Below are 55,159 nucleotides of genomic sequence, written 5' to 3'. Positions count from 1 at the left end.
GAACCGTTCGGTGCGCAGCGTGCCGGACGGCAGGGGCGTGCACACGCACTCCAGGGCGTCGAGGAGCGGCGCCGGCCCGCAGCAGTAGATCGGCGCGCCGTCCGGACGGCCTGCGACGATCCCGGCCAGGTCGAGGAGTCCGGTCTCGTCCTGCGGGCGGACGACGACGCGGTCGCCGTGGCGCGCCACAACGTCGTCCACGAAGGCCATCGAGCCCCGGGTGCGGCCACCGTAGTAGAGCCGCCAGTCGGCACCGGCTGCGTCGGCCGAGGCGAGCATCGGGAGGATCGGCGTGATGCCGATGCCGCCCGCCACGAAGACGTATGCCGCCGCCGGCTCCAGCTCGAAGTTGTTGCGCGGACCGCGTGCCTTGATCGGATCGCCCACGCCGAGCTTGTCGTGGACGTGCGCCGAACCGCCGCGGCTTTCCGGCTCGCGCAGCACGGCGACCTGCCAGCTGCTGCGGTCGTCCGGATCGCCGCACAGCGAGTACTGCCGCACCAGCCCGTCGTCGAGCAGCAGGTCGATGTGGGCCCCGGCGGACCAGGCAGGCAGCTCGGCCCCGTCGGGGCTGCGCAGTTCGAGTAGCCGGACGTCCGCGGCCGGCTCCGTGGCGGCCGCGACGACCAGCTCCAGCTCGATCTCAGTGTTCACGCGTCCACCAGCTCCGGCTCGGGGTCGGGTACGGCGGAGTCGGTCCGGCCGCCGCCGTGCGTGTCCGGGTGCGCCAGGAGCCACTCCCACAGGGCGATGGGGTCGGTGTCCTCGTGGGCGGTGCCGCACCAGCAGTAGCCGACGAGCACGTCGGTGTTGAGCTTCCACACCACCCGGTAGACGGTCCGCCCCTTGAGCATCTGGGTGGGCGCCGGCAGGTCCGCGCGCACGGGGGCGGCCTGGTTGGGGCTGCTCATGGCGCGGTCACCGCCTTCGCCGCGGCCGTCCTCTCCTCGCCCTGGGCGACCAGCTTGGTGAGGATCCGGCGGGCGGCCAGGGCGCCGGTGTCGATGTTGATCGACAGCTCCTGGTAGTTCTCCTTCTCGCCCTCGACGACCTTTTCGAGCAGGTCGAGCGCGACGACGTCCTGCATGACCACCGTGTGGTTGTTGGTCGCGAGGAACGCGGTGACCTCCTCGTCGTCGAGCGCGAAGTCACGCGAGACCATCCAGAAGTCCAGGGTCTCGTGCTCGGTCGACGGGGTGATCCCGTAGGTCACCTCGACGTGGAAGGCCTTGTCGTCCGGGCCCTCCTCCGGCGGCAGGACGCCGGCCGGGGCGATACGGCTGTGCAGCAGGTAGAGGCACGGCGCGTGGTACTCGACGTCCTGCCAGCGGGTGATCCGGCCATCGATGCCCGTGGACTTGGAGTAGAACGGCGGGCACTCGGCGTCGTCCATGTGGCGGCTCACGTAGACGACGTTGGCGTCCTCGTCGACCTCGGTCGTGATCGGCGTCTCGGCGACCTCCGGCGTGCCGATGTAGCCGCCGTGGAGGTAGGTCTCGTGGGAGAGGTCCATCAGGTTGTCGACCAGCAGGCTGTAGCGCGCCTTGAGCGGCTCCATGCCGCGGACGACCGTGTAGTCCGGCGAGTCCAGCCACGGCGCCCGCGGGATCAGCGCCTCGTCGGCCAGCTCCTGGTCACCGATCCAGACCCACACCAGCGAGTCCTGCTCGCGGACCGTCCAGGCGGGGACGCGGGCCGTGCGCGGGATCCGCTTCTGGGCCGGTGCGGCGACGCAGGCGCCGGTCTTGTCGTAGGTGAAGCCGTGGTAGCCGCAGACGATCTGGTCGTCCTTGAGGTGGCTGAGCGACAGCGGGTACCGGCGGTGCACGCACCGGTCGGCCAGCGCGACGACCTCGCCCTCGCCGGTCCGGTAGAAGACGAGCGGCTCTCCGCAGATCGTGCGTCCGAGCAGGCCGTCGCCGATCTCTTCACTGTAGGCGGCGACGTACCACTGGTTCACAGGCCAACTGGGCATCGGTGTCTCCTTGTGTGTCTCTCGCCCGGCCGAACCCCGTCCGGGGTCCGGTGCGACGACCGGGTTGCCTCACGTTGACTGACGCGGCCCTCTGCGGCCCAGGGCACTTCCGATGTACGGAAGGAAAGGAATTTCAGCGTGCTCTTGCGAGGAACCCAGGGGTTCACCCCCGGGAGGAATCGCATCCGGTAACGGCGATGCTCCGTATCGCCGCGGCACGGGCGCGGAGCGCCCGCAAGAAACCGGGCCGAGTGCCCGGTGAGGAATGTGCCCTGTTCGAATGCCGGTACGTCGAGCGGCAGGTAACGTCACGGTCGTGAAGCTGACCGTGCAGGTGAAACTCCTGCCGACGCCGGTGCAGGCGGCGGCACTTGAGGAGACCCTGCGTGCCTGCAACGAGGCCGCGACCTGGGTGTCGTCCGTGGCGTTCGAAAGAGATGTGAAAAGCAACTTCGCCCTGCGCGAGCACACCTACACGGCCGTCAAAGACCGGTGGAGGCTCGGAGCTCAGGCCGCCCAGCACGTCATCAAGAAGACCTGCGACGCGTACACGACGCTCAAGGCGAACCTGACGGCAGGAAACCTCGGTAAACCCTCCTCCAAGCGCTACCGGCGGGCCACCGAAAAGCCGATCGCCTTCCGCCCGGAGGGCGCCCAGCCCTATGACGACCGAATGCTGTCCTGGCAGTACACGCAGCGCACGGTGTCGATCTGGACCCTGTCCGGTCGGATCAAAGAGGTGGCGTTCACCGCCGCCCCCGAGCATTTGGCCCGCCTGGCTCTGTGCCGCAAGGGCGAGTCCGATCTGCTGTTCCGCGACGGTATGTGGTTCCTGACCGCCACCTGCGAGGTTCCCGAGGCCGAACTCACCACCGGCGTCACGGAGTTTCTCGGGGTCGATCTGGGGATCGTGAACATCGCGACCACCTCGGACGGTCAGATCATGGCCGGACGCCGGCTGAATCGCGGGCGTCTGCGCGAGCGCACCCTGCGTACGAAACTCCAGCGTAAGAACACCCCGTCCGTCAAACGGCGCCTGAAGAATCGGCGTCGTAAGGAGGCGCGGCGGGCGCGGGACATCAACCACAAGATCGCGAAACATGTGGTGGCCGAGGCAGAACGCACCGGACGCGGAATCGCCCTGGAAGTCCTCACAGGCATCCGCGCGCGGGTACGGCTTCGCAAGCCCCAACGGGCCACCCACTCCTCCTGGGCATTTGCCCAGCTCGCAGATTTCATCGCGTACAAGGCCCGCAGAGCGGGGGTGCCGGTGGTGCACGTCGATCCGGCGTACACCTCCCGCACCTGCGCACAATGCGGGCACATCGACAAGGCGAACCGGGCCAGTCAGGGCCGTTTCGTATGCCGGTCCTGCGGTGTCGTTGCACACGCGGACTGGAACGGCTCCCGCAACATCCGCCACCGTGCGGAAGAGTTGTGGCGATGCGGGGCGCAGTCAACCGCCCCGGACCCGCCCCCGAACACCGGGCGTGGGACAGGACGCAAACGCAGCACCACAGCCAGTGGCGCCCGTTGTGCAAGCCTGGGACTTTCCGTCCCGGGTGGTTGACCTCGCGCCCGACGGACCCTCAGCCCACGCCCACGGACCTCAGCCCGCGTCCAGCAGACGCCGGCCACGGGTCGGCCGGGTCGGTTCCCAGCCCAGGGCGCGGGAGATGCTGCGGCTCGCCGCCTGTACCGCGGGGGTCAGCGCCGTCGGGGTGAGGGGGCCGTCGGAGCGGACCACGACGGAGAGCGCCGCCACCACCTCGCCGCCCGCGCCACGTACGGGGCAGGCGACCGACAACGCGTCCTCGGTCACCTGACGGTCGCTGAGGGCCGACCCGGCGCCACGCACTTCGGCGAGCATCTTGCGGAGCACCGCGGGGTCGGTGACGGTGTACGGCGTCCAGTGCCGCAACGGCTCGGCCAGCACCCGCTCCTGGACCTCCCGAGGAGCGTGTGCCAGCAGGACGAGTCCGACGCCGGTGGCCGGCAGGGCGAAGCGCCCGCCGACCTTGGTGAGGACCCGGATCGCGCCACGGCCGGTGATGCGCTCCACGTAGACGACCTCGTGACCCTCGCGCACGGCCAGCTGCACGTTCTCGTGGGTCGCCTCGTAGAGGTCCTCCATCGCGGGCAGCGCGGTCTCCCGCAGGGCGAGCCCGCGGGGCGCCGCGCACGCCGCCTCCCAGAGCCGGAGTCCGATCTGGTAGCCGCCGTCGGCCTCTTCCAGCGCGCCCCACTCGATGAGGTCGGTGACGATGCGGTGGGTGGTCGTGAGGGAGAGGCCGCTCGCCCGGGACAGCTCGGAGAGGGTGAGCCGCGGGCGGGCGGCGCCGAAAGCGCCCAGCACGTCGAGTGTGCGGACGCTGAGGGAACGGGCGTCGCGCCCGCCCGTCGCTGCGCTTTTACCAGGCACCGGCGGCTCCGGGATGCTCGGGCTCCTGGCGGGAGACCGCCGGGAGCAAGGCGCGCCCGATCGTGTACCGGCGGGCGCGGGGCGATATGAGGGCTACCGTACGGCCCCGCCCAGGTCGCCGGGGCGGCCTGGGCCGAGGGTGTCCGACCGGTCACCCGCGCCTCGGGGGCCGTCACCGGTGAAGTCGGTGACGGCCCCCGAGGCGCGGGCGGGGCGCGGACTCGTCACCGCGGATGATCTGCCCGCGGCCTCGGGCCGTGCACCACCACCAGCCCGTTGTCGGCGTCGACCTCGACGCGGTCGCCGGTCGCGATCCTGGCGACCGGGTCGTCGTCGAGCTCGGTCACCGTGGGGACGCGGGTCACGATTGCGCCCAGGGCGGCCTTGGTGGTCAGGTTGGTGAAGACCATCGCCAGCGGTGCGGTGCCCATGAGGCGGGTCGACTGGAAGAAGCCGGACCAGCCCGAGGAGCCCTTCGCCCCCGGGAAGACCAGCACCTTGCCGGTGAAGCAGACGCCGTAGAGCTCGTGCCTGCGCTCGACGATGGTGCCGGTGGCCGGATCGATGCCGCCCCAGCCGGAGATGGTCTCGTGGGAGACCAGGGCCTCGCCCTCGACGCGCCCCGGCACGATGCCGCGGCCGCGGAGCACAAGCCGCCGGGGTTCTGCGACGCTGGTCATCGGACCACCGCCGCGGGGGCCAGCGAGCCGCGCCAGCGGCCGGTCACGGCGGCGTCGACGCACTCCTCGGTGGTGCCGAACCAGGCCTCGATGCCGAGGATCGCCGGCAGGTAGTGGGCCTGCTTGGCCGAGTCCGTGGCGAACACCTTGGTGCCCGCCGGCGCCACCCGCGACATGGCCGGGCAGGAGTCGGTCAGGACCCGTCCCCCGGCGCCCTCGATGGTGGCCGTCCATCCGTTGCGGTCCGCGACGGAACGCAGCGCGCGCGGCGTCATGACCCACAGTTCGGTCCCGGCCGACAGGGTGCGGCCCTCGAGCGCCCGCGCGACCCGGCCGATCTGCTCGAGCGAGGCGTGCGGGCAGCCGATCAGCACGAAGTCGACGTCCTCGCTGTTCCCGATGGAGTTGAGCGAGTCGTACATCGCGCGGCGCTCCGCCTCGCCGTAGTGCAGCGGCTCGGGCGGGGCGGCGCCGCCGAAGGCGGCCTCCAGGGTCGGTGCGTCGGGGGTGCGTCCAGGGATGTGGTACATCTCGACGCCGCCCGAGGAGGCGGCGGCCGCACCGAAGTGCTTCAGGTCCGCCAGGTCGGGCTGGCCGAGGTCGCCGACCATGACCGGCCGCGCCTCCATGACCGCGTCGCCGACGAAGTAGCCGAACATGCCCCAGTCCTGGAAGCCGGTCATCCGCAGCCCGGACTCGATCAGATGGGTGCCGTACCGGTTCTCCACCAGGTGGTTGCCCCAGCAGGGGATCCGGCCGGTGATGCTCGCCGACCCGGTCGAGGCGCCCCCTTCGCAGTTGGTGCGCGCGCCGAGGACCGAGTTGGCGTACACCACCGCCGAGGACTCCATCCAGGCGACGTGCTCGCCGTAGGTCGGCAGGTTGCCCACCTGGTACGGAGTGCACGTGGCCAGGACGTTGACGCCCTTGGAGCTGTAGAACGACTCGGCGTCGGCCTGCAGCTCGATGTTGCGCTCGGAGTACGGCATGATCCCCAGCGCGTCGTTGCCGAAGCCGTGCTGGAGCTGGCAGGTCGGCACCTTCATCTGCGGCACCGTGATGTCGTCGTCGCAGTCGAGGCTGATCACCGCGAACGCCTTCGACCAGCCGCCCTCCTCGAACAGCTTCGTCTTGGCGGGCGAGGGCTGGGTGTTGGTCCCCGCCACATTGCGTGTCTCGCACAGGTGGTCGGCGCCCAGGGCGTCGGCGTACCTGATGAGCAGGTCCATCGCCGCTGCGACGGCGTCGCCGTCACGGCCGTCGCGCATGGCCTTCTCTTCGTCGGTCAGAGCGACCATCGGCTCCTCCTCAGTCCTGGACGTTCTCACGGACGCGGTCGCGCAGCGCCCCGAGGTCGACTTGGTGGACGTCCTCGCCCAGGGTCAGGTCGAGGGCGTGCGCGGCGGCGAGGCCCATCGCCGAGCAAGGGCCCATCACCCGGACGCTGGAGAGGGCGGCGGCGTCCCCGTCGACACAGCGGCCCGCGGCCACGAGGTTGTGCGCCTGCGGCGAGAGCATGCTGCGCAGCGGGACGTAGTGGACGTGGTCGGGGCCGAAGGTCTCCCATACGTAGCCCTCGACCCGGTCGTGCAGTTCGACTGGCCAGGCCGTCCGGGCGATGGCGTCGTCGAACTTCGTCTCCTGCCGTACCTCGTCGAGGGTCAGCTGGTGGGAGGCGGCGAGCCAGCGGGCCTGCCGCCGCCCCGGGAATCCGTAGGCCTGGACCTTGGCGTTCTTGAACGCCTTCGGGAACTCTTGCCGGAGGAACTTCACGACTCGGTCCGCCTGGGCGCGGCCCCGCAGCTGCGCGTCGGTGGCCTCGACGGCGGTCAGGGGAGCCTCGACGTGGGTCATGTTCATCACCGCGGTGTTGCGGCCCGGGAAGAAGAACGCGAGCCCGTCGCGGCGGACGAGGCCGTACTCGCCGGCCTTCTCGTCGACCCGGGCCACCAGCTCGGCGGGCTCCGGATTGCCGGACTCGTCGAGTCCCTCCAGGCGGATCTGCTGGGAGCCCCAGACGGTACGGTCGGGGACCTGGCAGGGCAGCCCCGCCTCCCACGCGAGCGCAGCGTCGCCGGTCGTGTCGACGACACCGCGGGCGGTGACGCTCACGGGGCCGAAGCGGGTGGCGAAGTCGACCCGCTCGATGACGCCGCCCTCGATCCCCACGCCGCTGACGGAGGCGCCGAGGACCACCCGGATGCCGAGCTCCTGGACGATGTTCTCGAACCAGCGGCCGAGGGCCACCTCGTCGTAGACCACCGTCTGGGTGTGAGTACGGCGGTAGTAGATGTCGTTGGTCTTCTCCATCGCCTCGAAGAGCTCGCCGAAGATCCCGTAGGTCAGCTGGCGGTAGTCGGGCGCGTTGCCGTAGATCCCGCAGAAGAGCCCGATCATCGAGTTGACGCACTGGCCGCCGAGGACCGGGAGCGCGTCGACGAGGACGACGTCGCGGCCGAGGCGGCGCGCCTGGATGGCCGCCGAGAGCCCGGCGATTCCGGCACCGACGACGAGGATGTCGGCGTCGAGCCGTTCGGCCGGATGGTCGGCCGGCTTGGTGACCGTGTGGACGACGAGATCGGAAAGAGCGTGGGGCATGGTGTCGTTCGTCTTTCTTGAGAGCGTTGGTCAGTTGGCGGCGGTCCGGCGCAGCGTGGCGCCCCGGTCGAGCGGCTCCACGGCGTCGGCGTACACGCCGAGCCAGGAGCCGGGCCGCGCCGGCCAGGTCTGCGGCGCGCGTGTTTCGGCGTACGCCTCGATGCGGCGGTTCAGCTCTTCGTCGTCGATCAGCAGGTCGACGGTCCGGTTCGGGACGTCGATCGCGATCTCGTCACCGGTGCGGACGACGCCCAGCGGTCCGGGCACGCCTGCCTCGGGCGAGATCTCGCCGACGACGATGCCCTTGTTGACGAGCCCCGAGAGCTGCCCGTCGGTCACGAACGCCACCTGCTCGCTCAGGCCGGCGCCGTTCAGCGCGAAGACCACGTTGGAGGCCATCCCCATCCCCGGTGTTCCGGTGACGCCAAGCCCCCGCAGCACGAGGACCTCGCCCGGCAGCACCTCGCCGCGCTCGATCGCCTCGGTGGCCTCGGGCGCTGCTTCGAAGACACGCGTCGTGCCGCGGAAGGTGCGGGCCCGGTTCTCCGTCACCGACAGCTTCACGATGCCGGAGTCGGGGCACAGGTTGCCGCGCATCAGGACGATGGTGGACTCGGCGCGCATCGGCTCGGCGCGGATCACCTCCGCGTCGACGGGGGCGCCGGCGACGGCCTCGGCCATCGGCTTGCCCGTGACCGTCATGGCGGAGCCGTCGATCCTGTCGCCGAGCTGCCGGAGCACGCCGCGAGCGCCGCCCGCGGCGTCGAACTCGTCGATCGTCGTGGGCCCGTTGGGCTGGACCGCCGCGATCGGCCCGACCTCCCGCCCGATCTCCTCGAAGAGCCGGTGGACATCGATGTCGTACGGCGACTCCGCGGCGATCGCCTCCAGATGCTTGACCGCGTTGATCGAGCCGCTGACCGCGATGACCGCCGTCACCGCGTTGCGGAACGCGGCGGGGGTCATCACCGTGCTGGGGCGCCGGTCCGCCTCGATCGCCGCCATGACGACCGGGCCGGCGGCCTTCGCGGCCGCCCACATCGTCTCGCTGTTGGCCTGGGTCGGGGCGGAGCCGGGCAGCGCCATCCCGAGCGCCTCGGCGACGATGTGCATGGTGTTGGCGGTGCCCATCCCCTGGCAGACGCCGGGGCCGGTGATGGCGCGGTCGGACATCTGGCAGAGGTCGTCGAAGCTGATGGCGCCCGCGGCGAGCTTGCCGGCGTCGACGAAGACCTCCTCGATGTCGACACGGCGACCGTTGTCGAGGACACCGCAGCTCTGGTATCCGCAGGCGACGATCACGGTGGGGACGTCGGTCCGCGCGGCCGCCATCAGCTGGCCGGGCGTCGTCTTGTCGCACGACGCCAGGCAGATCATTCCGTCGAGCTTCGCGCCCTCGACCACCGACTCGATGTCGTAGGACACCAGGTCGCGGCCCGAGAGCACATATCCGCCGCCCCGGCCGGCGGCCATGCTGAAGTCCGTCGGCGCGACGGTGCGGATCTCGAAGCCCAGCCCGCCGGCGTCGTACACCGACTGGCGGACGGCCTCCGCGACCTTGTCGAGGTGGGCGAAGCACGGCGCCAGCCCGGAGGAGGAGTTGACGATGGCGATCTTGGGCCGACGGATCTCCTCGTCGTTGTAACCCAGCGCCTTCCACTGCGTGCGGGTCGTCGCCCAGCGGGAAGACCCGATCGGATGGTTGCTCCGCAGCTCTGTGGACACCGCTTGACTCTTTCCTGGTTGTTGCTGGTGGTTCTGTGCGAAGTGACTGAGGCGGGCGTCCGTCATCAGGAGGCGGCCGCCGTCTTCACCGGCGCCACGCCGGTCGTGGGTGTCTCCACGGAGATCGCTCCCTCGGCCTCGGCCGGCAGCCGACGCTGGACCCGGCCGAACACGAACAGCACCACCACCATCACGGCCGGGCAGACCGCGAACACGGTGAACGCGCCTTGTGCCCCGAGACCGGCGTCGAGGATGACACCGCCGAGCCAGGGACCGACCATCGCACCGATCTTGGCGACCGAGGACGCCCAGGCGGCACCGTTGGCACGGATCGCCGTCGGGTAGAAGGTGCCGGCGATGCTGGTGATACCGCCATGACCGCCGTTGACGAACATCTTGGCGCCGATGACGAAGGCGACGTAGACGGCCGGGGCGAGAGCTCCGCTGCCCAGCGTCACCATGCAGACGACGGCTGCGAGCGGCATCCACAGGATGATGCCCGCGCCCTTGCGGTCGACGAACCGGCTGATGAACAGCTGCGCGACGGCGCCCGCGACGCTCGCCAGGGCGGCGATGGTGGCGGCCGCGCTCACGCTGAAGCCCATCCGCTCGTTGATCATCGGGGTCCAGAAGACCAGGAAGTAGATCAGCGCCGAGGAGAGGAGGTAGACGACCCACAGCAGGGGAGTGATGGCGGCGAGGTGGCCGCGGAAGAGCTGGGCGGGGGTGAACCGCTTGCCCGAGTGCGCCTGCTCCTGGGCCTCGGTGGTGAAGCGGGTCCCGGGCTCGATGGACAGGCCCGGCTGGAAGCGGCTCAGGATGCGGGAGATGCGCTCGTCGCTGTCGGGGCGGGCCTTCAGCGCCAGGAACTTCACCGACTCGGGCAGCAGTGGCAGCACCGCGAGGACGGTGAGCAGGGAGCAGACACCGCCGACGACGAACACCGATCGCCAGCCGTAGTCGGGGATCAGCCAGTTGGAGACGGGACCGCCGGCGGCGCCGCCGAGCGTGTAGCCGCACATGATGATGGAGACGGCGGTCACCCGGAACCGCTTCGGCGCGTACTCGGCCGCCAGGGCCCAGGTCAGCGGGAGTACGCCGCCGAGGAAGAGCCCGGATATGAAGCGCAGGGCGAACAGGTGTGCGTAGGTGTCCGCCTGGGCGAAACCGAGCATGAAGACGCCGAATCCGGCGACCGACACGATGATGGTGGGACGGCGTCCCATCCGGTCCGCCAGATAACCCATGATCAGCGCACCGATCATGGTGCCGAAGAGGCCGACCGTGCCCAGGGTGCCGAGCTGGGTCTCGGTGAGCCCGAAGTCCTTCTTGAGGTAGGTGGCGGCGAACGACAGGATCTGGAAGTCGAAGCCGTCGAGGAAAGTGATCAGACAGCAGACCGCGTACATCAACAGCCAGCGGCGGTTCGCTCGCTGACGCTCGATGATCGGGGCCAGTTCCACGAGGTGTGGTGTGGCGCTCATGGACGTCTCCTCATCGTTGAGGGGAGGGCGGGGCGGGGTGCGGGGTCAATGCGGGCCGTGGCGATGCCCTGGCCGGCGTGGACGCTGCCCCGGTCCCCGGTTCGGATGACGGTCAGCGGGTCCCGGTCCGTACCGGTCACGGTGGGGACGCGGGTGACGACCGCGCCGAGCGCGGCTGTTCCGGTCATGGCCGCGAAGACCATGCCGAGGGGTGCGGCGCCGGCGAGCCGGGTCGCCTGGAAGAAGCCCGCCGCTCCGGAAGAACGGGCCGATCAGGGAGCTCCCCACATGCTCGCCGAGCATGGGCAGGCCGTCGATCAGATGTGACCTGCGCCATGGTCAGGGCATGGGGCATCGAGGGCTCCTGTGGAAGGGGGTTGTGCCGCGAACGCGGCTCTCACTGCATGCCCCGCACCGTAGGCGGACCGTCTCGCCGGAGGGAATGCCCAGGTCAATAGAGCGTTCGACTGGGAGGTATCAATTCCGTTTATGGTCCAAGGCGGGCCGCCGCCCGGGCCACCAGGTCACGCAGCCAGCTGTGCGCCGGGTCCTCGTCGTGGCTCGCGTCCCACCAGAGATGCTCTTCCAGCGGATCGAGCGATACCGGGCAGGCGAGCGTGCGCAGCCCGTGCGCGGACCTCAGCGGCGCGGCGAGCCGCTCCGGAACGAGCGCCACCCGCCGCGTTCCGGAGATGAAGTCGGGCACGGCCCGGTAGCTCTCCACGCGTACGGCGATCCGTGGCCGGATGCCCAGGGTGCTCAGCTGCCGGGTCGCCGGAGCGGCCGACGGGTAGCCCTCGTCCCGGTGGTAGGGCACCACCCACGGCAGCCGTGCCAGGTCCTCGATGCCGAACGACTCGGTCCCGCACAGCGGGTGGTCGGCGGACACCAGGCAGACCCACCGGTCCTGGAAGAGCGGAGCCGAGTGGACACCTGGGGTGCGGAAGTGGCCCAGCGGCGGGGAGACCATGGCGTCGACGAGCCGGATCGCGTCGCCCGCGCCACTGCCCAGGGTCTCCCTGATGAGCTGGACGTGGAGCGCCGCATGCGGCGCCTCGCGGTCGAACAGCCGTGACAGCGCGGGGCCGAGGACCGTCGCCTGGTAGTCGGCCATCAGCAGCGTGAACTCCCGCTCGGTGGTGTCGGGGTCGAACGCCCTGCCTGTCGCGAAGAGCCTCTCGGCGGCCGCGCACACGGTCTCGACCTGCCCGGCCAGCTGCGCGGCGAGCGGCGTCAGGACGTAGGCACCCTGCACCCGGGCGAGCAGCTCGTCCCCGAAATGCCGGCGCAGCCGGGACAGCGCGGCGCTGACGGCGGGCTGGGTGACGCCGAGGTTCCGGGCGGCCCGGGTGACGTTCCGCTCGCGCAGCAGCGCTCGCAGCGTCACCAGGAGGTTGAGATCGAGGTTCGCGAGGTGCGTGGGACGGGACTGCCGTGGGCTCATATGCCCGAGATTCTGCCCCACGCACGACGGCCTTTTCCATCCTTCACCTCCGGGCCGCCTCCGCGGTCGGGGAGGCGGTCACCGCCGCCCGAGCAGGGCGGCGGTGCATGGCGTGCCCCGGCACGCGCCGCCCGCCGCCCCTTCGGCTGCCGACCTCCGGTCCTCTGCCACGGCGGCGGGCCGCCGGCGTCCTCACCCGGCGCTCCTCGTGGGCGCTGCGCTCCTCATGGGCCTCGCGCGTCTCGTCGACCAGCGTGCCGTGGAACACGGATGTGCTTCTCGACGAGATCGGCCGCCTGCGCGCCCTCCCCCGCGCGCACCAGCTCGGTGCCGCCGTGGCCGGCCAGTCCTCGGCTCCCTGCAACGCCCGAAGGATCAGCGGGCGCAGTGACTCGCGTACGGAGGACGTGAGCTGGTTGCCGGAGCTGCGGGCCATCTGGACGTGGAACCGGGTGACCGAGATCGTTGAACTCGGGCACCCCCACGTTCGGCTCCCGCATGCGCGCGAGAAGCGCCTCCGCCTGCTCTAGGTGTATTGAGCATGAGCGTTGTTGACACGCGCGGGTCTTGAAGAAGGCGAAGGCCTCCGTGTGTGGTGGAGGTGTCGAAGTCTGCACCGCACGGAGGCCTTCATGTCCCACCGTAACGCCCGCCTGACCCTGCACGGCAGGCGGATCCTGGTCGAACGGGTCTGTTCCGGCCGCCCGATCGCGCACGTCGCCGCGGAAATGGGCATCTCCCGTCCCACCGCCTACAAGTGGGTCCGCCGCTGGCGAGCGGAGGGCGAACCGGGCCTGCTAGATCGCCCCAGCAGCCCCTACAGCACACCGCGCCGAACCCCTGCGGAGCTCGAGAAACTGGTCTGCGAGCTGCGCGTCAGCCGCAAGCTCGGGCCGGCCAGGATCGGCCCGATCCTGGGCATGCCCGCCTCCACCGTGCACCGCGTCCTGGTCCGCCAGGGCCTCAACCGGCTGTCCTTCCTCGACCGGCCCACCGGGCAGGTCATTCGCCGCTACGAACGCGAGAAGCCCGGCGAACTCATCCACGTCGACGTGAAGAAGCTCGGCCGGATACCGGACGGCGGCGGACACAAGACCCTGGGGCGCCAGGCCGGCCGGGCCACCCGCTCCGCCATGGGCTTCGACTACGTCCACTCCGCCGTCGACGACCACTCCCGCCTCGCCTACAGCGAGATCCACCGGGACGAGAAAGTCGCGACCTGCGCGGCCTTCCTGGCCCGCGCGGCCGCGTTCTTCCACTCCCACGGCATCACCCGCATCGAGCGGGTTCTCACCGACAACGCGTGGGCCTATCGCAAAGGCCTGGCCTGGAAGGCCGTCCTCGCCGACCTCGGCGCGACGGGCAAGCTGACCCGCGCCTACCGGCCGCAGACCAACGGCAAGGTCGAACGCTTCAATCGCACCCTGCTCGACGAATGGGCCTACCTGCGGCCCTACACCTCAAACGACGAGCGGACAGCGGCCCTGCCAGACTTCCTCCACACCTACAACCACCACCGCTGCCACACCGCACTCGGCGGCAACCCGCCCATCACCCGCGTCAACAACCCTGCGGGTCAATACATCTAGGTCCTCCGCGGACGCGTGCTCGGCGGCAGCCGTGAAGCTGGAACGCTGCAGACCACCGCCCGCGGCTGCGGCACTGCGGATGACTGAAGGGCCCGCCCTCTGTAAGCCGGCGGCCGCGGCCAGGTGGTGCCACGTCGGGCAACGCTGTCCCCGGCGCGGGTGGCGGATCAGGTCCGCTGCCGAGTGCCGTCGACGAGGTGCGCTACGACCTCGTGACACTGGAGCGGCGGCGCCTGTCGGTGGTCGCCCACCGGGACGGGCATCGCACGCTGACCTCGTCCCGCGAGGGCGCCCCGCACGCCTGCGACCTGTCCGTGCGGCTGGGCTCGGAGGAGGCCATAGCCCTCGCCGACGCGCTGATGCCCGACCACCACAGTCCGAGCGTGCTGTCGACGACCGACCTGGGACTGGTGGCGCTCCTGGGCCTGGTGCTCGATGGGAGCGGGGGGCTGCGCCTCGCGGGCGAAGTACCGCCCTTCGCTCAGCGGCGGGTGGTCGAAAGCGTGGAGGCCGGGCGGGCAACTAAGGCCCGGGGGGCCGGTGTTGGGGGCCGCGCTGGCTGCGGGGAGGTAGTTGTGGGTCATGGTGCGCCTTTCAGTGCGGGCGGGATGCGGCTTCCGTCATGGCGCCGTTCGGCCGGCCGGGCATGCCCTCGAGGACAAAGGCGGCGGCGGGGATCGGGTCGGCGGCGAGGGCCTCGGCGGCCGGGCGCTCCTCGGCGACCGTGGCTCTCGGGTCGGCGGGGCCGTACAGGCGGGCGAGAGAGTCCACGGTGACGATCAGGTGGTGGCCGGGCTCGAAGACGCGGGCGTCGCCCATGACGCTGTCGGCGTGGGTGCGGGTGGTGCAGGTGAGGCGGACCCACGGGGTGGGTCCGTTGAACGCCTTCACGGTGCCGACGGTGCGGTCCTCGAGGCAGACGGCGGCGATCACGTCCATGCCGGGTCGGACCATGTCGGCGCGCACGGGGATCGCGGTCCCGTCGGCGACGGCCGGGTACGTCTCGGCAAGGTAGGCCAGGAGGGCATCGTCGACCGGGCCGGTGAGTTCCTGGACGGTCGGGCGCTGCTCCTGCACGGCCGGGGTGTCGCCCTGGTGGGCGGGGCGCAGCTCCACGGTGCCACGGGCGGCCTCGGAGACGATGCGGGCGTGGCCTCGGCTCTCGCGGGCGCTGCGCTGGCCCGGCTGCGTCATCGCCGCGTGGAGCTCGGCGAGCGCGTCGCGGGTGTCGACGGCTCGGGGGCGCCGCCGTTGACGATGCGGACGTGCTGGCGCTCCTCGGCGGGGGCCGGCTGCAGGCAGCGCATGGGGCTGGGGCGGGCAGCGTCGTACGCGCTGCTACTGCCCGAGGAGTTCGCCACGCTCTATGCACCACGGCAAGGTCTATGTCTCGGAGCATCTGACCAGCGTCTGCCGCCGGATGGGCATCTCGATCCAGCCGGCCCGGCTGCGAACGGGCGGGACAAAGGACCGGTAGAGCGTTATTTCCGCACCGTGCGTGAGGGCATCTTGGAGGCGCTGCCCGGCTACAAGGGCCCTGATATCCACTCGCGGGGCGAGTGCCCGGAGGATGACGCGTTCTTCCCCTGACCAGCACGCCGGTGCGGAGGCTCAGGCCATGGCCGGATCTGGTCCCTGAGAACCGCAACTCCCCACAATTCTGGATGTGTTGTCAGTGGTGGCTGCTTTCCTGGTGGGTCCCGTGCGCGAGGGGCGCACTGGGTCTGGACGGGGGAGCAACCAAGTGGTGCACGTGAGGGAGTACGTCCGCGCGGACGGCACGAGGGTGCGGGCGCACTCGCGGTGGGCGGCCGGGGCGCGGCGGGAGATGAGTGTCCTGGCCGTCATCGCCCTGGTGGTCGTTGGCTTCGCCGGCACCACGGGGAGCGGCAGCGCAGACGGCTTCAACAAGCAGAGGCCCCGGCCCCGGTCGACGGCCGTGTATCCGGTGAAGTTCCGGGACTGGGACGGGCTGCGGCCCCGGCCGACGCCGACGGTCTCGTATCCGATCCCGTGGGACCGGGGCCACTGAGCGAGAGCACCCAGAATGCGAACAGGGCCCGGATGAATCCGGGCCCTGTGGCTCTGCTCATGAGTTGTGGGTTCTGGCACAGATCTTGGTTGCGCCGTGAGGCGCTGTTGGTTCGAGTGGAGGTGGAAGACCTGCACCAACCCGCTGTCGCAGCAGTCGGGTTGAAGCTGAGGGCAGCCTGATCCGGGTGATGCCGGGGAGGGTGAGAGCGGCCCTGACAAAGCCGGGACGTGCCCAGTACTGCCAGATGGGGCGGGTCCGGCAAGCGTGATGGAGAGGAGTACGCGAGGAACCGGCGTCTTACGTCTCTTAAAGTGCCTCCGGCTCGAACCTGGCGGATCTGGGCCGGGAGCGGTGCGTATGCAGGTCATCCTTTCGGGTGGTCTGACAACTCCTGGGTCGGTCTACGAAAGCTGGCCGGGAGGCCACGAGGAAAGCCTGCGGCGTACTCGTGGCGATGCCGCAGGGACACAGTCGGGCTCCTCCTTCATCGAGCGAACCACAGTGAACACGGGAACTGTCCCGAACCTCGCCCTGTCACTTGTCTCCATCAGGCTGCCGGGGCTGAGCGCATCGACCGCTGATCGGTTGGGGACGGGGCGGAGCCGCCGTAGTACTCCGAGGCCGGGAGAGCCGGCCGCATGGGGAAGGGCGGCAGCGGTATCGAGAAGGGAAGGATGCTGCAATGCCGGAAGACGCCCCGCCGAATGGCGGAGCTCTGGGCCCTCGGGCCCGGGTACTGGAGATGCAGACCAAGCTTCACCGTTGGACGGTGGCCGATACCGGCCGCCGGTTCGATGACCTGTTCAACTTCGTGCACGACCCGGCGACGCTGTTGGTGGCGTTCGACCGGGTCGCGGGCAATCAGGGAGCCCGGACTCCCGGCGTCGACGGCCTGACAGCCACCGATGTCGAAGAGTCGATTGGTGTTCCCGGGTTCCTGAACGACCTACGGGCCGCTCTCAAGGACGGCACGTTCCGTCCTCTGCCGGTGCGGGAACGCATGATCCCCAAGCCGGGAGGCTCGGGGAAGGTCCGCAAGCTCGGGATTCCGACGATCGCGGACCGGGTCGTTCAGGCGGCGCTGAAGCTGGTGCTGGAACCGATCTTCGAGGCCGACTTCAAGCCGGTCTCCTATGGGTTCCGGCCCCGACGGCGGGCCCAGGACGCGATCGCCGAGATCCACTACTTCGGCACCCGGGGATATCGCTGGGTGCTGGATGCGGACATCGAGGCGTGCTTCGACTCGATCGACCACACGGCCCTCATGGACCGAGTGCGTCGCCGGGTGAAGGACAAGCGTGTCCTGACGCTGGTTAAAGCGTTCCTCAAGGCCGGAGTCCTCACGGAACTCGGCGAGAACAAGGAAACACTGACCGGCACCCCGCAAGGCGGCATCCTGTCCCCGCTACTGGCGAACATCGCCCTGTCGGCGCTCGACGAGCACCTCCACGGGCCCTGGGAACCAAGCGGGGCAATGGCCACCGAAGGCAAACGCGCCTATCGGCGTCGCAAAGGTCAACCCACGTGGCGGGTCGTCCGCTACGCGGATGACTTCGTCGTCCTGGTGCATGGCACCGAGGCCGACACCGCGGCACTGCGCGAAGAAGTCGCTGGCGTGCTCGAACCACTCGGCCTGCGTCTGTCGCAGGCCAAGACCCGGATCACGCACATGAGCGACGGGTTCGACTTCCTGGGGTTCCGCATCCAGTGGAAACGCAAAGGTGGCACGACCAAATGGCACGTCTACACCTTCATCGCCGACCGGCCCATCCGGTCGCTGAAGGCGAAGGTCCGTGCTCTGACAGGCAGGACATCGCAGCAGGATCTTGTCACCGTGCTGAAAAGAATCACTCAGATCATGCGCGGTTGGGCCAACTACTTCAAGCACGCGGTCGCCAAGCATGTCTTCGACAGGCTCGACGCCTTCGTGTGGTGGCGTCTCATCCGCATGCTGCGGGAACGTCACCGATGGAGTTGGGGCGACGTCCGCCGCCGATTCACCACCGCCAACGGGCGGTGGCGACCTATCGCGGCAGACGGGATCGAGCTGTTCCGGATCGCATCGGTAACGGTCAGCCGCTACCGATACCGGGCCAGCACGATCCCCAACCCATGGCAGCCTGCGAACCCCGTCTGACGGCAGAAACCGTGGAGAGCCCGTTGCGTTGAGAGACGCACGGCGGGTTCGGCGAGAGGTCCGGAGAAACGGACCGGGAGCAATCCCGGCACCGCGCTCCGGGCCTACTCAGCGGAGCCGTCGCAGAGGGTGACGTTGTCGTTCGAATTGCATGGGGTGATCACGAACTCCGCCAGCCCCATTGGTTGTACGAGGACCTTCACCGGTCCCCGTCTCTGCGCAGCCATCTCGACCGGCTCACCTTCAACGGCACCGTCATCGAAGCGGGCACCGACGCCTACCGTCTCGCCAGCACCCGCGCCGAACACGCAGAGGCGCGATGATCAACTGCTTCAACGCCTGGTCGGCAACCGCTGAAGACCGGCCAGGCCGACGTCATCCGAGCGGACCCGCTCTGGGGCCAGGGGCCCGGCATTCAGATGAGCTGCGATGCGCGTGACGGTCCGGGCATTGTCCTCGAACAGATGCGCCTGCATGCCCGCCGCCTGGGCGGCCTCAACGTTGACTGCGACGTCGTCGATGAACAGGCAGTGTTCCGGCCGCACGTCCAAGCTGGCGCATGCGGCCCTGAAGGCACGCAGGTCGGGCTTCTCGATGCCGATCTCGTGCGAGTAGACGATCTGCTCCACCAGCTCGTCGAAGTGATACAGCGACGTCTCCCGCTCCCGAGCGCCGACGAAGCTGTTGCTCAGGTTGCCCAGCCTGCAGCTTCCGCGCAGCCCTCGCACATAGTCGATCAACTCCTCGTTCGGCGTCCCCAGATACTCCGCCCAGAGATCAGCCATGAAGGCTTCAACCTGGGGGGCGTCGAGACTCAAACGGGCCGTCACCCGCTCGTGCACCTCTCGCTCGCTGATGCTCCCGACGCTCCCGGCCCGCCACACGTCGTGCATCCGTTCATGGACCGTGCCCAGAGGGAGCTTCAGCTGCTCTTCCCACCGTTGCACCCATCCTGTTTCCGGCGTGATCTCCAGCACGCCGCCGATGTCGAGAATGACGCAGGTCGCGGTCACGCGAACTCCCCCTCTCCGTCCTGGTCTGACCAGCGAGCGCGGACCGCCCGCTCATGTGATCGACTCAGACACTGTCGTCTCTCCCTCTGGGGCAAGGTCAAGCGATCTCCGAAGCTGTGACAGCGCTGTCGCAAGCAGCCGACCCGACTCGCCTGGATGAGCAGGTGCCTTGAAAAGCTCGGTCTGCCAAAGATCTTGGGGAGCCGTCCCTGAGCGTCACTGGAGCAGGATCATCTTGCGGAGTAGTTCGAATCCGGCTCGGCCATAGAGCTGCCTTTTGATCTTCTTGATGCGGTTCACCGCGCCCTCAATGCTGCCGGAGCTCCAGTCCAGGGTGAGCCCGGCTGTCACGGTGTCGAAGTCTCGATGCAGGCGCAGTGCGAAGCCGGTGAGGCCGGGTAGCTGGCTGGCGTCGACGGCGTCGATCCAGGTGGGGAGTGTGGAGCCGAGACGGTCGGTGAGGATCTCGCCGAAGTCGCGGACGTGTCCGGCGGCCTGGTCCAGTTCGGGGCAACGGGCCAGGACCTCCGTCAGGCCGGCTCTGTCTTCCTCGTTCAGGGTCGTGGGGTGTCGGGTGAGCCAGCCGGTCACCTGCCGCACCGTCGGCGGCTGCCGTGCCGCGTCGGCCGGAGTCCTGCGGAGGCCCGCGATGTGGGCGCGGACCATCTGATAGGTGACGTGCGCGTTGGCGGCAATGAGTTCGCCGTGCAGTCGGGTGACGCTGGTGCATCCCTCGGCGAACCGCCGCTCCAGGTAGGGCTTGTAGGGGTCCAGCCTGCTGGGCCGGGCCCGGTTCTCGCGAAGGGTGTCCTGCCAATGTGCGGCATTCGCGTACCGGAGCACGGTGTTGAGGCCCCAGCCCAGGTGCCGGGCAATCGCCCGGCGTGAGTGACCTTGGGCAAGGAGTTCGTGGACCAGGGCGTGCGCGGCCTTCTTGCGCTCGGCCCGCCGGCCGACGGGCGCCTGGTCGTCCTGCGGGCGGCCGGAAGCCAGTCGGGTGGCCTCCGGCAACATGCCACTGGGCGACGGGTCGCGCAGGCAGTCGCGGTGGGCGGCGACGCAGGTCTCAACGGCCCGACCGAGGCCCTGCCACAGATGGAACCGGTCAGCGACCTGCAGAGCGCCGGGGGCGCCGCGCCGGGCACCTTCGGCGTAGGCGCCGGCCCGGTCCCGGCAGATGATCTCCACGCCGGGGTGACGGACCAGCCACGCGGCCAGCGGCCCGGCTTCACGCGTCGGGAGTACATCGACCACGCGATGGTCTTCGACGCTGGTCAAGACGGTGGAGTAGGTCTGGCCGCGAGGTGAACCGTGCGTGCGGGGCAGCCAGCCGGGAGAACGGCTCGGCGAACGTCCGGCGCGGGCAGTCCGCCACTCCGCAGATGAAACGTCGGACCGTCAACCGGATCACGAAGCCCTGTTCAGCGAGCGGAAGGTCCTTCAGCCTGCGCTGATAGCGGTCGTGGACTCGGTCCGAGAATCGGCCACAGTCCGGACATGCCGCCCCCACCGCGCGGCCTCTCGCCACCACCTCGACCGTGCCGAACGCGGCCGTAACCGTCTCGACATCCACATCGTCGATCCCGTCGAACACCAGCGAGTCCCAGAACGGCGCATCTGTCTGCATGACCAGCACCATCACCGTCCACAACCGACCCCAGCAGCCGCCGGCAGACACCTGAGGGAGCGTCAATTCCGATCGCAGGACGACAAGGCGTACGCCGTCTCACGCGAGCCAGTCCCTCGCAATCGAACATCGAGGTAACGTTCAGCGACCGCTCCCCAAGATCTGTGCCAGAACCGAGTTGTGACAGCACGTATGGGGGAGTTTGGGAGGCGCCGACGTGATCGGGGGAATCGAACTGTTCACGAGATTCGACAGCGCCTGCGCGTAGCGGGTACCTCCCGAATCGTTCAGCGGGGCAGGCCGACTGCGCGGGAGATGACGGTGTCGAAGGCGCGGTCGGGGAGGATCCGGCGCAGGGCTATGAGGGGGCGGGCGCCGAAGCCGGTGGCATAGCGGGTTTTGGGCCGGCGGGCGGTGACGGCTTTGGCGATGGCATCGGCGACGACGGCGGGCGGGGAGTTGCGCTTGGCGTTGGCCTCGGAGCGCAGTGAGGAGGCGATGGCGGTGGCCTGGGCGGTGTAGGGGCCGCTGGATGAGGACTTCTCCAGCTTGTGGGCGGCGATGGCGCCCCATTCGGTGGCGATGCCGCCGGGTTCGATGACGACAACGTCTATGCCGAAGGGCTTGGCCTCGAGGCGCAGGCAGTCGCTGAGGGCTTCGAGGGCGAACTTGGTGCCGTGGTACCAGCCGCCGAGCGGGGTGTAGATCTTGCCGCCCATCGAGGTGACGTTGACGACGGTGCCGGAACGCTGGGCGCGCATGTGAGGCAGGGCGAGCTGGGTCAGGCGCAGGGCGCCGAAGACGTTGACCTCGAACTGGTAGCGGGCCTCGTCCAGGGGGACGTCCTCGAGGGCGCCGTAGGAGCCGTAGCCGGCGTTGTTGACCAGGACGTCGATGCGGCCGGTCTCGGCGGTGATGCGCTCGACGCCGGAGCGCATGGAGTCCTCGTCGGTGACGTCCATCGCCAACGGGCGGATGCCGCGGTCGGCGAGTTTGTGGAGTCGGTCGGTGCGGCGGGCGGCACCGTAGACGGTGTAGCCGAGTTCCTGCAGCTTGAGGGCGGTGGCCTCACCGATGCCGGAAGAGGCACCGGTGACGAGGGCGGTCTTGGCGGGCATGGCTGGTTCCTTACGACTAGGATGAACCTTGGTTCACTATCTATCGTGAGCCATGGTTCACCTTTGTGCAAATAGAAGGGCTGACGAGCCTCATGACCCAGGCCAGGGCGCCGCGCGCCGACGCGGTCCGCAACCGCAAGAAGATCCTCACCGCGGCCGGTGAACAGATCACCGCCCACGGCCCGGATGTCGGGATGGACGAGATAGCCGCCGCCGCCGGCGTGGCCGTGGGCACCTTGTACCGGCACTTCCCCACCAAGACCGACCTGGTCGCGGCCGTCGTAGCCGAGTTCGTCGCCCGCGTCGCGGACGACGCCGAGGCCGCACTCGCCCGCGTCAGCACCGGAATCCGCGCCCTGGACGAGCTGACCGCGTTCCTCGGCCGCGTCATCGAGGCGTCCGTGACCGACCGCGCCGTCAAGGCCGCCGCCCAGGCCCTCGGCGCGGAGCCGGGCGACCGAGCCGCCGAGGATCGCGCGGGGGCCGCCGTCGCCGCCCTCATCCACGCAGGCCAGGCAGACGGCGACATCCACCCCGACGTCACCGTCAACGACATCTACCTGCTGTTCTCCACCGCCCCCACCGACCAGCCATCCGTCGACCGCTGGCTCACCCTCGTTGTTCCAGGACTGACCACCCAAGCCCGGCCCACAGACAGCTGAGGACCGGGAGATGCCCGGGCACCCGGGACTCGTCCGACAGCGGAGGTCACGGGGCGCTTCGGGCTGCTCCGGCCGGATCATCGGGGACACCGCCCGTACGGTGACCACGTGACGACCCGCCGTGCTCTTGGCTCCGGCCCCCAGGCCGCGCGCACCATCCGCGCCTGGCAGGGCCGACCTGATCGACGCCCTGCCAGGCATCCGCCTCCCGGACGTTGCCGAGCTGCGCGCCCGGGGCGTGGTCGCAGGCCCCACAGAGACAGCGCCGACCTCACGGCGAACCCTCGGAGCCGGCGGCCATGCCGACGAGGAGCCCCCGCCTGAGGTGGCGGTGCCTGGGCCGGTGAGTACCGGTCGGCGAGTCTTGATCACTTCTGAGCCTGCTGGCTAGGTTGGCCGGCATGACTGACCCCAGAGCCCTCGCTTGGCCACCTGCTCCGATCAAGACCGAGCGGCTCGCACTCCGCGAGTCCGAATCCCGGGATCGTCCGGCGGTCATCGAGCTCAACGCCTCGCCAGAGGTGGGCACCTACCTTGGTGGCCCTCAAGCGCGTGCCGAGCTCGAACGCACGGTGCCCGAGGTACCCGGGCAGCGCCCCGGCTTTTTCGTGATCGATCTTGACGGGGCGATGATCGGCACGATCATGCTCGGTCCGCACGCAGAGGGTCCGGGGCACGTCCGTCCGGACGTCGGGAAGACCGAGCTCGGCTACCTGCTCCTGCCGCAAGCGTGGGGACACGGGTACGCCACCGAGGCGTGCGCAGCGGCACTCGACTGGTTCGCCGATGCGCTTCCCGGCGAGGCGGTGGTGCTGCGCACCCAGACCGCCAACGAGCGCTCGATGGGCCTGGCGGCAAAGCTGGGGTTCACCGAGGTGGAGCGGTACGAGGACTACGGCGCCGAGCAGTGGTTCGGCGTGTGGAGGTCGGTCACGCCCTCCGATTGAACTCGTGCTCGACAACGCGGATTCGCAACTCGACAGCACCGCTGCGACGGAGCCCAGCGCTGTTGAACTCGTGAACATCTCACCAGGCGGAGACGGCCGAATGCCTCCCGAAACGCTGTCGAAGCGCTGTCCGTTCTCGTGGACGAAGCCAGTCAGGGCCCGCAGGCGCGTTGGGCCTGGGAGGTGGTCATGACGCGCTTCGCGTCGGCGTCCTGGAGTGCCTGCAGCTCGGACTTGTCCGGGTGGCCGTCAACGGCGATGCGGCGCTCCAGGTCCTTCTTGAGGGCGTTGTAGTCGTTCTCGGCGCTGTCGGCGGTGGCCATCGCCGTGGTGCACACGTCGCGCGTAGCGTTGGGAGTGGTGTGGCCGGCGGGAGCGGCATGGGCCATCGGGGAGAGCGCGAGCACCACCAGGGCGCCGGCCGCGATCGACGGCAGTCGCAGGGACATCATGGGGGAGGGCCTTTCGGTGGCGGAGGGGGTCGGGTCAGGACGACAGCGTGACCAGCCGGGTGTGGTCCTGTGCGTCGACGCACGCCTGGTAGGGGTTGGGGTCGCCCGGCCGCTCCTGGCACTGCCACGTGGTGCCCGCCCTGCGGACCTGGACGGGTTTGGCCGCCGTGCTGTGCCAGGCCTTGGTGTAGGCGGCCGCCGCCTGCAGCGCGGCGCGGCAGGACACGTTCCCGGCCGCCGACACCGCGAGCCCGGTGGCCCCATCCGTCCCGCAGTAGGCGGCCTTGGGGGCTGTGCCGGAATCGGCGAAAGACTGGGCCGGAGCGGCGAGGCAGAAGACGGCGGCGCCCCAGAGGACCACAATCCTTCTCATCCTGATCGAGTGCACGTCGATACCTCCTCATTCCGAGTTTCTCTGGGTTGCCTGGGCTGTGCGCTGTCTGGAGCCGGGTACCTGGTCGTGCTCCGCGCAACCGTCTCACTGCGTACCGGCGTCCCGGGTGCCACTGTCCTGCGTGACCGCGCCTACGGAGGTGAGGCGCCTACGGGCAACGCGTACGCGGGCTCCGCCATGTTCTCGCCAGAAGACCGACCTTCAAGTAGCGGCCCTGTCGGCTTCGGTTTAGGGGGCAACCGGATGACCCGGCACCGCCCGTGCCGTGGTTCCTTTACCTGTCGATCACGGCGGCGTACGAAGAACAGGTGGCCCGGCCCGGTTCGGCGAAAGCCGGGCCGGGCCTTCCGCCGTTGGAGACACAACCCGACAACGTGAACGCGCGGGCGCAACGCAAGTTTCGGGGCTCAGCGCAGAGCTGGCCGTAGTCCCGTCGTTGTCAGCGCCCGCCCATGGCCCGGTGTCCGGCGCCGCCGGCGCCGCTCACGCGTTCGCCGGTACCCGGCCCCTTTGGGCGACGACCATGGCCATGTCGTCGTTCATGCGACCGCCGGCATATTCCTCCAGGTCGGCGGTGATGGCTTCGACCAGCGTTCCGGGCGCCTGATCCGCCCAGATCGCGACTCGTTCGGCGAGCGGATAGAAGTCGCCCCTCTGGTCGCGGGCCTCGGTGACCCCGTCGGTGTAGAGGATCAGGCGGTCGCCCTCCTGGAAGGGGAAGGTGGCGGGGACGTACGCGCTGTCGGGCATGTCGCCGAGGGCCAGGCCCAGCGGCGGCGCGGGCTCGGGCACCTCGAGCGTCGTCACGGTGGCGCCCGACTGGCGCCACAGCAGGGGCGGCGGATGCCCGCAGCTGACCACGTGCACCACCGGCTCGTCGTCGGGGATGTCCACCATGACGGCGGTCACGAAGCGCTCGGCGAGGTCCGCCTCGGACGCCGAGAACTCGGCGAGGCCCCAGCGGACCGCGTCCTCCACGTAGGCGACCAGTTCGGGCAGCGGGATGTCGCGATGGGCGGCGGAGCGGAAGGCACCCAGCACGATCGCCGTGTCGCTGATGGAGGCGAGGCCCTTGCCGCGGACGTCCCCGATGATCAGCCGGGTGGAGTGGGAGGTGCGGGCTGAGGCGTACAGGTCGCCGCCGACGTAAGCGTCGGCCTCGGAGCTGTGATATTCCGAGGCGAGCCAGACCGGCCCGGCCCGCTCCGGGAGCGGCCGCAGTACGACGCGCTGTGCCGTGTCGGAGACCGAGCGCGCCCGGACCAGTGCCCGCTCATGCCGGTCCCGCAGATGCGTGAACACGACCAGAAGGACGGAGACCGCGGCGAGGGCGCACAGTTCGACCAGCACGCTCTCGGTCGTCAGGGCGTGCCGCTCCACCCCGGCGGCGACCAGCGCGAGCAGCGCGACGGAGCAGATCAGCGTCGTTGCGCGCGTGCCGGCCCCGATGGCGGTGACCGCCGTGGCAACGACGAGCAGGTGGGCGAGGTGGATGTCCGCAGGCAGGAAGGCGTCGGCCACCGGAACGGCCACGATCACCATCAGGGGACCGACCAGCCACAGTGGATGCGGCGCCACCCGCCGACAGGCCCGCGAGAGCCCGGCCGCCAAGGTCCTGATGGTCGCGGTACTCATTTCGCTGCTCCGGCGGGCGTCACTGCGTGGCGAGGGGGGCATGGCGCGCGGCCGTCCTGGGTGATTCGGGTGAGCCATTCGGCAAGGAGCCCTTGTTCTGCGGGGGTGAACGACGGCGGGGAAGCGGAGCGCAGCAGAGCGCCGAGGGTGGTGGCGGCCTGGGCCATCGTCAGCGGCGTGGACGGCGTTCCGGCGCCAGGCTCCGGAGTGAGGATGCCCGCGAGCGTGATATCCCTCACCTGGGCCGACAGATCGGTGCCGGGGCGGTCGTCGGGCCGAGCGAGCAGGGCGAGCGCGACACCGCTGTTTGCGCATGTCACGATCGTTGCCGCCCTGTCGGGCTCGATCGCCAGACCCCCGGCCTGCGCGACCCGCTCGAGCGTGGTGCGCAGGAGCGCGTGCAGCTCGCCGATGGCCTCCGGTACACACGACGGCCCGGGGGTGGCGATCAAGCGATAGAGATGGGGATGCTCCACAGCGAACTGGGTGTGCTGGTCCCAGCCGCGCCGCAGGTCGGCGACGGGGTCGTCGGTCGGCTCGGCGGCCCGCTTGGCGGCGAGGTACCTGGCCAGGCCGTGATCGACCACCGCGGCCAGGAGGCGGTCCTTGTCGCCGAAGAACCGGTAGATGACCGGTTGCTGCACACCCGCCTTCTCGGCGACGCTCCGGGTCGCCACGTCCCCCTTGGCGGAGGCTTCCAACAGTTCGGTCGCCGCCTCGAGAATCAGCGATCTCTTATCCACGTTATCGACGATACTCCGCTCGCAATCTGTATCAAAGAGTCATGTTTCCGGATCATCTGGTCGCGTATCGGCGGTGGGGGTGCCCCTATCTCTTTCGTCAAGGGGCGGGGCCGTTCTGTAGTGGTTCAGGCGGTTTGGGGGGTGGGGTGTGGTTCGAAGAAGGTGCCGTCGCGGAGCATGGCGAACAGGACGCCGACGCGGCGTCGGGCGAGACACATCAGAGCCTGTTTGTGGGGCTTCCCCTCGGCCTTCTTCCGCTCGTAGTAGGGCCCTGGACGCGAGGTCGGCCAAGGTCGCGAACGCGGAGAGATGGAGGGCCCGTTTGAGGTGCTTGTTGCCGCGGCGGGACGGGCTCTCGCCGCGGATCGAGGATCCGGGTCTGCGGGTGACGGGGGCGAGCCCCGCGTAGGCGGCGAGGTGGCCGGCGGTGGGGGGAGCGTCGCACGTCCCGTGCCGCTCACTGCTCACCCACTTGCTCATGAGCAGCTGGGCCTGGTGGTGCTCGGCGATGGTGCGGTTGGAGCGGCAGGTCGGGCAGCGCAGCAGGTGTGTCATGGCACTGGGCCGGTTGGCGAACTGCATGCCGTGTCCCTCAAAGGCAGGGTTTCGGCGTAGTCGCTTGACGTCCGGTTCCTGACGATCTGCCGACTCGGCGGGATCTGGAAACGTGACAGACGCGGACTTCCATGAGTGTGGACTCGCCGACGGTGTTCCTCTCCGACGCGCGACGCGGCGGCGTCGGGTCCATGCCGAACAACGGCGCGAGCGGGCAGAGTCAGGTGGGTGCGGCCGAACACGGTCACCAGCAGCATCCGGTCCTCCAGCGGCAGGCTCCAAGGGCGGGCCCTCAGTTTTTTGCAGGGTGCGGGTCACGCCCGCGACAACAGCCGTCGTAAGCACCCAGCCGAAGGCCATCAGCGCCTAGGCCACCGGCGGGAGGCCGTCGTCCTTCCAGTACCAGGCCGTGTGCTGGCCCAGACCACCGATGGGTATCAAGAGGTCGAGCGTGTAGACGAGGGGCTGGAACGGGGCTTTCCCCGGCCTCGCCGCCCAAGTGGTGCGTAAATCAACGCTCTGACGGAGAGGGTGAGCTCTCGGCCGGACCGCCGACCGTTGTGCGCGCGGGATGCGGTTTTCCCTGGTCAGATCACCGTACGCGCGACTGCCGCTACTCTTTTAGGTTGCGCCTTCTTCCTCTTGGGGGAGTGGTAGGCGCGGGTCTGGTCCACGGTGTAGACGTGTCGGTCGTTCACTTCCCATCGAGGACGGGCGAGGCGCCGTTCCCAGGCCGCCTCGACGACGTCGGGCCACCCCGCCGGCACCTTCGCAGCGCTGATCAGACCGTGCGAGCCTCGACCTGCTCCGGGCCGGAAAGGCTGCTCCAGAACTCGTGTCCAGTCACGGCCGTGGCGAGGCGCATGACGTCCGCCTTGAGCCGGGCGACCAGGGCCGTAAACCACCGCGCCAACGACACGACAGGTTCCCGGGCGGGTGCCCGGGAACCTGTCGTGCCTTCCGTCCCGCTCGGCCGGTCAGACGGGCCGGTACTGTCCCAGCTTGGCACCCGAGGAGACCAGGTCCGTGATCTGCTCGCAGGTGACGAACTCGATGCCCCGCGAGGCGACTTCGTCGAGCCAGTGCTCCAGGGCGAGGAGGCGGTGGCCCCGGCCGATCACCTCGGGGTGCATGGTGACGGTCAGGACACCGTCCTCGAAGTCCCGCACCATGTAGTCCAGGTCCGCCGTCCAGTTGGCGAACATCTCGGCCGGGTCGCGCAGCCCGGGCATGAGGCCGGACGGGGTCCGCAGGAACTCCAGGTACGGGAAGTCGTCCAGGCTCCAGGCGACCGGGATCTCCAGCAGACCGGCGGGTTCGCCCCAGCGGACCCCCGAATCGTCCAGGGAGTCCGGCGTGCGGCAGGGGTAGGGGGCGTAGTCGTGGCCCATCAGGCTGCTGTCGTAGACCAGCCCGTGCTCGACGAGCAGGTCGGCCGAGGCGTCGGACAGATCCCAGGCCGGGGCCCGGAAGCCGCGCGGCAGGGTGCCGGTGACCTCCTTCAGTGCGTCCAATGACCGCTGGAGCACGGCGCGTTCCTCGGTCGGCTCCAGTGCGGCGACGTTCTCGTGGGCGTGCCCGTGCACCGCCACCTCGTGGCCCCGCTCCATGAGCTCACGCGTCAGCTCGGGGTACGTGAGGGCGGTGTGCCCGGGTACGAACCAGGTCGCGGTGATGCCCCGGGTCTCCAGGATGTGCAGCAGCCGGGGTACGGCGACGGCCGCGAACTCCCCACGGGAGCGCGGGGTCGCGGTCAGCATGCCCCGGGCCATCCAGGAGGAGAGGGCGTCGAAGTCGAAGGTGACGCAGACGTATCCGCGCCGCGAGGTCGACGAATCCACCGAATCGGCAACGGCGTCACGGCTCGGCGGAGTGGTCGGGGTCGTCATCGTCGTTCTCCTCCCTTCAGCTCAGCGGCAGCGCGGCGTTGCCGGTGCCCGCGCCGCCGTCCACGGACAGCGACGCTCCGGTGATCCACTCGGCGTCCGGACCGCACAGGTAGGCGACCGCGGCCGCGATGTCCTCAGGGACACCCGCGCGGGGCCAGGGCTGTCCGCCGCGGATCGAGCGGACGTAGTCCGCGCCGAGCGGGTTCACCTCGCTGTCGACCTCGATGAAGCCCGGCGAGACCGCGTTGACGTGGATGCGGTGCTCCGCCAGTTCCAGGGCGAACGCCTTGGTGAGCATGTCCAGACCGGCCTTGGACGTGCAGTAGTGGGCGGCGCCGCGGCGGGCCCGGGCGGACGCGCCCGAGCTGATGTTGACGATGTGGCCGCCCGTACCGGCGTCGACCACACGCCGTGCGAAGGCCCGCGACAGCGAGAAGACCGCGGACAGGTTGACGTCCATGACCTGGTCCCACTGGTCGTCGCGCATCTCCAGGAGCGGGGCGCTCGGGTAGAGACCGGCGGCGTTGACCAGGATGTCCAGGCCGCCGAACACCTCCCAGGCGCGGTCGACGAAGTCGGGCAGCGAGGCGCGGTCGGTGAGGTCCACCTCCAGGGCGGCGAACGGCCCGGTGTTCTCCGCGACGAGGGGGGCGAGGCGGTCGGCGCGGAGGTCTGCGAGAACCACCTTGACGCCTTCCTTGCTCAGCCGCCTCGCGATGGCCGCCCCGATGCCTCCGGCCGCTCCGGTGACGAGCGCGATCCTCGGCTTCTTCCGCTCGGGGGTGCTCACAGTTCTCCTTCTGTCCCACGCACCGTGTCGTGGGTTCCGTCGTAATGGGTCAGGCCGTCGAATCCGGCCCGCAAATCGCTGTACCGGTCGGCGGTGGGCCGCTCGTCCGGTTCCGCCGCCGTACGCCGCTCGCGCCGCGCGAGGACGTCGTGCGCCCCGGCGGCGCCGTCGACCAGCAGGTCGATGACGCACCAGGCCATCAGCACGGCCGGTTCCAGCGCGGCGAGGACATGGTCGGTCACCGCGTAGTCGACGCTGTGCGCGTCCCCGGTGGCGCCCGCCGTGAAGGGGTGCAGCACCGGCATCACCGCACCGAGGTCCCCCATGTCGGTGGAGGCGCCGAGGTGCCGGCCGGGGGCCACCGAGTCCGGGCCGAAGAGCGCGGTCCCGTTGGTCCGGGCCAGCGCGACCAGGGCCGGGTCCTGGTGGTGGGGAAGGTAGTTCAGGGTGGTTTCCACGGTTGCCCCGGCGCCCAGCGCCACCGTTCCCGCGCGTGCGGCACGGTCGACGGCGGCGCAGGCGCCGCGCAGGGCGTCCAGGGTGCGCGCCCGGATCACGACTTCGAGTTCGGCGCGGTCCGGTACGGCGGTGGGCGCGTCGCCCCCGTGCAGCAGCACGGCGTTGACGCGTACCGCGTCCTCGTCGCGGAAGGTGTCCCGCTGGGCGTCGATCGCGCTGATCGCCAGCGTCGCCGCCTTCAGGGCGTTCACGCCGTGCCAGGGGGACGAACCGGCGTGGCTGGCCCGGCCGGTGAAGACGATCCGCTTCACCACCGAGCCGTTGTGGCTGTCCCCGACGCTGAGGCGGGCGGGCTGCCCCGACGTGTGGCAGAGCATCGCCATGTCCACATCGTCGAAGGCACCCCGGGCGAGCAGGTCGGCCTTGCCGACCAGGTGCTTCAGCTCACCGGCCCGTACCCGCTCGCGCCGCCATTCCAGCTCCACGCTCTCCTCGGCCGGCACCGCGAGGAACGCCACGTCCCCCTCCAGGTGCCGCCGGACGGCGGCCAGGCCGACCGCCGCGCCGATCATCGACGCCACCTGGGCGTGGTGGCCGCAGGCGTGGGCGGCACCGGTCTCCGGGTCGGCGAGCGGGTGCCGGGGCAGCACCAGGGCGTCCAGTTCGCCGAGCACGGCGACGGTGGGGCCCGGTGTGCGCCCGGACATGTGCGCCTTCACCCCGGTGAGGGAGAGGCCGCTCTCGAAGGGGAGCCCCAGCTCCGTGAACCACCCGGCCACCGTCGCGGCGGACCGGTGCTCACGGAAACCGGTCTCCGGGTGGCGCTGCAGGTCCTCGCTGAGGTCCAGCAGCCGTTCCCGGCAGGCCTCGATCGCCGCGCGCGCCCGCTCCTTGAGCTGCGCGGCCGGTACAGGGCCGGGTACGGAGGCAGTCACGCGGCAGTCACCGCGACGGCCGGGGCGGACTTCTTCTCCGACAGGTCCAGGTGACGGCCGAGGCCGGCCCGGAACGCCTCCGGGGTCTGCGGGGTGACCAGCGCGCCGACGATTGCCAGGACGCAGCCGACGCCGAGGAAGGAGAAGGCCACACCGTAGGAGAAGCGCTCCGCGAGGAAGCCCATCACGAACGGGGAGATGGCCCCGGCCAGCTGGCCGCCGAAGTTCACCATGCCGCCGCCGACACCCGCGTACTCGGGCGGCAGCATGCGCAGCGGCAGACCGAAGATCTGCATGTAGGCGAGGTACATCACGAGGGTTCCGCAGGTCTCCCAGACGATGAACTCGGTCGCCGAACCGGCGCGCACCATCATCACGAGCAGACCGGCCGTGACTAGCATGACGGGGATGACCACGCGACGGTGGTTGCCCTGGAGGAAGCGGTCGAAGAGGTAGCCGCCGGCCATCATGCTGATCGCCGCGGCGACCCACGGGACACCGGACATCAGGCCGACGCCGGTGAGCGAGACGTGCTTGTTCTCGCGCAGGTAGGACGGCACCCAGGAGACCAGGCCCCAGCCGATGATGTTGAACCCGCAGAACATCAGGGTGAAGCGCCACATCATCGAGGACTTGAGCAGTCCCATAGCCTGCCGCAGCGACACCTGGGCGACCGGCTCCGGGGCGGCCTTCTTCCCGGACGCGGCGGCCAGCTCCTCGGTCGTCAGCGGCTTGGGCAGCCCTTTCCACAGCACGAACACGATCATCAGGCCGAGGATGGACACCGCCCAGAACGCCCCGCGCCAGCCGAAGGCGACGATGAGCGGCGCGGCGACGATGGGGGCGATCGCGGAGCCCAGCGGGTTGGACGCGGACATGATGCCGTTGGCGGTCAGCCGCTGCTCCGGGGTGGTGCGCTCGCTCAGCGCCTTGATGGACGCGGCCGGGTACATGCCCTGGAAGATGCCGAAGACGGCCCGGATCGCGATCATCGACGTCAGGCCCACGGCCAGTCCGCTGGCGGCGGTAAAGATCGTCCAGCCGCCGGCGGCCAGCAGCATGGTGCGGCGGGCCCCCTTGGTGTCGGCGAGGATGCCGCCGGGGATCTGCATCAGCGCGTAGGTGATGAAGAAGGCGGTGAGTATCAGGCCCTGCATCGTGGTGCCGAGGCCGAACTCGTCACCGATGTCAGGCAGGGCAAGGGTAATCACCAGCCGGTCGATGTAATCGATCAGCCAGGTCATGAAAAGCACGGCGACGGCGGCCACGGCCACTCGCTTGGCTGAGCGTGCCCTGGAGCTCTTGCCCTCTGTCATCTTCCACCTCCACGCAGATTCCGGTCGTTCACAACCCGGTACCGGTCGCCGGGTGGTGGTGGTCAGTAGTGTGCAAACCAGGCGCACCCCCACGGTTTGTGGGGGGCGAAGAGGTTTTCGGTATTTTCTCGTGCTCGACAACAAGTCCGGCCGGACCGAGGGCGAAGAGCTGTACGGCGGCGTTCAACCGCTCGTAAGGATCGCCCAGATCGAGCCCGGTCAACTCACGGATACGACCCAACCGGTAACGCAGGGTGTTGGCGTGGACGTTCAGTTCCCGCGAGGCCGCCGCGGTGTCCCCGAAGGCGTCCAGATACGCCGCCAAAGTCTCGGTGTACGCGGTGCCGCGCCGCTGATCGTGCGCGCGCAGCCGGTGCACGGGCCCCTCCTGGAGACGCCGGTCGGCGGTGACGGTCTCGCCCAGCAGCAGCAGGTTGGCCGTGCCGCGTACGTCCTCCAGGCAGGCGCTGCGGACCTCGTCGCGCCGGGCGAGGGCCCGTACCACCAGCTCCGCCTCCATCCGGCTGGCGGGCAGCTCCCCCAGGTGGGGCACGCAGGGGCCGATCCCGATACGCGGCCGGGCCCCGACGGCTTCCGCGACGGCGGCGCCGACCGCGTCCGCGGCCCGCCGCATGCCGTCCCGGTCCGCCGGACCGACCAGGGCGAGCACGACCCGGGAGGGGCCGGTGGTGGCCAGCGCGCGCCACCGGTAACCGGCGAGTCGGCGCAGCGCCTCCTCGCGGGCCCGGTACAGGTCGGCGGCGCCGAGACGGGCGTCGTGCGCGGACAGGTCCGCGATCATCACGGAGACCGGCGTGCCAGGTTCGACGGCCAGGTGGGACGCGGCCAGGCGCGGGTCGACGTCCCCGAGCAGGGCCCGGCCGAAGAGTTCCTCGTCCAGCCGGCGCCGGGCCACCTCCTCCTGGTCGAGGCCGAGCAGTACGCCGAGGGCGACCGTCGCGGCGTCCGCGAGCAGCGCGGAGGCGTTCGCGGCCAGCGGTTCGGCGCCCTCGGCCACCCAGATCGAGCCCAGGTTCTCCGTACCGGCGCGCACCGCCGCCGCGAGCCGACGTCCCGCGCCCAGTTCAGGCACGGCCGCCACGTCGACGACCTCGGAGCCGGACCAGAGCCGCCGGTAGACGCCGAGTTCGACCAGCCGGGCCCGGTAGCCGACCGGGCCGTGCTGGTCGAGCACGGCCGCTCGGCGCATCTCGTCGTCGCCGGGGCCCAGGCGGGAGGTGGCGAGCAGTTCCTGACTGGGCGTGAAGATCATCACCGAGCCGTTGACGAGCCGGGAGAGGGCATTGGCGAGGCTCACCAGGTCGTGCCGCCGTCCGAGCATCGCGGCCCGCTGCGTCCCGGGGCCGATGCGTACGGCCAGCAGGGCGCGCAGCCGTCCGATCAGGTCGGTCCAGTCCTGATCGGCCGCCAGGGCCAGGACTGCCACCCCGTGCTCCGTACCGAGAGCGCCCGCGTCGCGGAGCCCCGTACCGTCCCCGCCATTCTTGACGATCACCGCGCTCGCGCCGCTCCCGGCCGCCGCGCGGATCAGTTCCCGCGCCTCGCCGCCGGTCCCGATGCCCAGCAGCAGTCCCCCGGGCCGGTCCGGTCCGCTGCGGCCCGACCCAGCCGGGCCCTCGTGCACGGCCAGGGTGCGGACGGGGGCCCCCAGACCGTGCGGGGCGGCACACACGGCGACGGTTCCGGGGCCCAGGCAGTCCACGACGGTGGCCAGGGTCACAGGGGCGTCGGCACCCGTCTGCCCGGTGACGCGGGGGGCATCGGCGGCCATCTGCCCGGCAGCGCCGGAGTTCTCCGGTTTGTGGTCAGACACGGCCGATCAGCTCCAAAACTTGGGGGGTCGCACAAACCATCGCATGTCACGACGGGGCAATCATGCAGAGGCGTATCCCCACGGAAGCCGCGCCAAAGGAGTCCCGCCGTGCCCGCACCCCAAGTCCTCGATCCGCGTGATCTGCTCCACCGGCTCACCGCCGAGACCCCGTCCATGATCGCGGACCTGGAACGGCTGGTGGCCGCCGAGTCGCCATCCTCGGACGGTGAAGCCCTGGGTGTGTGCCGTGACGTCCTGGCCGACATCGGCACCCGTATCCTCGGCACCGCCCCCTCGGTCCTGCCGGGCGACCCCGACAACGGGCGCCCCGGCGGGCTGCTGTGGCAGCTGGGCCCGGCCGATGCGCGACCCGTACTGCTGGTGGGGCACTTCGACACGGTGTGGCCGCGCAAGACGCTGCAGCGCCGCCCGTTCCGGGTGGACGGCACCCGGGCGACCGGCCCCGGCGTCTTCGACATGAAGGCCGGCCTGATCCAGGGCCTGTACGGGGTGGCGCGGCTCCGCGAGCTGGCCGGTGAGGACCCCGCCGTCGCGTTCCTGGTAACCGCCGACGAGGAGATCGGCTCCCCGGCCGGCGGCCGCGTCGTGACCGAGTGGGCGCGCAAGTCCCGTGCGGCGCTGGTGCTGGAGGGGGCGGCGGACGGCGGCGCGCTGAAGCACGCCCGCAAGGGCTGGTCGTTCTACGACATCCGCGTCGAGGGTGTCGCCGCGCACGCGGGCCTGGAGCCCGGCAAGGGCCGCAACGCCCTGACCGACCTCGCCCGGATCGTCGTCGCGCTGGAGTCCCTCGCCGCGGACGACGACCGGATCACCGTCACGCCGACGATGGCCCACGCGGGCACGACGCAGAACACCGTTCCCGACCGCGCGTACGTCACCGTCGACGTCCGCATCCCCGATGTCGTGGCCCAGACGGAGATCGACGCCGAGCTGCGCCGTCTCGTGGCCGAAACGGCGCGACTCCCGTACGAGATCACGGGCGGCCCCAACCGCCCGCCCCTGGAAGAAGCCTCCGCCACGGACCTGCTGAAGACGGCCCGTATCTGCGCCGACGACCTGGGCCTGGACTGGCCCGGCTCGGCGGCGGTGGGCGGCATCTCCGACGGCAACCTGTGCGCGGCGGCGGGCACCCCCACCCTGGACGGCCTCGGCGCGGTGGGCGGCGGACCACACGCCGAGCACGAGTGGGTCGACGTGGGCCGTATGGCGGAGCGGGCGGCCCTGGTCGGGCGAATGGTGGGGAGCCTGCCGGAGGAGTGAGCCCCGGGCGGGTTCCGGGTTCGGGTTCGGGTTCCGGGTCCCGGGTTCCGTGCGGAAGGTGCAGCACGGCCCCAGCAAGTTCCGTGATGTGCGTCGTGGTGTCGGTTACTGGCGATTTCGGGTTTTCGTCGGGTAGTGACGGCTGATGATCCCTGCGGTATGCCGTTGGTATGGGTGGGGGCCTGACCGCTGAGTGTCGGACGTTTCGTGAGGGGATCCGGCCCCAGGCCGGCGGGCGGTTCGCGGCGGGTGAGAAGTCCGCGGTGATCGCAAACGATCTGCGGGTGAGCGTGCGGTCGGTGGAACGCTGGCGCCGCGCCTGGCGCGAGGGCGGGATGGAGGCCCTGCGCTCGGCCGGACCGGCGAACTCCCCGGCCGTCACCGATGCCCAGTTCGCCGTGTTGGCAGAGGAATTGGGCAAGGGCCCGGCCGCGCACGGCTTCGAAGATGAGCGGTGGACCCTGGCCAGGGTCCAGACAGTGATCCGCCGTCAGCTCCGGCTGAGTCTGTCGGTGGCGACGGTATGGCGGCTGCTGACACGGCACTGCTAGTCCTGGCAGGCACCCACCCGCAGAGCACTCGAGCGCGACGATCACGCCGTCGAGCTGTGGAAGTGGGAGGTGTGGCCGCGGGTAAGAGGATCGCGGTGGCGTGTGGGGGCTGGATCGTCTTCGAGGACGAGGCCGGCCTCTCCCGGCAGGTCAGGCGCGGCGGGTGCGAGGGCTCAGGCCGTGACCGGATCGAACCACAACTCCCCACAATGCCAGCTTTGTTGTCAGTGGCGGCTGCTTTCCTGGTGGGTCCCGTGCGCGAAGGGCGCACCGGTCTGGACGGGGGAGCAGCTAGTGGTGCACGTGAGGGAGTACGTCCGTGCGGACGGTACGAAGGTTCGGGCGCACTCGCGATGGGCGGCCGGAGCGCGGCGGGAGATGAGTGTCCTGGCCGCCATCGCCCTGGTGGTTGACGGCTTCGCCGGCACCACAGGGAGCGGCAGCGCAGACGGCTCCACAAAGAAGGTGCCCCGGCCCCGGCCGACTGCCGTGTATCCGGTGAAATTCCCGGACTGGGACAGGCCGCGGCCCCGGCCGACTCCGACGGTCTCGTATCCGATCCCGTGGGACCGGAGCCACTGAGCAAGGCCCCTACAACGTGAGCAGGATCCGGCACGCAAGCCGTTCCGCGAGAGCGTTCCCATCTGCGTAGATAGCAGTGGGTGATTGCTCGAGATGCAGGGGGTGTTGGGGCCTGTTTCGCTGGGGTGGCCCGCTCTTCCTCGTCACCCAAGGAGTGATCATGAGCGTTGCAGGTGAGTCCGGTCGTGCCCAGCAGATGCGTGCTCAGGCTCGGGACCTGGAACAGGCCGCGGAACGCGCCACTGACCCGCAGGAGCGTCAGCGTCTGAAGGACAAGGCCCGCCAGCTCAAGGAGCAGAGCGAGCATGCAGGCGGTACGGGCAAGCGGGACACCGACCCGACGGTGTCGTCCCACCGGTAGCCGAGCACAGACCACCGGCCGGGGGCCGGCCTCCGTAGCCTTCTCTGGCACGCGAGAGGCCCCCGGCCGGTCACTGCTGTCTCCGCTCAAGAACAACGCCTCCGCCGCCAACGGCACCGGCAACGGATCACCACACACTCCCGGCAGTACCGCCGAACCGTCCCGCCAGCCACTCAGCCGCCCTGGTGCGCGCGTGCGGCTCGCACCGACTCCTCCAGCGCGGCCATCAACGTCTGAACGAAGACCGCAGACGAAATCCTCGAACGCCTCGCCAGCTATCTGAACAGAATTCCTGACTCAGAAGACTAGGCTGCAGCCTTCCCGCGGGTCGCGTCGCCTGGCTGACAGATCGCCTTGCCCGCCCCGGGAGTTGACCGCCGTTCGAGAAGACAGCCGCACCGGCTGAACGCTCCGCCCCGTGCCGCGTGAGCGCCCCCGCGCATCGGGGAAGTGCTCCTGGCGAGCAGCCGTCCCCCGGCGCTAATGGATCTGCTGGCAGTGCCAGCACGGGCCGAGAGAGGGGCACAAGTGGGCGCTGGCACAGCCTGGTTACCAGGGCGCGGCGGCGCCCGGAAAGCCTCAGCACGGGATACCGGAACCGGAGAGCGCCGGACGCCGCGCACCGCAGCGGCCGGACGAGCGCGTCCTAGTCTCCGGGACCACACTGCGCTTCGCCGTACTCGTGGTTCTGATCCTGGCGAGCAGCGCCTGGATGAGCCTGCTGCCCCTCGCCGCGGGACACAGCTCGTCCGGCAGCACACCTAACGGCGACTCCAGCGGATGCGACCGATCCGGCCGGGGGAGACCCCGGCCGGATCGGTGGCCCCGTCCCCTGGGAGGACACCAGCGCCTATCGCACCTGCATCGACAAGGTCTCCTCCCCCTCGGACCCGTCCCCATGGCTGTCCGTGGTGTGGCCGCTCCTCGTCGTGGCAGTGCCCGCCGTACTCATGTGGGCGATACCCGCCTGGAAGGCACGACGGAGCCGTGACCTCGACCCGGGCTTCATGGCGGGCCTGCGGGAGGGTGTTCCGGCCGCTCGCGGTTATCTACAACGCCGAGGACCGCAAGTATGCGGCCATCGCGGTCAAGGCATTTGCCAAGCAGTACGGGGCGAAGTTCCCCAAAGCCCTCAAGAAGATCGTCGATGACGAGGCCGCGCTGCTGGCGTTCTACGACTTCCCCGCCGAGCACCGGATCCACCTGCGGACCAGCAACTCCATTGAGTCGACCTTCGTGACGGTGCGGCTACGGACGAAGGTCGCGAAGGGTGCCGGCTCCCGCTCGGCTGCCCTCGCGATGGTCTTCAAGCTCGTCGAGTCCGCCCAGGCCCGCTGGCGAGCCGTGAACGCACCCCATCTCGTCGCGCTCGTCCGGGCGGGCGCCCGCTTCGAGCGCGGCCACCTCGTAGGACGCTCCGATGCTCACGCGGCCTGAACCACCTCAGCTGACTCACAGGTGTTGACAATTACTCAACCGAACCGGCCTGCATGTAGGGCCGGATGGCCACCGTGACATCCATGTCGAAGGCGTTCGCCCCCGCCGCGGACGGCAGGCGCAGGGCCCGGTTGAGCGGGTGGCTCAGGGGGCCGCAGCCACTAGTGCCCGGCGCGGCGAACTCCGTGTCCTGGGCACCGAAGGCGACGACCAGGGGGTCCTTGGATATCACCCGGGTGGGATCGGTGTCCTTGAGCACCAGGTGGACCGCGTTCTCATCGCTGCCCACCGAGCAGCCCGACGACGGCAGGGCCGGCAGCCCGTGCGCCGAGCCTATGGCGAACTTGATGTCGAACTCGCCGCGCCGGGTGTCGTCGGACAGGAAGTCCGAGTAGCCGCCGTACTGCGGAGTCAGGGTCAACGGGGTGCCTCCCACCTGGATTGGCGCAGCGGTCATCTCCCCGAAGACCTGGCGGAATTCACCGTCCACACGGCCTTCCGCAAAGGTGATCTTCATAGGTTCGGTGAGCGGCTCGTCGAAGGCGCCCATGCGCAGATAGCCCGTGGCGTGCATGACCTCGCAGCGCCAGGTCCCGGGGTCTGCACCCGCGGGCAGCTCGTCGACGGTCGGGCAGGCGGAGAAGTCGAACTCGGGCAGGGCCGCGGCCCGTTCAGCTCCATGTGCGGGTGCGGCGCCCAGGGCGAGTCCGGCAAGTAGTGCCCCCGCAGCAGTACTTGTGAAGCGGCGGACTGTGCGCTTCAAGGTCACTGGGTTCGGCATCATACGCCCCAGCATTGCAGAACTTCCTCTGCAGAGGAAGTTCTGCAGAGGAATCGCTGCACTCTGGATAGACTGCCGCCATGACGAAAGAGCGCAGAGCGGAAGTCGCAGGGCAGCGCACGGTCGACAGCCCAGAGGTGCTCAAGGCCCTCTCGCACCCCCTGCGCCTGCGCATCCTGCGCCACCTCGGCGCGGCGGGCCCGGCCACCTCAACCACGCTCGCCGCCGCCCTCGGCGAGAACACCGGGACGCTCAGCTACCACCTGCGCATGCTGGAGCGCAGCGGCCTCATCGAGGACATCCCCGAGCGCTCCACCGGGCGTGAGCGCTGGTGGCGCGGGGTGCGCGGCCTCGACATCCGCAGGCCGCCGCTGGGTGAGCTGACGGAGGCCGAGCGCGCCATGTCGGCCGAGCTGGACCGGATGAGGATGGAGGAGGACGTCGGGCTCGCCCGGCAGTTCACCGCGGGACAGGCGGAGTCCGAAGGCTGGATGCGGGGTTCACGCAGCCTCATCCACCTCACGAAGAGTGAGCTGGACGCGTTCCATGACGACTATCTGGCCTTGCTCGCGCGCTATACCCGCGGCCCCGAGGATGCCCCCGACGACGCACGACCCGTACTCCTCCGCTGGTTCGGCCTGCCCGCTGACTGACCGGCAGCCGGCCGCCTCTCCGACTGGGCGGTGCACGACTTCTCGCGCGCCACACCGGGAATCACTGCGTCATAGCGCCCGCGTTCAGACCCTCACAAAGACCAAGTAGGAGGCACTGCTGGGCAGTCCGCCGGGCGGCGCTGTGATCAGCTACGTCCGGCGGCTTCCTGCGCCGTAGCGCTGCGGGTGAGGCGGCGGGTCATGAGAGTGATGAAGGCCCAGTTGATGTGGGCTTCGGAGTGCTGGGGCAGACGTTCGGAGTCGCGCGAGTTGCGGCGGGGCCTGCTTGGGCCCCCTTCCCGGAGGGCTGGAAGTCGTCGGGTGCAGTACCCGGCATCAGTGGCCCAAGCTGGTTCCGCTGACGGCCAGCATCGCCGAGCGTGCGGACCGGACATCACCGCCGATGCCACTGGCCTGACGCTGTTTGCGACGGTGCGGCGCGCTGACGAGCCGGGGTGATCCCCGCAGTCGGCTTCGTGTTCGTCGCCGGCGCGGCATCGGTCGTCAGTCGAGGCCTTCGATGATGCGGAAGTCGCGCTCGACGCCGTCGGCAAGTACGGCCAGCGCCTCCTGGTAGGCCGCACTCGCGCGTGCGGCGACTGCCTGTTCGAAGCTGTCGAACTCGATCAGGATGGTGCGCTCGGCGACTCCGGCGTCGTGTGCGACGACCTGGCTGCCGCGGGAGAGCAGCCGCCCGCCCGCGGCCTTGACGGCTGGACCGGCCAGCTTGTCGTAGGCAGCAAGCCTCTCAGGGTCTGCGATGGTGCGGTAGACGCTGCACCAATAGCCCTTGGCCACGGTACCTCCTGTGTTCGGAATTGATGATCAGAAGCATGCTCAGGTCCATGGCCGGCGCGCTGTGGGTCAGCGAGCCGACGGAGACGGCGTCGAAGTCGGACGGCTTCGATCAACCGGCTGGGGCTGCGATCGGATTGGTCTCGGGTGAGCGTCGGCGGGCGAGGACGAGCCAGAGCCGGTCGAGTCGATGACTGGCCTCGCCGGCCGGGCGGCGGGCCGGACTAGAACGGAGAGGAGCCGATGAGTAGGTACGAGTCGCACCAGTACGACGTGATCGGCCATCAACCCTGAGCCCCTGCCACAGATGCCGCCAGAACTGGCCGGGCTCTCACAGGAGCAGTTGGACCTGCTGCGCACTGGCACCCTCGCCTTGAGCGCGCAGGCCTCAGCGCATGACCGTGCGCACGATCGCTGCCTGGCCGCCGACTCGGATCCGGTGTCCCGTGCGGTCGCGGTGGACGGTCGCTGTGATGGTGGATGGGCTGCCGAGGTGGTCACCCATGTCGACAGCGAGGCGGTATGTGCCGAACCCGGCAGCATGCGCCGCCAGGCAGGCCGTGCTGTTGGCGTTGGCGATGTCCTCGGGGACGCCGATCGACGGGGCGAACATCCGGGCTCCTGCTCGGCCGTGTCGGTCCGGGAGCGAGTAGGCGTAGCAGCCCAGCAGACCGTAGCGGTCACAGGCTGCGCGCAACAGGGTTAAATCCGGCGTGAGTTCGGCCAGTGCGGCGCGGGATCGGATGGGCAGCAGAAGCCTCGGCCGCCCGTTCGACGCCACGCAGGCGTCGCCGGCGACCGCGTCCTCCGACAGTCCGAGGCCGCCTGCGACTGCCCTCAGTTCGGGTCCACCGGCGCTACGCAGGCTGACCGGGCCCGGGTCGAACGACGCCGTCAGGCCGTCACCGTTTCGGCTTGCCCGACCGTCGAAGCTGCGGTGGGCCGTACGCAGGACGGCGCGGTAGTCGTGGTCGCCGCCTTCCCGTTCGGCGAGCACGGCGAGGGCGGCGACGGTGCCGTGGCCGCAGGCGGGCAGTTCGTCCTGGGCGGTGAAGAACCGCAGTGTGTACGCGGGCCGACGACGCTCGATTCCGGTCGCGCGGAGGAAGACGGCGTGCGATGTTCCCAACTCCGTGGGAATGCGGCATCGCTCCTCGTCGGTGAACGGCACATCATCCCGAACGGCGGTCGGGCTGCCACCCGCGCCGTCTCGCTGACACGCGTCGACAACCGCTACCTCGGACATGGCACCGGGCCGGTGGTCAGCAGCATGGTCAGGTCCAGTGCGGGCGCGCTGTGCGTCAACGCCCCGACCGAGATGAGGTCGACGCCCGTCCCGGCGATGGCGAGAACTGTGTCCAGGCTGATGGTGCCCGAGGCCTCCAGCAGGATCCGGGAAGCGTCGGCCCGCCCGGCCCGGACCTTCACGACCTGCTCGATATCGGCCACCGGCATGTTGTCGAGCATGATCCAGCGGGCTCCGGCGTCGAGGGCCTCGACGGCCTGGGTGACGGTCTGCACCTCGACATCGCTCTCCACGGTCTGCCCGGTGCGCGCCATCCCGCGCCTGACCGCCTCGATCGCGGCGGTCACCCCGCCCGCCGCGGCGATGTGGTTCTCCTTGAGTAGGACCATCGCCGCGAGATCGAGGCGGTGGTTGTGGCCGCCGCCGGCGGTGACCGCGTACTTGTCCAGGGAGCGCAGGCCCGGCGCCGTCTTGCGCGTGTCCAGGATGCGTGCCCTGGTCCCTGCCACAGCTTGGACGTAGCGGTCGGTCAGCGTCGCGATGCCGCACATGCGCTGCAGGAAGTTCAGCGCCGTACGCTCCCCGGTGATCAGGCTGCGCGCCGAACCGGACAGGTGCACCAGGACCTGGCCGTCGGCCAGTCGGGCGCCGTCGGCGACGGCCGGCTTGACCTTGACCTCGGGGTCGACCTGCGCGAAGACCTCGGCGACCACGGGGAGGCCGGCGGCGATGCCGCTTCGCCGGGTGCGGATCTCGGCCGTGGCCACCAGGTCCTCGGGAACGCTCCACACGGTGCTGATGTCCTTCCCCGACGCGTCCTCGACCAGGGCGGCAGCGGCGGCGGCCCGTGCTGCCGCCGAGGGAAACTCGGTCGTGGTCATCTGGTCTCCATCTCTGAGTGGACGTCGGCTTGGTGGCGGCAACCGCTGACGAGGCAGCACTGAAGTTCCGCTGGGCCGGTTTGCAGGACCTGGTGGATCCTGATACTCGCCCGCGTGCCGGTCACCCGTCCCCCGCCACGAACAGGTTCCGGGTGAGCCGTCCGTGCGACTCGGCGCCGGCGTCGAACTCGGGGCACCATGCGCATGTACCGGTCCTCCCGGCCGGTCTCGCCTCCGTCGACCCGGGTCTTCAGGAACGCCTCTCACTCAGGTCGGCAGAGCAGGTGCCACAACAGCCGCCTCCGATTCGATTTCCGAATCGGTCACCGATGCTAGCGTGTCGGAATTCGAAGCATCAACCCTGGAGAGCTGGACATCCCAACATGGCAACACCCAGACCTGGCAATCCTGTTCGCGGCTCGACCACCGGCCGCCCCCTCATGGCCGCACTCGATCTGTTCGGGCGGCGGTGGAGTCTGCGCATCCTGTGGGAGCTTCGCGCGGGTCCGCTTGGATTCCGCCCCTTGCAGAAGCGGTGCGACGACATGTCCTCCAGTGTGATGCGGCAGCGCCTGACCGAAATGCTGGATGCCCAGGTGATTCACCAACTACCGGACAGCCGCTACGAGCTCACCCCGCTGGGACAGGAGGCGCGCCACGCCCTGAACCCCCTCGCCCGCTGGGCGGAACGCTGGGCGGCCACGATCGACCCGCAAGGGGCGGACCCCACCGACGACCAGTCCGCCAGCCGCGTCTCACATCCGGACACCGTGGACGACGGGACGCCGGAGAGGGACTCCGCGGACTGACGCCCCGCCTCGGATCGGCGGATTCGGCGTCATCGCCGCCGACGGGCCGACGGGCGGGATCGTCGCCGACGAGGAGCTCATGGCCCGGCATCGCCTGGAGCTGCCGTTCGGCTTCGTGCCGAGCTCCGCCGCCTGACTTTGGTCCGACCGGCTGGATGTGCCGGTGGTTCGTGCCGGGGTGCTCCGTGCGGCGGTGGAGTCGAGGTTATGAAGGGAATCGAACGGAATCGGATGGAAGTTCGCCATCCGGTCATTCCCGAACATCAACCTCAGGAGTCGCATGATGCGCCCCATCGGAGCGGCCTGCCTCGGCACGGCCACGCTGGTCACCCTCCTCGCCTGCACCCCCGTCGCGGCCGCCGCGACGGACACCGGTTCTGCCCAGGCCAGGGGTAAAGCCCGGATCATCACACTCCTGGCCGAGGTGCAGCAGCTGACCCGCTTCCCCGTCACCCCCGGCAGCGTCTCGCAGGGCGATCAGGTCGTCGTCCGCTCGGACCTCTTCGACAAGGCACACAACAAGGTCGGCGAGACCCACGGCACCTGCACCACCACCCGGGGCGGCGCCGATGAAGCGGAGCAGTGCGTCGTGACCTACACCCTCCCGGGCGGCCAACTCACCGTGCAGGGGATGTACTTCAACTACGTCGACCAGGGTCCCTTCGACAACGCGATCACCGGCGGCACCGGGAAGTACGAGAAGGCTCGCGGCTCGGTCCACGCCGCCACGATCGCCACGGACCCCAAGGTCGTGAGGCGCTTCACGATCCACCTCGTCTGACGGACCCCGACGTCCACCTGACCCCGGAATCCGGCCTTCTCCCCTCGCGTTGCACCATTGGAGACGGTCGTACGAAAGGAAGTGTGGGTCAAGGGGACGTCCAGGGCAGCTCACCCTTCAGATCGTCAAACGCACCGACGACGTGAGCGGGTTCGTGGTGCTTCCACGCAGGTGGGTGGTGGAGAGGACGCTGAGCTGGCTGATGCGCTCGCGGCGCCTTGCCCGGGACTACGAGACCCGGCCCGAAAGCAGTGAAGCCGCCGTCCTGTGGTCGATGACCATGCTCATGGGACGCCGCCTCGCCCGCCACGGGAGCCGAAACGTCACCCGGCAGCCCGCCTCGGCGTGAACACCCCGGGACGCTCCTCGGCCAGCCAGCCCCGCTCCACCAGCCGCTTCACCTTCGACCGCACCCCCTCGACCTTCGCCGGCACCGACTCCAGGCCCAGCCGCCCGGCCAACTCCCGCGCCCGCAGCCCGGACCCGCCCGCCTCCGCCTCCAGCACGCCCACCAGCCGCTGGTAGTCCGGCGCGAGCACCTCCAACGTCAGGCCCACCCGCCAGTGCGGCACCACCGACCCCGCCACCGGGGCCTCAGCAACGGCCGGCGCCGACTCATCATCTCGAACGTGGCGGCCCCGCCGTCGAGGGGGACGTGGTCGGGGTTGTCGAGGTCGAGGAACTTGCCGGTGGTGCGGCGGAGATCTCGTGGACGGCGTGCGCCATCGCGGACTGCATCCGCACTCCGAGCACATCGAGCTTGAGCAGTCCCAGGTCCTCGACGTCCTCTTTGGGCCTGCAGCATTGGATAGTCGCCGCCCGGCGTGGGCTGCACCGGCAGTCGGTCCAGCAGGGACACATTCGAGATGATCACTCCGCACGGGTGCATGGCGTAGCCGCGCACGAGCGCGTCCAGCCCCTCGGCCAGCTCCCACAAGGGTCCGAACTCGTCTGCGCGGGCAGCGAGCTGGCGCAGCTCGGGCAGCTCGGCGAGCGCGGAGCGGATGTCACAGGCCCGGATGTGCGGAAAGCTCTTGTCGCCGTGATCGTGGTGGGGCGGTCTGTGGCGCGTTCGGCGCCGCTGCCGGGCGGGCAGCCCAAAGTTCCCCGGCTCGCACACCGGCCGGTCGCCCAGCCTTCTGGACTCTCAATGGCGGTCCCTGGCCGCCCGGTCACCTGTGTCGCGGCTGGCGGCCCCAGCCTGGATGACGGCCCTCGGGTCTGGCCGTCAGTGTTCGACGCCAATTACCTCACTGTCGAACACGCGGAAATCTATGTTGGCCAGAGTAGACATTGGATGGTGGCGTGGTTATGGTTTCTTTCGTAGCCCAGAGAGGCAGCAGGGCCCGGCAGACACGAACTGCCGGGCAGTGGTACGGAAGTTGCAGTGCGTAGGACGGTGCGGTGGTGGAGTTCCGAAGCCAGGGTTGGTGCAGGACGGCGACGGGGCTGACGACCGGACCGGGTGGCCCGCAGTGATCAGGGGCCGCCGTCGGGGCCGCGGTCAGCAGTGTCGGTTCCCGTGAGTGCAGTTCGCAGTACCCGGCAGTGAAGTCGGTGAGCGGTACCTCGGTGAAGGCGTCGGCTGCGGGCGCGCGCACCGGGAGGTTCGGCAGTGGGGTTCTAAGCCAGAGCAGACGCACGATGGGCGACGGGGCTGGCTGCCGAAAAGGTGGCGCTGTCACAGGTCACTGAGCAGTTCGCATCACCAGCAGTACGCAGTAGGGCAGTGCCAGCAGCAGAAGTCCCCCGTTTTGTAAGTGGTTGATCACCGAGGGAAGAACGGAGGAACGAGCGCCATCAGGATCGCCCGGGCGGAGTGTTGAGCCCGGGTACCGCAGGACATCGATAGTGAGGTGGTCTCCGGTCAAGCAACCGCGATCCCCGCACCCCCGACAACTCCCAGGTCGGGGCGGCGGACACAGAAGGCCGGCGCAGTTCCAGGGCCGGCAGATGGTGTAGATGTTCCTTCGGGGCCCTGGTGCCAAATGGCACCAGGGCCCCTCAAGCGTGTTCCACAGAGAGGTGCAAATGACAGCAGACGACTCGTTCGACCGTCTCGAGGACGAGGACTACCCCGCCTACACGATGGGCCGGGCCGCCGAGATGCTCGGCACCACCCAGGGTTTCCTGCGGGCCATCGGCGAAGCCCGCCTCATCACGCCGCTGCGCTCCGAGGGCGGACATCGCCGCTACTCCCGTTACCAGCTGCGCATCGCCGCACGTGCCCGGGAACTCGTCGATCAGGGCACTCCCGTCGAGGCGGCCTGTCGCATCATCGTCCTTGAGGACCAGCTCGAAGAGGCCCAGCGCATCAACGCCGAATATCGCCGCGCAACCGAATCGGGTTCGCCGCCCGCGGGCTGAGGTGTGGTTTGTGCGCCCCGAGCCGCTCAGGCGGCTACGGGCGTCGGCCCGCCGCGGTGCAGGGTGAGTTGGCTCTGCCGAGGCGATCACTCCTGCGCTGCCCGCCGTCGAGGCGTTCGCGGACCTCGAAGTGCCCGCCGAGACCCTGGGGTGTGGATCGCCTGGCCACTCGCATGGGTGAGAGTGGGCGTGGGGGAGCCGGGCAGGCGCACACGATGGAACCCTTCAGAATCACCGAGCTTGCCATCGAGCGATGGACCGAGACGCTGTGGGGCAAGCTCTTTCGTCCGAAGCAGCGGCCGGCCGAGGTGGTTGCGATACTCCGTCGTGAGTGTGACGACAATGCGCTGATCGTGGCCCGTCAGCGGGTGGTCGTGCCGAATGCCTTCGTCATCGATCTCCTTCCCGAAATCCATCACAAGGTCACGACGCATGCGCTGCCGGTCGAGCCGCACTTGATGAACCAGGTGCGGCGGCACGCGGCCGAGCAGGGGTACACCTTCGCCGGTCCGGTTGCCGTGGACCTCTGTCCTGCACCTTGCGGGACGGGTGAGCGATTCCGTGTCCGCAGCCGCATCGCACCAGCCGAGAGCCAGCCCCGCTCCGCAGGCTCTGAAGACGGGTAGTTTCGTTCGCTGGGCGCTCAGTGCGTTGTTGCCTCCGGCTAGGCCATCGTCCAGCCGGATCGGGCGAGGAGCCCAGCGCCAGGGTCACGGCCACCGGAACCCACGTACCAATATCAATGTCAGTGCCTCGTGCCAAGCTGGTCGTGCCCGGCGGCGCCCATCATGAAGCCGATGCTGTCGCCGGGCCCTCGCTCGCCGCTCTGCGCGCCCAATCCCGCCACCAGGCACGAGGAACAGCTCTCTCCCTCACGCCGTCCATGGAGAAGGCGGGCATCCTCAACCGCAGACGCCCGCCGCTCGCGCCCGCTACCGTGGACTGTGCACCCCTTCCTACGGAGGCCTTCATGGCGCACCTCGTCTTCGACCCCGACGAGCAGAGTGCCCTGCGCGCTGATGCCCGCGAACACGCCATCACTGACCCTGGCGTCGCTTACGTCCTTGAGCGCCTCGCCGCGGAAGGCGTCGACCTCGAGCAGTGCGCCGACTGGGAAGACCTCCGCCTCCAGGCTGGCCTCCCCGCCCGCGACGCCAGCAGCGCCGCTTAGTGGGCAAGCATTCCCCCCGCCGGGCCCGCGTCGTCTTCTACGACGTCGCCCGTGAGCAGATCCAGACCATGCCGCGGGCCGACCTGGACCGCTTGGACGCCGTCCTGGACGTGATCGCCTCCGACCCCACCGTCGGCACCGCGACCAAGCACGGCTCCGTCCGCGAGTACCAGCGCGCAGGAGTACGCGTCATCTACATCCCGACCGCCTTGGGCACCCTCGTTCTGGTCGCGTACGTCGAAGCCTGACGGTCTTGGCAGGCCCGAGTAGCTCGAACCGGCATGGTGCAACGGACCTAGCAAAAGCGGCAAACAGTACCTGACCGCCTTAGCCTGCGATCATGGGTACCGAGCCGGACGTGGCCGTGCGCCTGGCCGCCGTCCGCCGGATGCAGCGTAGGGCGGAGCGGGCCTCCGGGCGTGCCCGCCGGGCGCTCGCCATGGAAGAGCTTGAGGTGCCTCCCCTGACGTAGGCGTTGCACAGGTGCGTCGGTTCCTCTCTCGGCCGTGGTGTTTTGAGCTATGCCAGAACTCTCTCTGTCTTGGCGGGCCGCATGTGCAGCTGGTGGCACGGTTCTGACCGGCACGTTTGCCGTGGGTTCAGCGTGACTGAGGTGCTTTCACCGGGAACCCACGGCGTCTTCGGCAGGCAGGCATGAAAGTGCGGTGGGTCCGTTGCCGCTGAATCGGCAGGTTCTTCACCACTGGGCTCACTCGGCGCGCTGTCCGACACGGAGGACGCTCAGGTAACGGCGTGATGCTCGGTCGCCCATCCGCGTGCGGATGCGCTCGGCGATCGCGTCGAGCAGGGGCTCACGGACGTCGCGGTCGAGCCTTCGGTACAGCGACAACGAGCGAAGGTGATCGGCAAAGCCGTCCCCGTTGAACCACTGAACGGTCGGGTACCAGCGCACGATCGTTGAGCCGAACAATCCGCCGGGATCGTCGACCAGTCCCCAGCCCTCGTCGGTGGTGCGCACGTCGTCCTCCAGGGGCGGATGACCCCAGCCGGGGTTCCCGGGGCAGAACCGCTCGTGGAGATCGGCGGTCTCGGCGTACACCTCCGACTCTCCCGGTCGGCGGACAACGACGTTGCCGAGCAGTGCCATCCAGCCTGCGGGGTAGAGCACGTCGTGCGCTCGCTGCCAGCCAATCGACGGGTCGACCCAGTGCCACGACGACGCAGCCACGAGAACATCGAAGCGTCGACCGCGGTCGTCCCACTCCTCAAACATCGACGTCTCGACTTCGACGTTGCGAAAGGAGGTGATCCGCTGGCGAGCAAGTGCGGCCATGTCTGCGCCCGGCTCGATGGCGGTCACTGAGCATCCGAGCGCTGCCAGCGAACGCGTCGCCTGACCGGTACCGCAGCCCACCTCCAGCACCGACGACCGTTCGTCCATGCCCGTGATGGAGCCAAGGTCCGCGAACAACTCGTCGGGGTATCCCGGCCGGACCCGGTCGTAGAGCTCCGGCACCTCGTTGAACACTCCGCCGAGGTCGTGTCGGTTCGGGCGCATCCTCGGATCATCAGTCACGAACGCACAAGCTATGAGGCTCGTCGACAGGGACGCCACTGGTTTAACGGCAGCTCCTCGACAGCCGTCAAGAGCGCCCGCCCTCCTATCTCTCGTGCAGGTCACCGCAGAAACAATCAGCACGGCGAAGAGGAGGGCGAACAGAAGGCGCATCGAACCTCCCTGGGGGCCAGCACGCCCGGCTGGGCGCGGAGAGCGCAGACAGGTTCAATGTCGCCCGCCACCGAGGTGCGCACTTGGGGCAATGCGCAGTGAGAGACCTACGCACGCGGAGCAATCGGGGTACTCATTGCTCCCCGCGGCGAACGAGCTCGCGCATGTGGCTAGCTGCCTGCCAGGTCTGCCAGCGGAGCCTCGTGCAAAGAGCGCGCAGGCCGTACTCGGGGTCGGCGAGCCGGACGCGGTCGTGGTCCGGCCCGACTCCGTCAGGCAGCAGGGAGTTGAGGCGGATGGCGCTGCCGCCCGCGACGAGGACGGAGTTGATCCGGGCCCTGGCCCGGTAGCGGGGGATCTCCACGGGGTCGTTGCAGTACTCCGGGCTCGAGCCCAGTTCGACAGGAGGGGCAGCTGGGTGTCCGGAGTCTGAGACGCCCATCGCCCAGGTGTGGTATGCGCCGGGGTTGCCGAAGTAGTGGGTCTCCGCGTAGGAGAAGCGCCGACTGCCGATCCTCCATTGGATGGGGTCCTCGATGACATCCGGGTAGGGGAGGGCCGACAGGCGAGACTTCCCGAGCCGCACGAGGTAGCGGCCGCCGACCCTGATGGCCGGCCGGAAGATCCTGCTGCGGGTCGTGATGCTGTACATCTCGACCTCGTCGTTCGCGGTGCACCAGGTGACCAGGAAGCCCATCCGGCCCAGAGGCCAGGTACGAACGGTCATCTCCAGCGTCTCGGTGCTCCCCGGGACTTCCTGCTCGGAGCTGTACTGCTCAACGTTTTGCTTGTGCTGCCAGGCGGGCTCCCCGAAGAGACCCTTGACGTACTCGTGTCGGACGTGAGGGGCCAGTTTCCGGCAGTTCCTGACGAAGAATCCCCGCCGGCCGAGGGTGCTGCGCCACCACCCGCGAAGGATGTTGTAGAGGCTGATGCAGGCTACGAAGATGGCAGCGATCTGCCATAGGTTGAGCTTGGCCTCAACGGGCGGTATCCACTTCACGAGCTGCATCCTGTCGCATCGTCAAGTGGCGTCCCGATCCCCATCGTTGATCGCCGAGGCCCACGGCAAGGAGCCTCATGAGGTGCCGTTGGTTAGATGCCGCCGAGCGTGGGTCGACTGGGTGCAACCTGTCAACCCATCCGAGAAGGGTGGAGCCGCCCACCTGGAGCCGGCGGACCGCTTGCCGCCGCGTCCCATGCTGCGTGTCGCCGGTGACCGTGCTCGCCACGTGTTCGAACGCACCGGTGAAGGTGACCTCCGCGCGCTGGCTACTGCGCGGCGCTCAGCAGGTTCTGCCGCCTGAGGACGAGGTCCTGCCACTGGGAGCGTGTGGCGTGCTCGGTGTCGAGCCAGCGGGGCGGGGTGTGGTCGGGGGGCTGGGGGAGGTCGGCTATGAAGTGCGCGATGTCGACGTAGTAGGCGTAGGCGCCGCCGCGGGTCTGTTCCTGGAGTCGTTCGATGGTGGTGGCGAGTGCGTCCTGGTCGTTGAGGACGGCTTGGTGGAAGGCGTGGGCGATGTCGAGGTGGGTGTGGTGGAGGTGAGGCCGGCGAGGTCGAGTTCGGTGCGCAGTGTTCGGGCGCGGTCGTCGATGCCGGGGTGGCCGGCGTCGCGGACGAGGGCGGCGATGGCTGCGTTGATCGTGGTGGCGCGCAGGTCGAGGCTGACCAGGAGTTGTTCGGCCAGGTCGAGTTCGTCGCCGGCCGAGCGCGGGTCGGTGAAGGCGTCGCTTTCAGCACGCCAGAACACCTCATCCAGCGTATCCGACGCGGCCTGCGCCACATCCAGTACCGCGGCGACCTCATAGACGGCTGCCTCGCCGAAACGGGCGTGATCATCAACACATGACCACCACGACAACACGTTCAACCTCGTAGGCCCAACGATTGGGATGGGGCGACACGCCTGGCTATCCGCAAAAATAGGCACTGAACGGGCAACTTGTTGCAATGAGGCATATTTGATCTCTTCGCAGGAGGAAATTCCATGGCGAGTAAGCCCAGCATCGTCTTCGCCCACGGACTCTGGGCGGATGGGTCGTGCTTCAACAAGCTCATCCCCACGCTCCAGGCTGAGGGGCACGAGGTTTTCGCCTCACAGCACGGCCTCGACTCGCTCGAAAGCGACGTCGCGTGCGTCAACTTCACGCTCAACCACGTCCCCGGCCCGATCGTGCTAGTCGGCCACTCCTACGGTGGGACCCTGATCACCAAAGCGGGCACCCACGACCGCGTCGGCGCTCTGGTGTACATCGCCGCGCTCGCCCCAGACGAGGACGAGACGTCGCAGGAACACCAGGACAAATTCCCCCGCACGCCCATCTTCGAGCACGTGGACGTCGCTGACGGCCGCGTGTGGCTCAAGCCCTCGGGCGTCCCGCACTTCTGCGGCGACCTCCCGGAAGCGGAGCAGAAGCTCGTCCTGGCGACGGGTGCCGTGCCAGTGGCGGACCTGTTCAACCAGCAGGTTCCCGGCACCGCCTGGCGAACGAAGCCAAGCTGGTACATCGTCGCCAACAACGACCACACCGTGCACCCCGACCTGGAGCGGTCCGCCGCCGAGCGCATGGCCGCCAATATCCGTCCCGTGGACAGCAGCCACGTTCCCATGCTCTCGCATCCTGACTTCGTCCTCGATGTGATCCGTGAGGCCGCAAAGTCCCTCGACGCCTAGGCCAAGCCGACAACGACCGGCCGCAGCGCAACACGCAGGGAGGCGACCCCGGACCGACCGGGCCGCCTCCTTGCAACGACATCACGCTTTCAAGCTCCTTACGTTGTTGGTGGGTTGATTCCGGTCACTCGTAGGATCGGGAGGCCCAGGGGCACTGGGTGTGGCTGTCAAGCTCATGCCGTAGGAGTGGCTTCTACTGATTGGCCGCCCGGTGCCCCGCGACGACTCGGCCACTGATTGGGATACGCGCGACAAGATCGCTTGGTAAGGACACGCTGGCGAGGTCGTCTGCTGGGACAAGTGCAGGAACGACTCGGGAGGTGGCCGTGCCCGAACTGTGGGCCGGTATGGACGCGGGCAAAGCCGAGCATCACTGCGTGGTGATCGACACCGACGGTCAGCGGAAGTTGTCGCGGCGAGTGGCCAACGACGAGACCACACTGCTGAAACTGATAGACGATGTCCTCGCTCTGAGCGATGGCGAGCCGGTGACCTGGGCGATCGATCTCAACGCCGGTGGCGCGGCACTGATGATCGCGCTGCTGACCGACAACGGGCAGCAGGTCCTCTAAATCCCCGGCCGCACCGTCCACCACGTCTCCGGCTCCTACCGGGGCGACGGGAAGACCGACGCGAAGGACGCCTTTGTCATCGCCGACCAGGCCCGCATGCGCCGCGACCTCCAACCGATGCACCGTGGCGACGACATTGCTGTCGACCTGCGCATCCTCACCGCCCGACGCCTCGACCTGGCCGCAGACCGCACCAGGGCAATCAACCGGATGCGGGCCCAGATGCTGGAGTACTTCCCCGCCCTGGAGCGGGCCTTCGAGTACAAGACCTCCAAGGCGTCCCTCGGGCTGCTGACCGGCTACCAGACCCCGGCCGCCCTTCGCAGAATCGGCAAGAGCCGCCTCGCGGCGTGGCTGAAGAACGCAAGGTCCGTAACTCCCGGCTCGTCGCGGCCACCACCGTCCAGGCCGCCGAGGCTCAGCACACCGCCGTCGCCGGGGAGAGGCTGGCCGCGGCCGTGGTGGCCAAGCTCGCGAGAGAGGTGACGGCCCTCGATGATGAGATCGCCCAGACCGACGCCCTGATCGAGGGCCGATTTCACGACCATCCGCACGCCGAGGTCATCCTGAGCATGCCCGGTCTCGGCCCCGTCCTCGGTGCCGAGTTCATCGCGCACACCGGCGGGGACATGAGCGTATTCGGCAGCCCCGATCGACTCGCCGGCGTCGCCGGCCTGGCCCCCGTGCCCAAGGACTCCGGACGCATCAGCGGCAACATGCGTCGGCCCCGTCGCTACTGTCGTCGTCTCATGCGGGTCTTCTACATGTCTGCCCAGGTCGCTGCCCAGCACTGCCAGGTCTCCAAGGCGTTCTACGAACGCAAGAGGGCAGAGAAGAAGACCCACAAACAGGCCGTCATCGCCCTCGCACGCCGCCGCCTGAATGTCCTATGGGCACTTCTGCGCGACGGTCGTCTCTTCGAAAGCAGTCCGCCACCCCGTGCTGCCAGCCTTGGGTGAAGTGACCACAGTCAGTCACGAGTCAGGATTGACAACCACATTGGGAATCAGTACTTGTGTGGCTGAGCGCTTCAGTTGGCCGCTGAGCGTTCCAGTTGGCCGGCCTGGTGCTCAAAGCTGGCGTTGCTGTGTCGATTCCGCCGCCACGGCACAAGCTGGACAATGCCCCACGCGACCTCGACGGTGAAGAACAGCCACAGTATCCGCGAGGCACCCTGGGCCAGTGCGTACGCCATCCACGCTGAGAACAGGATGCGCGCGATGCCGTCGAACAGTCCATGCACCGGCAGCGGCCGGACGATGCGCAGGGTGGCCCAGACGACCACGACCGAACCCATCAGATTCGCGTACAGCGTCTGCCACGGATCGAGTTCGGGCAGGACGCCCCACCCGAGTGCGTCGCCCAATGAGGACAGCACGTTGTGCACCAGCGCGTACGTCCACGGTGTCACGAACCCCGCGGTGACCGCGAGGTCGTACCAGGCGCTCGCGCGTACGAGATGAAGATAGGCGGGACGTGCGGGGGCGGAGAGACGGATCATGATGAGGCTCCGGCTGGTTTGGTGTCAGTGACGCCTCACGCTAAACAGTGGAGTACGGTCCAAGGTCAAGTTCATCATCCGAAGGGGGTGGCGCTGGGGTATGCGCATCGGAGAGCTGGCCGCGCAGACGGGGATGACCAGGGACACGATTCGGTTCTACGAGAAGATCGGCCTCATCGCAGGTCGGCGCCTGACCAACGGCTATCGCGACTTCCCACCCGAGGCAGTGGCCTGGCTGCACTATGTCCGCACGGCACAGACACTCGGATTCTCGCTGGCGGAGATCGCGCGGACCGGCGAGGAACTGCATGGGGCGCCGGACGTCGCGGAAGCGCTGTCCGCGCTGTTCGAGGAAAAGATCCAGCTCGTCGACGCACGCATGGCCGAACTCGCCACCCTGCGCGCCGAACTTACCGAGCGCGTCGGCACCGGATGCCCGTTGCGGGCAGCTGGCCGACCCGGATGAGGACGGAGTCGGGAGCGTAACGGGCCCGACCGCTGACCATCTCGGGGTGCCTCTGTGTCTTGTCAAGTCGCTTGAGGCAGCGGGTGCTTGGACATTCGCTC

At 69.4% G+C, this 55,159-nt stretch carries 55 protein-coding genes and 14 pseudogenes (1 of these 69 cut by a window edge); 28 read left to right on the top strand and 41 right to left on the bottom strand.

Annotation, left to right across the window (positions count from 1 at the left end):
* The 3 genes in view from CG723_RS31355 to CG723_RS31345 are tightly spaced (each overlapping or abutting the next) and all read right to left on the bottom strand, a layout consistent with a single transcriptional unit that may run on beyond the window.
* Positions 1-654, bottom strand: the 5' portion of a protein-coding gene (locus CG723_RS31355) for a PDR/VanB family oxidoreductase (protein ID WP_100596897.1). It extends 306 nt beyond the left edge of the window; only the first 654 of its 960 coding nucleotides appear in the window; the start codon lies at positions 652-654; its stop codon lies off the left edge, out of view.
* On the bottom strand, positions 651-911 hold the full coding sequence (locus CG723_RS31350) for a hypothetical protein (protein ID WP_324905509.1): 261 nt from the start codon (positions 909-911) through the stop codon (positions 651-653). Before CG723_RS31350 ends, CG723_RS31355 begins: the two co-directional genes overlap by 4 nt.
* Complete coding sequence (locus CG723_RS31345) at positions 908-1,975, bottom strand: aromatic ring-hydroxylating dioxygenase subunit alpha (RefSeq protein ID WP_100596896.1); 1,068 nt, start codon at positions 1,973-1,975, stop codon at positions 908-910. Before CG723_RS31345 ends, CG723_RS31350 begins: the two co-directional genes overlap by 4 nt.
* A gap of 316 nt (positions 1,976-2,291) precedes the next feature.
* Between CG723_RS31345 and CG723_RS31340 the strand changes: the two genes are divergently transcribed.
* Positions 2,292-3,545 (top strand): RNA-guided endonuclease InsQ/TnpB family protein, encoded by a 1,254-nt coding sequence (locus CG723_RS31340; protein ID WP_100596895.1) that lies wholly within the window; start codon positions 2,292-2,294, stop codon positions 3,543-3,545.
* A gap of 39 nt (positions 3,546-3,584) precedes the next feature.
* On the opposite strand, the gene CG723_RS31335 is transcribed toward CG723_RS31340, so the two are convergent.
* The 8 genes from CG723_RS31335 to CG723_RS45930 all read right to left on the bottom strand — a co-directional run bounded on the left by CG723_RS31335 (position 3,585) and on the right by CG723_RS45930 (position 11,072).
* Positions 3,585-4,397: an IclR family transcriptional regulator gene (locus CG723_RS31335; RefSeq protein ID WP_234374623.1), complete on the bottom strand. Its 813-nt coding sequence runs from the start codon at positions 4,395-4,397 to the stop codon at positions 3,585-3,587.
* Positions 4,398-4,490: 93 nt separating this feature from the next.
* On the bottom strand, positions 4,491-4,625 hold the full coding sequence (locus tag CG723_RS48745; RefSeq protein ID WP_267893745.1) for a hypothetical protein: 135 nt from the start codon (positions 4,623-4,625) through the stop codon (positions 4,491-4,493).
* Positions 4,622-5,077, bottom strand: coding sequence for an aconitase X swivel domain-containing protein (locus tag CG723_RS31330; RefSeq protein ID WP_100596893.1), 456 nt, complete (start codon positions 5,075-5,077; stop codon positions 4,622-4,624). Before CG723_RS31330 ends, CG723_RS48745 begins: the two co-directional genes overlap by 4 nt.
* Complete coding sequence (locus CG723_RS31325; RefSeq protein WP_100596892.1) at positions 5,074-6,375, bottom strand: aconitase X; 1,302 nt, start codon at positions 6,373-6,375, stop codon at positions 5,074-5,076. Before CG723_RS31325 ends, CG723_RS31330 begins: the two co-directional genes overlap by 4 nt.
* Before the next feature lie 10 nt (positions 6,376-6,385).
* Complete coding sequence (locus tag CG723_RS31320) at positions 6,386-7,675, bottom strand: FAD-dependent oxidoreductase (protein ID WP_100596891.1); 1,290 nt, start codon at positions 7,673-7,675, stop codon at positions 6,386-6,388.
* Between the two features lie 30 nt (positions 7,676-7,705).
* The gene (locus CG723_RS31315) at positions 7,706-9,400 is read right to left on the bottom strand and encodes a dihydroxy-acid dehydratase domain-containing protein (protein WP_199841960.1); all 1,695 of its coding nucleotides are present in this window, start codon (positions 9,398-9,400) and stop codon (positions 7,706-7,708) included.
* A 65-nt stretch (positions 9,401-9,465) separates the two neighbouring features.
* Positions 9,466-10,884 carry an MFS transporter gene (locus tag CG723_RS31310; protein ID WP_100596889.1) on the bottom strand — a complete coding sequence of 473 codons (1,419 nt, stop codon included), beginning with the start codon at positions 10,882-10,884 and terminating at the stop codon, positions 9,466-9,468.
* Positions 10,881-11,072 (bottom strand): hypothetical protein, encoded by a 192-nt coding sequence (locus CG723_RS45930; protein ID WP_159032597.1) that lies wholly within the window; start codon positions 11,070-11,072, stop codon positions 10,881-10,883. Before CG723_RS45930 ends, CG723_RS31310 begins: the two co-directional genes overlap by 4 nt.
* Between CG723_RS45930 and CG723_RS46510 the strand changes: the two genes are divergently transcribed.
* Positions 11,071-11,211: a hypothetical protein gene (locus CG723_RS46510; protein WP_159032596.1), complete on the top strand. Its 141-nt coding sequence runs from the start codon at positions 11,071-11,073 to the stop codon at positions 11,209-11,211. The genes CG723_RS45930 and CG723_RS46510 overlap by 2 nt on opposite strands.
* 160 nt (positions 11,212-11,371) lie before the next feature.
* Here CG723_RS46510 and CG723_RS31300 read toward each other — a convergent pair whose 3' ends face one another.
* Both CG723_RS31300 and CG723_RS48035 read right to left on the bottom strand, forming a co-directional pair.
* Entirely contained in the window at positions 11,372-12,328 is a 957-nt protein-coding gene (locus tag CG723_RS31300; RefSeq protein WP_100596887.1) for a LysR family transcriptional regulator, read from the bottom strand.
* Between the two features lie 238 nt (positions 12,329-12,566).
* Positions 12,567-12,858: pseudogene (locus CG723_RS48035) on the bottom strand (FCD domain-containing protein); the annotation flags it as partial.
* A gap of 102 nt (positions 12,859-12,960) precedes the next feature.
* Here CG723_RS48035 and CG723_RS31290 point away from each other — a divergent pair.
* On the top strand, positions 12,961-13,917 hold the full coding sequence (locus CG723_RS31290) for an IS481 family transposase (protein ID WP_100596886.1): 957 nt from the start codon (positions 12,961-12,963) through the stop codon (positions 13,915-13,917).
* A gap of 176 nt (positions 13,918-14,093) precedes the next feature.
* Positions 14,094-14,333, top strand: a pseudogene (locus CG723_RS48030) (potassium transporter TrkA); the annotation flags it as partial.
* 178 nt (positions 14,334-14,511) lie between these two features.
* On the opposite strand, the gene CG723_RS31280 reads toward CG723_RS48030, so the two are convergent.
* Both CG723_RS31280 and CG723_RS46505 read right to left on the bottom strand, forming a co-directional pair.
* Positions 14,512-15,111: a hypothetical protein gene (locus CG723_RS31280; protein WP_100596885.1), complete on the bottom strand. Its 600-nt coding sequence runs from the start codon at positions 15,109-15,111 to the stop codon at positions 14,512-14,514.
* On the bottom strand, positions 15,108-15,278 hold the full coding sequence (locus tag CG723_RS46505; protein WP_159032595.1) for a hypothetical protein: 171 nt from the start codon (positions 15,276-15,278) through the stop codon (positions 15,108-15,110). The genes CG723_RS31280 and CG723_RS46505 overlap by 4 nt, the downstream gene beginning before the upstream one ends.
* 11 nt (positions 15,279-15,289) lie before the next feature.
* On the opposite strand from CG723_RS46505, the pseudogene CG723_RS48025 reads away from it, so the two are divergent.
* From CG723_RS48025 to CG723_RS47055, 4 genes and pseudogenes are all read left to right on the top strand, one after another.
* Positions 15,290-15,501, top strand: a pseudogene (locus CG723_RS48025) (transposase); the annotation flags it as partial.
* A gap of 160 nt (positions 15,502-15,661) precedes the next feature.
* Positions 15,662-15,949, top strand: a complete 288-nt coding sequence (locus CG723_RS31270) for a hypothetical protein (RefSeq protein WP_100596884.1) — start codon at positions 15,662-15,664, stop codon at positions 15,947-15,949.
* Between the two features lie 745 nt (positions 15,950-16,694).
* Positions 16,695-18,089: a group II intron reverse transcriptase/maturase gene (gene ltrA, locus CG723_RS31265; RefSeq protein WP_234374622.1), complete on the top strand. Its 1,395-nt coding sequence runs from the start codon at positions 16,695-16,697 to the stop codon at positions 18,087-18,089.
* A 180-nt stretch (positions 18,090-18,269) separates the two neighbouring features.
* Positions 18,270-18,412: pseudogene (locus tag CG723_RS47055) on the top strand (IS21-like element helper ATPase IstB); the annotation flags it as partial.
* Positions 18,413-18,421: 9 nt separating this feature from the next.
* On the opposite strand, the gene CG723_RS31260 reads toward CG723_RS47055, so the two are convergent.
* From CG723_RS31260 to CG723_RS31250, 4 genes are all read right to left on the bottom strand, one after another.
* Entirely contained in the window at positions 18,422-19,102 is a 681-nt protein-coding gene (locus tag CG723_RS31260; protein WP_234374621.1) for an HAD family hydrolase, read from the bottom strand.
* A 216-nt stretch (positions 19,103-19,318) separates the two neighbouring features.
* Positions 19,319-20,380 (bottom strand): transposase, encoded by a 1,062-nt coding sequence (locus CG723_RS31255; protein ID WP_234374620.1) that lies wholly within the window; start codon positions 20,378-20,380, stop codon positions 19,319-19,321.
* A complete protein-coding gene (locus tag CG723_RS48020; protein ID WP_234374619.1) occupies positions 20,331-20,780 on the bottom strand; it encodes a transposase family protein in 450 nt (149 codons plus the stop codon). Before CG723_RS48020 ends, CG723_RS31255 begins: the two co-directional genes overlap by 50 nt.
* Positions 20,781-21,016: 236 nt before the next feature.
* Entirely contained in the window at positions 21,017-21,847 is an 831-nt protein-coding gene (locus tag CG723_RS31250) for an oxidoreductase (RefSeq protein ID WP_100596882.1), read from the bottom strand.
* A 92-nt stretch (positions 21,848-21,939) separates the two neighbouring features.
* Here CG723_RS31250 and CG723_RS31245 point away from each other — a divergent pair, with 92 nt between their 5' ends.
* Both CG723_RS31245 and CG723_RS31240 read left to right on the top strand, forming a co-directional pair.
* On the top strand, positions 21,940-22,509 hold the full coding sequence (locus CG723_RS31245) for a TetR/AcrR family transcriptional regulator (RefSeq protein ID WP_100596881.1): 570 nt from the start codon (positions 21,940-21,942) through the stop codon (positions 22,507-22,509).
* 401 nt (positions 22,510-22,910) lie between these two features.
* Positions 22,911-23,456, top strand: a complete 546-nt coding sequence (locus tag CG723_RS31240; RefSeq protein ID WP_100596880.1) for a GNAT family N-acetyltransferase — start codon at positions 22,911-22,913, stop codon at positions 23,454-23,456.
* Positions 23,457-23,608: 152 nt separating this feature from the next.
* Here CG723_RS31240 and CG723_RS31235 read toward each other — a convergent pair whose 3' ends face one another.
* The 13 genes and pseudogenes from CG723_RS31235 to CG723_RS31180 all read right to left on the bottom strand — a co-directional run bounded on the left by CG723_RS31235 (position 23,609) and on the right by CG723_RS31180 (position 34,458).
* The gene (locus tag CG723_RS31235; RefSeq protein ID WP_100596879.1) at positions 23,609-23,908 is read right to left on the bottom strand and encodes a hypothetical protein; all 300 of its coding nucleotides are present in this window, start codon (positions 23,906-23,908) and stop codon (positions 23,609-23,611) included.
* 34 nt (positions 23,909-23,942) lie between these two features.
* Positions 23,943-24,296, bottom strand: a complete 354-nt coding sequence (locus CG723_RS31230) for a hypothetical protein (RefSeq protein WP_234374618.1) — start codon at positions 24,294-24,296, stop codon at positions 23,943-23,945.
* Between the two features lie 489 nt (positions 24,297-24,785).
* The gene (locus CG723_RS31225) at positions 24,786-25,937 is read right to left on the bottom strand and encodes a PP2C family protein-serine/threonine phosphatase (protein WP_100596878.1); all 1,152 of its coding nucleotides are present in this window, start codon (positions 25,935-25,937) and stop codon (positions 24,786-24,788) included.
* Positions 25,934-26,680, bottom strand: coding sequence for a TetR/AcrR family transcriptional regulator (locus CG723_RS31220; protein ID WP_100596877.1), 747 nt, complete (start codon positions 26,678-26,680; stop codon positions 25,934-25,936). The genes CG723_RS31225 and CG723_RS31220 overlap by 4 nt, the downstream gene beginning before the upstream one ends.
* Positions 26,681-26,805: 125 nt before the next feature.
* Positions 26,806-27,112, bottom strand: a pseudogene (locus CG723_RS31215) (transposase); the annotation flags it as partial.
* 292 nt (positions 27,113-27,404) lie between these two features.
* Positions 27,405-27,528 (bottom strand): annotated as a pseudogene (locus CG723_RS49325) (IS5/IS1182 family transposase); the annotation flags it as partial.
* 4 nt (positions 27,529-27,532) lie between these two features.
* Positions 27,533-27,712, bottom strand: a pseudogene (locus CG723_RS49320) (oxidoreductase); the annotation flags it as partial.
* 304 nt (positions 27,713-28,016) lie between these two features.
* On the bottom strand, positions 28,017-28,154 hold the full coding sequence (locus CG723_RS46500; RefSeq protein ID WP_159032594.1) for a hypothetical protein: 138 nt from the start codon (positions 28,152-28,154) through the stop codon (positions 28,017-28,019).
* A gap of 58 nt (positions 28,155-28,212) precedes the next feature.
* A complete protein-coding gene (locus CG723_RS31200) occupies positions 28,213-29,124 on the bottom strand; it encodes a polysaccharide deacetylase family protein (protein ID WP_100596876.1) in 912 nt (303 codons plus the stop codon).
* A 16-nt stretch (positions 29,125-29,140) separates the two neighbouring features.
* Positions 29,141-29,914 carry an SDR family NAD(P)-dependent oxidoreductase gene (locus tag CG723_RS31195; RefSeq protein WP_159032593.1) on the bottom strand — a complete coding sequence of 258 codons (774 nt, stop codon included), beginning with the start codon at positions 29,912-29,914 and terminating at the stop codon, positions 29,141-29,143.
* Positions 29,911-31,308, bottom strand: a complete 1,398-nt coding sequence (locus tag CG723_RS31190) for an amidohydrolase (protein ID WP_159032592.1) — start codon at positions 31,306-31,308, stop codon at positions 29,911-29,913. Before CG723_RS31190 ends, CG723_RS31195 begins: the two co-directional genes overlap by 4 nt.
* Positions 31,305-32,624 (bottom strand): MFS transporter, encoded by a 1,320-nt coding sequence (locus CG723_RS31185; RefSeq protein WP_100596874.1) that lies wholly within the window; start codon positions 32,622-32,624, stop codon positions 31,305-31,307. The genes CG723_RS31190 and CG723_RS31185 overlap by 4 nt, the downstream gene beginning before the upstream one ends.
* A 28-nt stretch (positions 32,625-32,652) precedes the next feature.
* A complete protein-coding gene (locus tag CG723_RS31180; protein WP_159032591.1) occupies positions 32,653-34,458 on the bottom strand; it encodes a PucR family transcriptional regulator in 1,806 nt (601 codons plus the stop codon).
* Positions 34,459-34,566: 108 nt separating this feature from the next.
* On the opposite strand from CG723_RS31180, the gene CG723_RS31175 reads away from it, so the two are divergent.
* The 4 genes and pseudogenes from CG723_RS31175 to CG723_RS49315 all read left to right on the top strand — a co-directional run.
* Complete coding sequence (locus CG723_RS31175) at positions 34,567-35,739, top strand: M20/M25/M40 family metallo-hydrolase (RefSeq protein WP_100596872.1); 1,173 nt, start codon at positions 34,567-34,569, stop codon at positions 35,737-35,739.
* A 170-nt stretch (positions 35,740-35,909) separates the two neighbouring features.
* Positions 35,910-36,433, top strand: a pseudogene (locus tag CG723_RS48015) (winged helix-turn-helix domain-containing protein); the annotation flags it as partial.
* Positions 36,434-37,032: 599 nt separating this feature from the next.
* Entirely contained in the window at positions 37,033-37,233 is a 201-nt protein-coding gene (locus CG723_RS31160; RefSeq protein WP_100596871.1) for a DUF6381 family protein, read from the top strand.
* A gap of 1,032 nt (positions 37,234-38,265) precedes the next feature.
* Positions 38,266-38,670 (top strand): annotated as a pseudogene (locus tag CG723_RS49315) (transposase); the annotation flags it as partial.
* A 31-nt stretch (positions 38,671-38,701) separates the two neighbouring features.
* On the opposite strand, the gene CG723_RS31150 reads toward CG723_RS49315, so the two are convergent.
* Positions 38,702-39,439, bottom strand: a complete 738-nt coding sequence (locus CG723_RS31150) for a hypothetical protein (RefSeq protein ID WP_234374616.1) — start codon at positions 39,437-39,439, stop codon at positions 38,702-38,704.
* A gap of 92 nt (positions 39,440-39,531) precedes the next feature.
* Between CG723_RS31150 and CG723_RS31145 the strand changes: the two genes are divergently transcribed.
* Positions 39,532-40,104 (top strand): ArsR/SmtB family transcription factor, encoded by a 573-nt coding sequence (locus CG723_RS31145; protein WP_100596869.1) that lies wholly within the window; start codon positions 39,532-39,534, stop codon positions 40,102-40,104.
* 504 nt (positions 40,105-40,608) lie between these two features.
* On the opposite strand, the gene CG723_RS31140 is transcribed toward CG723_RS31145, so the two are convergent.
* The 3 genes from CG723_RS31140 to nadC form a co-directional block, all read right to left on the bottom strand.
* Complete coding sequence (locus CG723_RS31140; protein WP_100596868.1) at positions 40,609-40,902, bottom strand: DUF1330 domain-containing protein; 294 nt, start codon at positions 40,900-40,902, stop codon at positions 40,609-40,611.
* A gap of 385 nt (positions 40,903-41,287) precedes the next feature.
* On the bottom strand, positions 41,288-42,145 hold the full coding sequence (locus CG723_RS31135; protein ID WP_100596867.1) for a PhzF family phenazine biosynthesis protein: 858 nt from the start codon (positions 42,143-42,145) through the stop codon (positions 41,288-41,290).
* Positions 42,133-43,026: a carboxylating nicotinate-nucleotide diphosphorylase gene (gene nadC / locus CG723_RS31130; RefSeq protein WP_100596866.1), complete on the bottom strand. Its 894-nt coding sequence runs from the start codon at positions 43,024-43,026 to the stop codon at positions 42,133-42,135. The genes CG723_RS31135 and nadC overlap by 13 nt, the downstream gene beginning before the upstream one ends.
* A 329-nt stretch (positions 43,027-43,355) precedes the next feature.
* Here nadC and CG723_RS31125 point away from each other — a divergent pair, with 329 nt between their 5' ends.
* The 4 genes and pseudogenes from CG723_RS31125 to CG723_RS31110 form a co-directional block, all read left to right on the top strand.
* Positions 43,356-43,835 carry a winged helix-turn-helix transcriptional regulator gene (locus CG723_RS31125; RefSeq protein WP_324905601.1) on the top strand — a complete coding sequence of 160 codons (480 nt, stop codon included), beginning with the start codon at positions 43,356-43,358 and terminating at the stop codon, positions 43,833-43,835.
* Positions 43,836-43,860: 25 nt separating this feature from the next.
* Positions 43,861-43,971: pseudogene (locus tag CG723_RS48005) on the top strand (cobalt ABC transporter ATP-binding protein); the annotation flags it as partial.
* A gap of 144 nt (positions 43,972-44,115) precedes the next feature.
* The gene (locus CG723_RS31115; protein WP_100596864.1) at positions 44,116-44,616 is read left to right on the top strand and encodes an allene oxide cyclase barrel-like domain-containing protein; all 501 of its coding nucleotides are present in this window, start codon (positions 44,116-44,118) and stop codon (positions 44,614-44,616) included.
* 109 nt (positions 44,617-44,725) lie between these two features.
* Positions 44,726-44,965, top strand: a pseudogene (locus tag CG723_RS31110) (transposase); the annotation flags it as partial.
* Here the strand turns inward: CG723_RS31110 and CG723_RS31105 are convergent.
* Positions 44,940-45,203 (bottom strand): hypothetical protein, encoded by a 264-nt coding sequence (locus CG723_RS31105; protein WP_100596863.1) that lies wholly within the window; start codon positions 45,201-45,203, stop codon positions 44,940-44,942. The pseudogene CG723_RS31110 and the gene CG723_RS31105 sit on opposite strands and share 26 nt — an antisense overlap.
* 23 nt (positions 45,204-45,226) lie before the next feature.
* Positions 45,227-45,676: pseudogene (locus tag CG723_RS31100) on the bottom strand (DNA polymerase III subunit alpha); the annotation flags it as partial.
* Between the two features lie 971 nt (positions 45,677-46,647).
* Between CG723_RS31100 and CG723_RS31095 the strand changes: the two are divergent.
* The 5 genes from CG723_RS31095 (at position 46,648) to CG723_RS48735 (ending at position 48,626) form a co-directional block, all read left to right on the top strand.
* A complete protein-coding gene (locus CG723_RS31095; RefSeq protein WP_100596862.1) occupies positions 46,648-46,983 on the top strand; it encodes a MerR family transcriptional regulator in 336 nt (111 codons plus the stop codon).
* 215 nt (positions 46,984-47,198) lie between these two features.
* Entirely contained in the window at positions 47,199-47,609 is a 411-nt protein-coding gene (locus CG723_RS31090) for an FhaA domain-containing protein (RefSeq protein WP_159032589.1), read from the top strand.
* A gap of 116 nt (positions 47,610-47,725) precedes the next feature.
* Positions 47,726-48,154 (top strand): hypothetical protein, encoded by a 429-nt coding sequence (locus tag CG723_RS31085; RefSeq protein ID WP_159032588.1) that lies wholly within the window; start codon positions 47,726-47,728, stop codon positions 48,152-48,154.
* The gene (locus CG723_RS31080; RefSeq protein ID WP_100596859.1) at positions 48,154-48,402 is read left to right on the top strand and encodes a hypothetical protein; all 249 of its coding nucleotides are present in this window, start codon (positions 48,154-48,156) and stop codon (positions 48,400-48,402) included. Before CG723_RS31085 ends, CG723_RS31080 begins: the two co-directional genes overlap by 1 nt.
* A gap of 92 nt (positions 48,403-48,494) precedes the next feature.
* Positions 48,495-48,626, top strand: coding sequence for a hypothetical protein (locus CG723_RS48735; RefSeq protein ID WP_267893747.1), 132 nt, complete (start codon positions 48,495-48,497; stop codon positions 48,624-48,626).
* 237 nt (positions 48,627-48,863) lie between these two features.
* On the opposite strand, the gene CG723_RS31075 is transcribed toward CG723_RS48735, so the two are convergent.
* Positions 48,864-49,844: a class I SAM-dependent methyltransferase gene (locus CG723_RS31075; protein WP_234374615.1), complete on the bottom strand. Its 981-nt coding sequence runs from the start codon at positions 49,842-49,844 to the stop codon at positions 48,864-48,866.
* A gap of 133 nt (positions 49,845-49,977) precedes the next feature.
* Positions 49,978-50,856 carry an ETEC_3214 domain-containing protein gene (locus CG723_RS31070; protein WP_100596857.1) on the bottom strand — a complete coding sequence of 293 codons (879 nt, stop codon included), beginning with the start codon at positions 50,854-50,856 and terminating at the stop codon, positions 49,978-49,980.
* A 715-nt stretch (positions 50,857-51,571) separates the two neighbouring features.
* Here CG723_RS31070 and CG723_RS48000 point away from each other — a divergent pair.
* The 3 genes and pseudogenes from CG723_RS48000 to CG723_RS31055 form a co-directional block, all read left to right on the top strand.
* A pseudogene (locus CG723_RS48000) lies at positions 51,572-51,694 on the top strand (transposase); the annotation flags it as partial.
* A gap of 138 nt (positions 51,695-51,832) precedes the next feature.
* Positions 51,833-52,519 (top strand): alpha/beta hydrolase, encoded by a 687-nt coding sequence (locus CG723_RS31060; RefSeq protein WP_100596856.1) that lies wholly within the window; start codon positions 51,833-51,835, stop codon positions 52,517-52,519.
* A gap of 320 nt (positions 52,520-52,839) precedes the next feature.
* Positions 52,840-54,050, top strand: a pseudogene (locus CG723_RS31055) (IS110 family transposase).
* A gap of 71 nt (positions 54,051-54,121) precedes the next feature.
* On the opposite strand, the gene CG723_RS31050 reads toward CG723_RS31055, so the two are convergent.
* Positions 54,122-54,592: a hypothetical protein gene (locus CG723_RS31050; protein ID WP_100596855.1), complete on the bottom strand. Its 471-nt coding sequence runs from the start codon at positions 54,590-54,592 to the stop codon at positions 54,122-54,124.
* 100 nt (positions 54,593-54,692) lie between these two features.
* Here CG723_RS31050 and CG723_RS31045 point away from each other — a divergent pair, with 100 nt between their 5' ends.
* On the top strand, positions 54,693-55,058 hold the full coding sequence (locus CG723_RS31045) for a MerR family transcriptional regulator (RefSeq protein ID WP_100596854.1): 366 nt from the start codon (positions 54,693-54,695) through the stop codon (positions 55,056-55,058).
* Positions 55,059-55,159 lie beyond the last annotated feature (101 nt).

Source organism: Streptomyces sp. CB01635, assembly GCF_002803065.1.
GTDB lineage: Bacteria > Actinomycetota > Actinomycetes > Streptomycetales > Streptomycetaceae > Streptomyces.
Note: the sequence above shows the minus strand (reverse complement) of the source record. Positions and strands in the feature narration are given on the sequence as shown.

Coding starts and splice junctions, on each gene's coding strand:
- CG723_RS31290 (WP_100596886.1), top strand. CDS start 12,961: ATGTCCCACCGTAACGCCCGCCTGACCCTGCACGGCAGGCGGATCCTG.
- CG723_RS31320 (WP_100596891.1), bottom strand. CDS start 7,675: ATGCCCCACGCTCTTTCCGATCTCGTCGTCCACACGGTCACCAAGCCG.
- CG723_RS45930 (WP_159032597.1), bottom strand. CDS start 11,072: ATGACCGGAACAGCCGCGCTCGGCGCGGTCGTCACCCGCGTCCCCACC.
- CG723_RS31060 (WP_100596856.1), top strand. CDS start 51,833: ATGGCGAGTAAGCCCAGCATCGTCTTCGCCCACGGACTCTGGGCGGAT.
- CG723_RS31125 (WP_324905601.1), top strand. CDS start 43,356: ATGCTAGCGTGTCGGAATTCGAAGCATCAACCCTGGAGAGCTGGACAT.
- CG723_RS31240 (WP_100596880.1), top strand. CDS start 22,911: ATGACTGACCCCAGAGCCCTCGCTTGGCCACCTGCTCCGATCAAGACC.
- CG723_RS31045 (WP_100596854.1), top strand. CDS start 54,693: ATGCGCATCGGAGAGCTGGCCGCGCAGACGGGGATGACCAGGGACACG.
- CG723_RS31085 (WP_159032588.1), top strand. CDS start 47,726: ATGTCAGTGCCTCGTGCCAAGCTGGTCGTGCCCGGCGGCGCCCATCAT.
- CG723_RS31325 (WP_100596892.1), bottom strand. CDS start 6,375: ATGGTCGCTCTGACCGACGAAGAGAAGGCCATGCGCGACGGCCGTGAC.
- CG723_RS31075 (WP_234374615.1), bottom strand. CDS start 49,844: ATGCGCCTTCTGTTCGCCCTCCTCTTCGCCGTGCTGATTGTTTCTGCG.
- CG723_RS31345 (WP_100596896.1), bottom strand. CDS start 1,975: ATGCCCAGTTGGCCTGTGAACCAGTGGTACGTCGCCGCCTACAGTGAA.
- CG723_RS31095 (WP_100596862.1), top strand. CDS start 46,648: ATGACAGCAGACGACTCGTTCGACCGTCTCGAGGACGAGGACTACCCC.
- CG723_RS31090 (WP_159032589.1), top strand. CDS start 47,199: ATGGAACCCTTCAGAATCACCGAGCTTGCCATCGAGCGATGGACCGAG.
- CG723_RS31310 (WP_100596889.1), bottom strand. CDS start 10,884: ATGAGCGCCACACCACACCTCGTGGAACTGGCCCCGATCATCGAGCGT.
- CG723_RS31135 (WP_100596867.1), bottom strand. CDS start 42,145: ATGTCCGAGGTAGCGGTTGTCGACGCGTGTCAGCGAGACGGCGCGGGT.
- CG723_RS31160 (WP_100596871.1), top strand. CDS start 37,033: ATGAGCGTTGCAGGTGAGTCCGGTCGTGCCCAGCAGATGCGTGCTCAG.
- CG723_RS31070 (WP_100596857.1), bottom strand. CDS start 50,856: ATGCAGCTCGTGAAGTGGATACCGCCCGTTGAGGCCAAGCTCAACCTA.
- CG723_RS46510 (WP_159032596.1), top strand. CDS start 11,071: ATGGCCGCGAAGACCATGCCGAGGGGTGCGGCGCCGGCGAGCCGGGTC.
- CG723_RS31225 (WP_100596878.1), bottom strand. CDS start 25,937: ATGAGTACCGCGACCATCAGGACCTTGGCGGCCGGGCTCTCGCGGGCC.
- CG723_RS31250 (WP_100596882.1), bottom strand. CDS start 21,847: ATGCCCGCCAAGACCGCCCTCGTCACCGGTGCCTCTTCCGGCATCGGT.
- CG723_RS31330 (WP_100596893.1), bottom strand. CDS start 5,077: ATGACCAGCGTCGCAGAACCCCGGCGGCTTGTGCTCCGCGGCCGCGGC.
- CG723_RS31350 (WP_324905509.1), bottom strand. CDS start 911: ATGAGCAGCCCCAACCAGGCCGCCCCCGTGCGCGCGGACCTGCCGGCG.
- CG723_RS31200 (WP_100596876.1), bottom strand. CDS start 29,124: ATGACGACCCCGACCACTCCGCCGAGCCGTGACGCCGTTGCCGATTCG.
- CG723_RS31280 (WP_100596885.1), bottom strand. CDS start 15,111: ATGACGCAGCCGGGCCAGCGCAGCGCCCGCGAGAGCCGAGGCCACGCC.
- CG723_RS31185 (WP_100596874.1), bottom strand. CDS start 32,624: ATGACAGAGGGCAAGAGCTCCAGGGCACGCTCAGCCAAGCGAGTGGCC.
- nadC (WP_100596866.1), bottom strand. CDS start 43,026: ATGACCACGACCGAGTTTCCCTCGGCGGCAGCACGGGCCGCCGCCGCT.
- CG723_RS31115 (WP_100596864.1), top strand. CDS start 44,116: ATGATGCGCCCCATCGGAGCGGCCTGCCTCGGCACGGCCACGCTGGTC.
- CG723_RS48735 (WP_267893747.1), top strand. CDS start 48,495: ATGGGTACCGAGCCGGACGTGGCCGTGCGCCTGGCCGCCGTCCGCCGG.
- CG723_RS31145 (WP_100596869.1), top strand. CDS start 39,532: ATGACGAAAGAGCGCAGAGCGGAAGTCGCAGGGCAGCGCACGGTCGAC.
- CG723_RS31300 (WP_100596887.1), bottom strand. CDS start 12,328: ATGAGCCCACGGCAGTCCCGTCCCACGCACCTCGCGAACCTCGATCTC.
- CG723_RS31245 (WP_100596881.1), top strand. CDS start 21,940: ATGACCCAGGCCAGGGCGCCGCGCGCCGACGCGGTCCGCAACCGCAAG.
- CG723_RS31050 (WP_100596855.1), bottom strand. CDS start 54,592: ATGATCCGTCTCTCCGCCCCCGCACGTCCCGCCTATCTTCATCTCGTA.
- ltrA (WP_234374622.1), top strand. CDS start 16,695: ATGCAGACCAAGCTTCACCGTTGGACGGTGGCCGATACCGGCCGCCGG.
- CG723_RS31235 (WP_100596879.1), bottom strand. CDS start 23,908: ATGATGTCCCTGCGACTGCCGTCGATCGCGGCCGGCGCCCTGGTGGTG.